This window comes from Streptomyces sp. BE303, assembly GCF_036290945.1.
Taxonomy (GTDB): domain Bacteria; phylum Actinomycetota; class Actinomycetes; order Streptomycetales; family Streptomycetaceae; genus Kitasatospora.
Genome location: NZ_JAQYWZ010000801.1, coordinates 1 through 56,529, shown reverse-complemented (window position 1 = coordinate 56,529; position 56,529 = coordinate 1). Strand labels below are relative to the sequence as shown.

General features: G+C 73.5%; 52 protein-coding genes and 1 pseudogene (1 of these 53 only partly in view). 29 read left to right on the top strand and 24 right to left on the bottom strand.

All coding sequences use genetic code 11. The features are described from left to right. Both PUR56_RS26305 and PUR56_RS26300 read right to left on the bottom strand, forming a co-directional pair. On the bottom strand, positions 1–659 hold the 5' portion of the coding sequence (locus PUR56_RS26305; RefSeq protein WP_329882734.1) for an ATP-binding protein. 589 nt of this gene lie to the left of the window's left edge; only the first 659 of its 1,248 coding nucleotides appear in the window; it begins with the start codon at positions 657–659; the stop codon falls past the left edge of the window. 70 nt (positions 660–729) lie between these two features. Next, positions 730–1,404 (bottom strand): response regulator transcription factor, encoded by a 675-nt coding sequence (locus PUR56_RS26300; RefSeq protein ID WP_030300686.1) that lies wholly within the window; start codon positions 1,402–1,404, stop codon positions 730–732. Positions 1,405–1,734: 330 nt separating this feature from the next. Between PUR56_RS26300 and PUR56_RS26295 the strand changes: the two genes are divergently transcribed. Both PUR56_RS26295 and PUR56_RS26290 read left to right on the top strand, forming a co-directional pair. Then, positions 1,735–3,243 carry a peptide MFS transporter gene (locus tag PUR56_RS26295; protein WP_329950724.1) on the top strand — a complete coding sequence of 503 codons (1,509 nt, stop codon included), beginning with the start codon at positions 1,735–1,737 and terminating at the stop codon, positions 3,241–3,243. Between the two features lie 133 nt (positions 3,244–3,376). Continuing rightward, the gene (locus PUR56_RS26290; RefSeq protein WP_329950723.1) at positions 3,377–5,485 is read left to right on the top strand and encodes a S9 family peptidase; all 2,109 of its coding nucleotides are present in this window, start codon (positions 3,377–3,379) and stop codon (positions 5,483–5,485) included. Between the two features lie 122 nt (positions 5,486–5,607). Here the strand turns inward: PUR56_RS26290 and hutI are convergent, their stop codons facing one another. From hutI to PUR56_RS26260, 6 genes are all read right to left on the bottom strand, one after another. After that, positions 5,608–6,777 (bottom strand): imidazolonepropionase, encoded by a 1,170-nt coding sequence (hutI, locus tag PUR56_RS26285; protein WP_329950731.1) that lies wholly within the window; start codon positions 6,775–6,777, stop codon positions 5,608–5,610. A 173-nt stretch (positions 6,778–6,950) separates the two neighbouring features. Then, positions 6,951–8,300 (bottom strand): formimidoylglutamate deiminase, encoded by a 1,350-nt coding sequence (locus PUR56_RS26280; protein WP_329950722.1) that lies wholly within the window; start codon positions 8,298–8,300, stop codon positions 6,951–6,953. Next, complete coding sequence (locus PUR56_RS26275; RefSeq protein ID WP_329950730.1) at positions 8,291–9,490, bottom strand: allantoate amidohydrolase; 1,200 nt, start codon at positions 9,488–9,490, stop codon at positions 8,291–8,293. The genes PUR56_RS26280 and PUR56_RS26275 overlap by 10 nt, the downstream gene beginning before the upstream one ends. 29 nt (positions 9,491–9,519) lie before the next feature. After that, entirely contained in the window at positions 9,520–11,187 is a 1,668-nt protein-coding gene (gene hutU / locus PUR56_RS26270; protein WP_329950729.1) for a urocanate hydratase, read from the bottom strand. A 435-nt stretch (positions 11,188–11,622) separates the two neighbouring features. After that, positions 11,623–11,943 (bottom strand): hypothetical protein, encoded by a 321-nt coding sequence (locus PUR56_RS26265; RefSeq protein ID WP_329950721.1) that lies wholly within the window; start codon positions 11,941–11,943, stop codon positions 11,623–11,625. Positions 11,944–11,985: 42 nt separating this feature from the next. Further along, on the bottom strand, positions 11,986–12,855 hold the full coding sequence (locus PUR56_RS26260; protein WP_329882728.1) for a MurR/RpiR family transcriptional regulator: 870 nt from the start codon (positions 12,853–12,855) through the stop codon (positions 11,986–11,988). A gap of 317 nt (positions 12,856–13,172) precedes the next feature. On the opposite strand from PUR56_RS26260, the gene PUR56_RS26255 reads away from it, so the two are divergent. Next, positions 13,173–13,616, top strand: coding sequence for a hypothetical protein (locus PUR56_RS26255; RefSeq protein WP_329882727.1), 444 nt, complete (start codon positions 13,173–13,175; stop codon positions 13,614–13,616). A gap of 141 nt (positions 13,617–13,757) precedes the next feature. Here PUR56_RS26255 and hutH read toward each other — a convergent pair whose 3' ends face one another. Then, positions 13,758–15,341 (bottom strand): histidine ammonia-lyase, encoded by a 1,584-nt coding sequence (hutH, locus tag PUR56_RS26250; protein ID WP_380358053.1) that lies wholly within the window; start codon positions 15,339–15,341, stop codon positions 13,758–13,760. A 246-nt stretch (positions 15,342–15,587) separates the two neighbouring features. Between hutH and fdhD the strand changes: the two genes are divergently transcribed. Next, positions 15,588–16,409: a formate dehydrogenase accessory sulfurtransferase FdhD gene (gene fdhD / locus PUR56_RS26245; protein WP_329950720.1), complete on the top strand. Its 822-nt coding sequence runs from the start codon at positions 15,588–15,590 to the stop codon at positions 16,407–16,409. A 53-nt stretch (positions 16,410–16,462) separates the two neighbouring features. Here fdhD and PUR56_RS26240 read toward each other — a convergent pair whose 3' ends face one another. Beyond that, the gene (locus PUR56_RS26240; protein WP_443034571.1) at positions 16,463–17,710 is read right to left on the bottom strand and encodes a macrolide family glycosyltransferase; all 1,248 of its coding nucleotides are present in this window, start codon (positions 17,708–17,710) and stop codon (positions 16,463–16,465) included. A 68-nt stretch (positions 17,711–17,778) separates the two neighbouring features. Between PUR56_RS26240 and PUR56_RS26235 the strand changes: the two genes are divergently transcribed. After that, positions 17,779–18,411 carry a TetR/AcrR family transcriptional regulator gene (locus PUR56_RS26235; RefSeq protein ID WP_329950718.1) on the top strand — a complete coding sequence of 211 codons (633 nt, stop codon included), beginning with the start codon at positions 17,779–17,781 and terminating at the stop codon, positions 18,409–18,411. Between the two features lie 2 nt (positions 18,412–18,413). Here the strand turns inward: PUR56_RS26235 and PUR56_RS26230 are convergent, their stop codons facing one another. The 4 genes and pseudogenes from PUR56_RS26230 to PUR56_RS26215 form a co-directional block, all read right to left on the bottom strand. Beyond that, the gene (locus PUR56_RS26230) at positions 18,414–18,773 is read right to left on the bottom strand and encodes a hypothetical protein (protein ID WP_329950717.1); all 360 of its coding nucleotides are present in this window, start codon (positions 18,771–18,773) and stop codon (positions 18,414–18,416) included. An 805-nt stretch (positions 18,774–19,578) separates the two neighbouring features. Next, positions 19,579–20,715, bottom strand: a pseudogene (locus PUR56_RS26225) (diguanylate cyclase domain-containing protein); the annotation flags it as partial. Positions 20,716–21,301: 586 nt separating this feature from the next. Further along, complete coding sequence (locus PUR56_RS26220) at positions 21,302–22,459, bottom strand: adenylate/guanylate cyclase domain-containing protein (RefSeq protein WP_380358065.1); 1,158 nt, start codon at positions 22,457–22,459, stop codon at positions 21,302–21,304. A gap of 201 nt (positions 22,460–22,660) precedes the next feature. Next, on the bottom strand, positions 22,661–23,551 hold the full coding sequence (locus tag PUR56_RS26215) for a biotin--[acetyl-CoA-carboxylase] ligase (RefSeq protein WP_329950715.1): 891 nt from the start codon (positions 23,549–23,551) through the stop codon (positions 22,661–22,663). A gap of 212 nt (positions 23,552–23,763) precedes the next feature. On the opposite strand from PUR56_RS26215, the gene PUR56_RS26210 reads away from it, so the two are divergent. From PUR56_RS26210 to PUR56_RS26185, 6 genes are all read left to right on the top strand, one after another. Further along, on the top strand, positions 23,764–25,344 hold the full coding sequence (locus tag PUR56_RS26210) for an acyl-CoA carboxylase subunit beta (protein ID WP_329950714.1): 1,581 nt from the start codon (positions 23,764–23,766) through the stop codon (positions 25,342–25,344). A gap of 35 nt (positions 25,345–25,379) precedes the next feature. Next, on the top strand, positions 25,380–25,601 hold the full coding sequence (locus PUR56_RS26205) for an acyl-CoA carboxylase subunit epsilon (protein ID WP_329882719.1): 222 nt from the start codon (positions 25,380–25,382) through the stop codon (positions 25,599–25,601). A 151-nt stretch (positions 25,602–25,752) separates the two neighbouring features. Beyond that, positions 25,753–25,878, top strand: coding sequence for a morphogenic membrane protein MmpB (gene mmpB, locus PUR56_RS26200; RefSeq protein ID WP_329882717.1), 126 nt, complete (start codon positions 25,753–25,755; stop codon positions 25,876–25,878). A 49-nt stretch (positions 25,879–25,927) separates the two neighbouring features. Beyond that, a complete protein-coding gene (locus PUR56_RS26195) occupies positions 25,928–26,527 on the top strand; it encodes a nucleoside triphosphate pyrophosphatase (protein WP_329950713.1) in 600 nt (199 codons plus the stop codon). Positions 26,528–26,951: 424 nt separating this feature from the next. Beyond that, the gene (locus tag PUR56_RS26190) at positions 26,952–27,785 is read left to right on the top strand and encodes a hypothetical protein (RefSeq protein ID WP_329950712.1); all 834 of its coding nucleotides are present in this window, start codon (positions 26,952–26,954) and stop codon (positions 27,783–27,785) included. 264 nt (positions 27,786–28,049) lie between these two features. Further along, positions 28,050–29,822 (top strand): acetyl/propionyl/methylcrotonyl-CoA carboxylase subunit alpha, encoded by a 1,773-nt coding sequence (locus tag PUR56_RS26185; RefSeq protein WP_329882714.1) that lies wholly within the window; start codon positions 28,050–28,052, stop codon positions 29,820–29,822. A gap of 71 nt (positions 29,823–29,893) precedes the next feature. On the opposite strand, the gene PUR56_RS26180 is transcribed toward PUR56_RS26185, so the two are convergent. Further along, the gene (locus tag PUR56_RS26180; RefSeq protein ID WP_329882789.1) at positions 29,894–30,859 is read right to left on the bottom strand and encodes a DeoR/GlpR family DNA-binding transcription regulator; all 966 of its coding nucleotides are present in this window, start codon (positions 30,857–30,859) and stop codon (positions 29,894–29,896) included. Between the two features lie 236 nt (positions 30,860–31,095). Continuing rightward, positions 31,096–32,550: an NAD(P)H-quinone dehydrogenase gene (locus PUR56_RS26175; protein WP_329882713.1), complete on the bottom strand. Its 1,455-nt coding sequence runs from the start codon at positions 32,548–32,550 to the stop codon at positions 31,096–31,098. A gap of 78 nt (positions 32,551–32,628) precedes the next feature. On the opposite strand from PUR56_RS26175, the gene PUR56_RS26170 reads away from it, so the two are divergent. The 3 genes from PUR56_RS26170 to PUR56_RS26160 all read left to right on the top strand — a co-directional run bounded on the left by PUR56_RS26170 (position 32,629) and on the right by PUR56_RS26160 (position 36,214). Next, positions 32,629–33,066 (top strand): gamma-glutamylcyclotransferase, encoded by a 438-nt coding sequence (locus PUR56_RS26170; RefSeq protein WP_329882712.1) that lies wholly within the window; start codon positions 32,629–32,631, stop codon positions 33,064–33,066. 350 nt (positions 33,067–33,416) lie between these two features. Beyond that, the gene (locus PUR56_RS26165) at positions 33,417–34,238 is read left to right on the top strand and encodes a purine-nucleoside phosphorylase (RefSeq protein ID WP_329882711.1); all 822 of its coding nucleotides are present in this window, start codon (positions 33,417–33,419) and stop codon (positions 34,236–34,238) included. A gap of 260 nt (positions 34,239–34,498) precedes the next feature. Next, positions 34,499–36,214, top strand: a complete 1,716-nt coding sequence (locus tag PUR56_RS26160) for a phospho-sugar mutase (protein WP_329950711.1) — start codon at positions 34,499–34,501, stop codon at positions 36,212–36,214. 146 nt (positions 36,215–36,360) lie between these two features. Here PUR56_RS26160 and PUR56_RS26155 read toward each other — a convergent pair whose 3' ends face one another. Beyond that, entirely contained in the window at positions 36,361–37,038 is a 678-nt protein-coding gene (locus tag PUR56_RS26155; protein ID WP_329882709.1) for a PH domain-containing protein, read from the bottom strand. A 202-nt stretch (positions 37,039–37,240) separates the two neighbouring features. Between PUR56_RS26155 and deoC the strand changes: the two genes are divergently transcribed. From deoC to PUR56_RS26130, 5 genes are all read left to right on the top strand, one after another. After that, positions 37,241–38,227 carry a deoxyribose-phosphate aldolase gene (deoC, locus tag PUR56_RS26150; protein WP_329950710.1) on the top strand — a complete coding sequence of 329 codons (987 nt, stop codon included), beginning with the start codon at positions 37,241–37,243 and terminating at the stop codon, positions 38,225–38,227. Positions 38,228–38,232: 5 nt separating this feature from the next. Next, entirely contained in the window at positions 38,233–39,771 is a 1,539-nt protein-coding gene (locus tag PUR56_RS26145) for an aldehyde dehydrogenase family protein (protein WP_329882707.1), read from the top strand. Next, positions 39,764–40,669 carry an aldehyde dehydrogenase family protein gene (locus PUR56_RS26140; protein ID WP_329882706.1) on the top strand — a complete coding sequence of 302 codons (906 nt, stop codon included), beginning with the start codon at positions 39,764–39,766 and terminating at the stop codon, positions 40,667–40,669. The genes PUR56_RS26145 and PUR56_RS26140 overlap by 8 nt, the downstream gene beginning before the upstream one ends. A 323-nt stretch (positions 40,670–40,992) precedes the next feature. Continuing rightward, complete coding sequence (locus PUR56_RS26135) at positions 40,993–41,403, top strand: hypothetical protein (protein WP_329950709.1); 411 nt, start codon at positions 40,993–40,995, stop codon at positions 41,401–41,403. Positions 41,404–41,473: 70 nt separating this feature from the next. Further along, positions 41,474–42,109 carry an ATP-binding protein gene (locus PUR56_RS26130; protein WP_329882704.1) on the top strand — a complete coding sequence of 212 codons (636 nt, stop codon included), beginning with the start codon at positions 41,474–41,476 and terminating at the stop codon, positions 42,107–42,109. Between the two features lie 357 nt (positions 42,110–42,466). Here PUR56_RS26130 and PUR56_RS26125 read toward each other — a convergent pair whose 3' ends face one another. After that, complete coding sequence (locus tag PUR56_RS26125; RefSeq protein WP_329950708.1) at positions 42,467–43,258, bottom strand: SigE family RNA polymerase sigma factor; 792 nt, start codon at positions 43,256–43,258, stop codon at positions 42,467–42,469. Between the two features lie 485 nt (positions 43,259–43,743). Between PUR56_RS26125 and PUR56_RS26120 the strand changes: the two genes are divergently transcribed. From PUR56_RS26120 to PUR56_RS26100, 5 genes are all read left to right on the top strand, one after another. After that, on the top strand, positions 43,744–44,421 hold the full coding sequence (locus PUR56_RS26120) for a response regulator transcription factor (RefSeq protein WP_327677620.1): 678 nt from the start codon (positions 43,744–43,746) through the stop codon (positions 44,419–44,421). After that, the gene (locus PUR56_RS26115; protein WP_329950707.1) at positions 44,418–44,576 is read left to right on the top strand and encodes a hypothetical protein; all 159 of its coding nucleotides are present in this window, start codon (positions 44,418–44,420) and stop codon (positions 44,574–44,576) included. Before PUR56_RS26120 ends, PUR56_RS26115 begins: the two co-directional genes overlap by 4 nt. Positions 44,577–44,598: 22 nt before the next feature. After that, on the top strand, positions 44,599–46,113 hold the full coding sequence (locus PUR56_RS26110) for a HAMP domain-containing sensor histidine kinase (RefSeq protein WP_329882702.1): 1,515 nt from the start codon (positions 44,599–44,601) through the stop codon (positions 46,111–46,113). Beyond that, entirely contained in the window at positions 46,110–46,475 is a 366-nt protein-coding gene (locus PUR56_RS26105) for a hypothetical protein (protein WP_329950706.1), read from the top strand. The genes PUR56_RS26110 and PUR56_RS26105 overlap by 4 nt, the downstream gene beginning before the upstream one ends. Before the next feature lie 256 nt (positions 46,476–46,731). After that, positions 46,732–47,361 carry a VanZ family protein gene (locus PUR56_RS26100; RefSeq protein WP_329950705.1) on the top strand — a complete coding sequence of 210 codons (630 nt, stop codon included), beginning with the start codon at positions 46,732–46,734 and terminating at the stop codon, positions 47,359–47,361. A 118-nt stretch (positions 47,362–47,479) separates the two neighbouring features. Here the strand turns inward: PUR56_RS26100 and PUR56_RS26095 are convergent, their stop codons facing one another. Next, a complete protein-coding gene (locus PUR56_RS26095) occupies positions 47,480–48,124 on the bottom strand; it encodes a PhzF family phenazine biosynthesis protein (RefSeq protein ID WP_329950704.1) in 645 nt (214 codons plus the stop codon). Positions 48,125–48,252: 128 nt separating this feature from the next. Between PUR56_RS26095 and PUR56_RS26090 the strand changes: the two genes are divergently transcribed. Continuing rightward, a complete protein-coding gene (locus PUR56_RS26090; protein ID WP_329950703.1) occupies positions 48,253–49,125 on the top strand; it encodes a class I SAM-dependent methyltransferase in 873 nt (290 codons plus the stop codon). An 86-nt stretch (positions 49,126–49,211) separates the two neighbouring features. Here the strand turns inward: PUR56_RS26090 and PUR56_RS26085 are convergent, their stop codons facing one another. Further along, a complete protein-coding gene (locus PUR56_RS26085) occupies positions 49,212–50,816 on the bottom strand; it encodes a hypothetical protein (RefSeq protein ID WP_329950702.1) in 1,605 nt (534 codons plus the stop codon). Positions 50,817–51,126: 310 nt separating this feature from the next. Here PUR56_RS26085 and PUR56_RS26080 point away from each other — a divergent pair, with 310 nt between their 5' ends. The 4 genes from PUR56_RS26080 to PUR56_RS26065 all read left to right on the top strand — a co-directional run bounded on the left by PUR56_RS26080 (position 51,127) and on the right by PUR56_RS26065 (position 53,612). Then, complete coding sequence (locus PUR56_RS26080; protein WP_329950701.1) at positions 51,127–51,624, top strand: hypothetical protein; 498 nt, start codon at positions 51,127–51,129, stop codon at positions 51,622–51,624. 103 nt (positions 51,625–51,727) lie between these two features. After that, positions 51,728–52,291, top strand: coding sequence for a GNAT family N-acetyltransferase (locus PUR56_RS26075; RefSeq protein WP_329950700.1), 564 nt, complete (start codon positions 51,728–51,730; stop codon positions 52,289–52,291). Between the two features lie 96 nt (positions 52,292–52,387). Then, a complete protein-coding gene (locus tag PUR56_RS26070; protein WP_329950699.1) occupies positions 52,388–52,663 on the top strand; it encodes a hypothetical protein in 276 nt (91 codons plus the stop codon). 64 nt (positions 52,664–52,727) lie between these two features. Then, positions 52,728–53,612 carry an FAD-dependent oxidoreductase gene (locus tag PUR56_RS26065; protein ID WP_329950698.1) on the top strand — a complete coding sequence of 295 codons (885 nt, stop codon included), beginning with the start codon at positions 52,728–52,730 and terminating at the stop codon, positions 53,610–53,612. A gap of 126 nt (positions 53,613–53,738) precedes the next feature. On the opposite strand, the gene PUR56_RS26060 is transcribed toward PUR56_RS26065, so the two are convergent. The 4 genes from PUR56_RS26060 to PUR56_RS26045 all read right to left on the bottom strand — a co-directional run bounded on the left by PUR56_RS26060 (position 53,739) and on the right by PUR56_RS26045 (position 56,383). Beyond that, complete coding sequence (locus tag PUR56_RS26060; protein WP_329950697.1) at positions 53,739–54,245, bottom strand: hypothetical protein; 507 nt, start codon at positions 54,243–54,245, stop codon at positions 53,739–53,741. Between the two features lie 4 nt (positions 54,246–54,249). Beyond that, positions 54,250–55,587 (bottom strand): AAA family ATPase, encoded by a 1,338-nt coding sequence (locus tag PUR56_RS26055; RefSeq protein WP_329950696.1) that lies wholly within the window; start codon positions 55,585–55,587, stop codon positions 54,250–54,252. Between the two features lie 63 nt (positions 55,588–55,650). Further along, positions 55,651–56,133 (bottom strand): hypothetical protein, encoded by a 483-nt coding sequence (locus PUR56_RS26050; protein WP_329950695.1) that lies wholly within the window; start codon positions 56,131–56,133, stop codon positions 55,651–55,653. A 34-nt stretch (positions 56,134–56,167) separates the two neighbouring features. Continuing rightward, entirely contained in the window at positions 56,168–56,383 is a 216-nt protein-coding gene (locus PUR56_RS26045; protein ID WP_329950694.1) for a DUF397 domain-containing protein, read from the bottom strand. Positions 56,384–56,529 lie beyond the last annotated feature (146 nt).

Genomic DNA, 56,529 nt, shown 5'->3' with positions numbered 1-56,529 from the left:
GTCAGCGGGGTGCGCAGCTGGTGGGAGGCGTCGGCGGCGAGGCGGCGTTCGGCGGTGAGCATCCGGGCGATCCGTTCGGCGCTGACGTCGAGGACCTCCGCGACCCGGTCGAGTTCGGGCACGCCGTAGCGGCGGTCGCGCGGGCGCGGGTCGCCGGAGCCGAGCCGTTCGGCGGTCTCGGCGAGGTCGGTGAGGGGGCGGGCGAGCCGTTTGGCCTGCCAGACGGCGAGGGCGACGGCGGCCTGGACGGCGAGCAGCGCGACCACGCCGAGCAGCAGCAGCATGTTGGCGATCTCGTGGTCGACGGCGGCCCGGGACTGCTCGACGGTGACGGTCTCGCCGCTGACGCCCCGCTCGACCGCCTTGAGCAGGTGGTTCCCGTCGGGCCGGTGTCCGCTGGAGACGGTCGACTGGCCGGGGATGTCCACCTCGACGTACTGGCCCTCGGAGACCTGGTTGGCGAACTTGTCGCCGGTGACCGGCTCGTTGGCCGCCAGCCGGTTCTCCACCAGGGAGAGCACCCGGACGGCGGCCGCGTCCACCCGGTCCTGGGCGGAGCTGACGATGGTGCGCTTCTCCACCAGGGCGAGCGGGACGCAGAACACCACGACCACCACGAGGACGACGCCGAGCAGCGAGTTGATCATCCGGCGTTTCACGCTGGCGCTCCCCGTGGTGGTGCGAAGTGGTGGTGCCTGCCCGGGTGCCGGGGCATCGCGCCCCCGGGCCCTAGTTCTTCTCGAAGCGGAAGCCGACGCCGCGCACGGTGGCGATGTAGCGGGGGTTCGCGGCGTCGTCGCCGAGCTTCTTGCGCAGCCAGGAGATGTGCATGTCGAGGGTCTTGGTGGAGGTCCACCAGGTGGTGTCCCAGACCTGGCGCATGATCTCCTCCCGGGTGACCACCCGGCCGGCGTCGCGCACCAGGACCCGCAGCAGCTCGAACTCCTTGGCGGAGAGGGTGAGCTCCTCCTCGCCGAGCCAGGCGCGGTGCGACTCGATGTCGATCTTGACCCCGTGCGCCCCGGTGGTCAGCTGGTCGACGTTGCCGCGCCGGAGCAGGGCGCGGACCCGCGCGAGCAGTTCGGCGAGGCGGAACGGCTTGGTGACGTAGTCGTCGGCGCCGGCGTCCAGGCCGACCACCGTGTCGACCTCGTCGGCGCGGGCGGTGAGCACCAGGACGGGGCAGCTGCGGCCGTCGGCGCGCAGCCGGCGGCAGACCTCCAGCCCGTCCATCTCGGGCAGGCCGAGGTCGAGGACGACGAGGTCGACCTCCTCGCCGAGTCCGGCGGCGAGCGCGGAGGGGCCGTCCTCCCGGACGAGCACCTCGTAGCCCTCGCGGCGCAGGGCCCGGGCGAGCGGTTCGGAGATCGCCGGGTCGTCCTCGGCGAGCAGCACACAGGTCATGTGGTGATGGTAGTCCGCCCGGGTACGGCCGTTGCGGCCGTGAGGTAGTTCACAGTGCGTGATCGTTATACGGAGTGCGATCAAGCCTCAACCGACACGCCCGGCCCGGTCGTTCGGCGAAGATTCTGCTCTTGGATCTTGCAACTGAAGGAATTAAGGCTGCTCTACCATGGATAGATCCAGCGAATCTGTCGCCGACTTTGCTATCGGCATACCTAATTGCCGTGTTTTGTCAGCTGATGACGCCAAATATCGCCACGTAGAGTGGTTCCGTCCACGTCCGCCGCCACCCCCCTTGGCGGACGCTGTCAGGCAAGGAACCCACTACACATGGCGTCTACGACCCTGGAGTCCGGCGTACAGCCGGCCTCTCCCAGCGGCAAGACCTTCCTCGGGCACCCCCGGGGCCTCGCCACGCTCTTCATGAGCGAGATGTGGGAGCGCTTCAGCTACTACGGCATGCGTGCCCTGCTGGTGCTCTACATGACCGCCTCCGTCACCGACGGCGGCCTCGGCATGAAGCTCGCCGTCGCGAGCGCCGTCTACAGCGTGTACACGGCCATGGTCTACCTGCTGGCTCTCCCGGGCGGCTGGATCGCCGACCGCTTCCTCGGCGCCCGGAAGACCGTCGCCCTCGGTGGCTCGATCATCATGATCGGCCACTTCATGCTGGCCCTTCCGGCGAGCGTGTCGTTCTTCGCCGGCCTCGCGTTCATCGCGGTCGGCTCCGGCCTGCTCAAGGCCAACATCTCGACGATGGTCGGCCACCTCTACGACGGTCCCAACGACCCGCGTCGTGACGGCGGCTTCACCATCTTCTACATGGGCATCAACCTCGGTGCCTTCGCCGCCCCGCTGATCATCGGCACCATCGGCCAGGAGGTCGACTGGCACCTCGGCTTCGCCCTCGCCGGCGTCGGCATGGCCCTGGGCCTCACCCAGTTCCTGCTCGGCACCCGCCACCTGAGCGCCAAGAGCGACGTGGTGACCTCGCCGATCCCGCCCGCCGAGAAGAGCGCCATCTTCAAGAAGGCCGGCCTCTGGCTGGCGGTGGCCGCCGTCTTCTACGCGGTCGTCGCGCTGACCGGCCACTTCACCATCAACTGGGCGATCTGGCCGCTGTCGATCGCGGGCATCGCGCTCCCGGTCTTCGTCTTCGCCAAGGTGAAGCGGGACAAGGACCTCGACGAGACCGAGCAGTCCCGGATGAGCGGCTACATCTGGTTCTTCGTCGCCGCCGCCGTCTTCTGGATGATCTACGACCAGTCCGGCTCGACGCTGAACATCTTCGCCCAGGACAACACCTCGTCGACCCTGTTCGGCTTCGACTTCCCGTCCAGCTGGTTCCAGTCGCTCAACCCGCTGTACATCATGGCGCTGGCCCCGGTCTTCGCCTGGCTCTGGGTCCTGCTGTCCCGCAGGGCCAAGAACCCCAGCACCACCATGAAGTTCGCCTTCGGCCTGCTCATGATCGGCGCCTCGTTCATGGTCATGATGCTGGCGATGGCCGCCGCCTCGGGCGGGGCCAAGGTCACCCCGCTCTGGCTGGCGATGGTCTACCTGATCCAGACCGTCGGCGAGCTCACCCTCTCCCCGGTGGGCCTCTCCGTCACCACCAAGCTGGCCCCGGCCAAGTACGCCAGCCAGATGATGGGCGTCTGGTTCCTCGCGGTCACCGCGGGCGACTGCGTCGCCGCCATCTTCCAGCTCGTCCTCGGCGACGGGGTGGTCGGATCCACCTGGTACTTCGCGGTCCAGGGCGGCATGGCGGTCATCGCCGGCGTGGCCCTCGCGATGTACCGCAGGAAGGTCGTCCGGCTGATGGGCGACGTCCACTGACGACGCCCGGCCGCACCGCCTGACCGTCTGCCTCCGGGGCCGGCGCGGAGTCCCGAGCTCCGTGCCGGCCCCGGTCGCCGTTCCCGACGGCCCCGGGTGACCGGACCGGCACCGGCGTGTCAGTGTGCCGACCATGACCCATGGCCCCGTACACGAACGCCCGCCGACCCTCCCCCGCCAGCTCGCGCGCACCCGGCGCTTCACGCTCGGCGCACCCGCCCGGCCGACGATCTCCGCCGACGGCCGGACCGTCCTCTTCCTGCGCAGCCGCTCCGGCGACGACCCGGTCTCCTGCCTCTGGACGCTCGACACCGGCAGCGGCGAGGAACACCTGCTCGCCGACCCCGCCGCGCTCGGCGTCGACGAGAGCGACCTGCCCGACGCCGAACGCGTCCGCCGCGAACGCGCCCGCGTCCTGACCGGCGGCATCACCGCGTACGCCACCGACACCGCCGGCCGGCTCGCCGCCTTCGCCCTCGGCGGCACCCTCTGGCTCGCCGACACCGGGACCCGCGGGGTCCGGCCCGTCCCCACCGGCGGAGGGGTGTACGACCCGCGCCCCGACCCCACCGGCCGCCGGATCGCCTACGTCCGCGCCGGCGCCCTGCGGGTCGTCGAGGCCGACGGCACCGGCGACCGCGCGCTCGCCGAACCCGAGCACCCCGAGGTCGGGTACGGCGTCGCCGAACACGTCGCCGCCGAGTCCATGCACCGCAGCCGGGCCCACTGGTGGTCCCCGGGCGGCACCCGACTGCTGGTCGCGCGGGTCGACGAGCGCCCGCTGCGCCGCCTGCACCTCGCCGACCCGTCCGACCCGGCGAGTCCCCCGCGCACGATCCGCTACCCGCTGGCCGGCACCGCCAACGCGGACGTCTCGCTCCTGCTGCTCGGCATCGACGGCTCCCGCACCGACGTCCCCCGGGACGGCGCCGCCTCCGAGTACCTGACCGCCGCGGGCTGGGACGGCCACGGCCCGTTCGCCGCCGTCCAGAGCCGCGACCAGCGGACGGTGCGCACCCTCGCGATCGACCCGGCCGACGGGTCCACCCGGGTCCTCGCCGAGCGGCACGACGAGCACTGGGTCGAACTCGTCCCCGGCCTGCCCGTGCGCACCGCCTCCGGCCGCCTGATCGACGCCGCCGACATCGGCGACACCCGGCACCTCACCGTGGACGGCCGGCCCGTCACCCCGCCCGGCCGGCAGTTGCACGCGGTCCTCGGCGTCGACGGCGACGAGGTGCTCCTCACCGCCTCCGAGGAGCCGGTGGAGTCCCACCTCTGGGTCTGGAGCCCCACCACGGGCGCCCTCCCGCTCAGCGACGAAGCCGGCGCGCACACCGGCGTACGGCGGGCCGGCACGCTGGTCCACACCGCGCGCACGCCCGGCACCCCTGGCCCGGTCACCACCGTCCGCCGGGACGGGCACCCCGCCCTCACGATCGCCTCCCACGCACAGACCCCGGTCCTCACCGCGCGGCCCGAACTGCTCCGGCTCGGCCCGCGCGAACTGCGCGCCGCGCTCTTCCTGCCCGCCGGCCACCGCCCCGCGGACGGGCCGCTGCCCGTCCTGCTCGATCCGTACGGCGGACCGGCCGGCACCAAGGTCTCGGCCGGCGGCGGGTGGCCCGACCTGGTCTCCCAGTGGTTCGCCGACCAGGGCTACGCCGTGCTGGTCGTCGACGGCCGCGGCACCCCCGGACGCGGCCCGCGCTGGGAGAAGAGCGTCTTCGCCGACGTCGCCACCCCCGCCCTCGACGACCAGGTCGAGGCGCTCCACGAGGCCGCCGGCGCCCGCCCCGGTCTGCTCGACCTCGACCGGGTCGGCATCCGCGGCTGGTCCTACGGCGGCTTCCTCGCCGCACTCGCCGTCCTGCGCCGCCCCGACGTCTTCCACGCCGCCGTCGCCGGGGCGGCCCCGACCGACCACCGGCTCTACGACACCCACTGGAAGGAACGATTCCTCGGCCACCCGGACGAGCACCCCGACCGGTACGACGCCTGCTCGCTCCTCCCCGACGCCCCCGGACTGCGCCGCCCCCTGCTGCTGATCCACGGCCTCGCCGACGACAACGTGCTCCCCGCCCACACCCTGCGCCTCTCCGCCGCGCTCCTGGCCGCCGGGCGCCCGCACGAAGTCCTCCCGCTCGGCGGCACGGCCCACTCGCCGAGCGACGAGACGGTGTCGGAGAACCTGCTCCACCACCAGTTGGACTTCCTGAAGAGGTCGTTGAAGCGGGCCTGAGCGGCAGGCCCGGGCAGCGGACCCGAACGGCGGCAGGCCCCGGACACGCCGGAGGGGCCGGCGCGTGAGCACCGGCCCCTCCCCCGCCCGGCCGCCCGTCGGGCAGGCTCTCGGGCGGCCCGTCAGACCTCCCGGACGCCCGCCCGCCAGACCGCCGCCGTCAGCGGCACGCCCGGACGGTACGCCAGGTGCACGGGAGAGGGTGCCTCCAGCAGCTGGAGGTCGGCCCGGGCCCCCACCCGCACCGTGCCCACGTCCGACCGCCGCAGCGCCCGCGCACCGCCCGCCGTCGCGGCCCAGACCGCCTCGTCCGGCGTCATGCCCATCTCCCGCACCGCCACCGCGATGCAGAAGGCCATCGAACTGGTGAAGCTGGAACCGGGGTTGCAGTCGGTGGAGAGCGCCACCACCGCCCCCGCGTCCAGCAGCCGGCGCGCGTCCGGGTAGACGGCCCGGGTGGAGAACTCGGCGCCCGGCAGCAGCGTGGCGACCGTCGCCGAGCCGGCCAGCGCGGCCACGTCCTCGTCGGTGAGGTGGGTGCAGTGGTCGGCGGAGGCCGCCCCCAGCTCGACGGCCAGCTGCACGCCCGGTCCGTAGGTGAGCTGGTTGGCGTGCACCCGGGGGGTGAGCCCCCGCTCGATGCCGGCGGTCAGGATCGCCCGGGCCTGGTCGCCGTCGAAGGCGCCCTTCTCGCAGAACACGTCCACCCAGCGGGCGTACGGCGCGCAGGCGTCCAGCATCGGCCCGGTGACCAGGTCGACGTACCCGGCCGGGTCCTCCGCGTACTCGGGGGCGACCACGTGCGCGCCCAGGTAGGTGGTCTCCGGCGTGTACGAGGAGGCGATCCGCAGCGCCCGGGCCTCGTCGGCGACGGTCAGCCCGTACCCGGACTTGCACTCGACCGTCGTGGTGCCCTGCCGCAGGGCCTCCCGCACCAGCCGGGCCAGGTTGGCGTCGAGTTCGGCGTCGGCGGCGGCCCGGGTGGCGGCGACCGTGGTGCGGATGCCACCGGCGGTGTAGGACTGGCCGGACATCCGGGCGTTGAACTCGGCGGTGCGGTCGCCGGCGAAGACCAGGTGGGCGTGCGAGTCGACGTAGCCGGGCAGCAGGGCGCGCCCCGCCGCGTCGAAGCGCTCGTCGGCGGCGGGCGCCTCTGCGGCCGGACCGACCCAGGCGACGGTCGCGCCGTCGATCACCACGGCCGCGTCGGTGAGCAGGCCGAGCGGCCCGGTCCCGTGCGCGGGGTCGTTGGTGACCAGGCTTCCGATGCCGGTGATCAGCGTGCTCGGGATGCTCGGGGTGCTCACGTCGTGCCTTTCGGGAACGGGGCCGGGGAGCGGGCCGAAGCGGCCCGCTCCACCGGCGTCGACAAGGAGGCGACGACCGGGAGAGGACTCCCGGTCGTCGGCTCGGCGGTCCAACGGCTCAGCGGCTCAGCGGCTCAGCGGCTCAGCAGTTCAGCGGCTCAGCAGTTCAGCGCGGTGATCGAGGTGTGCAGCGCACCCGGCACGTCCGGCACCAGCTGGTGCACGCCGTCCTTGACCACGTGCCGCCCGCCGACCACCACGTGCCGCACGTCGGCCGCCGAGGCGGCGAAGACGGCGATCTCGGCACCGAGCCGGAACGCCGGCCCCGCGGTCCGCGCCGAGTCCAACGCGATCACCGTGAAGTCGGCGAACGCACCGGCCTCGATCCGCCCGGCCTCCGGCCAGCCGAGCGAGGCGTGCCCGTCCTCCGTCCCCGCCCGCAGCAGCGAGTTCGCCGTCCAGTGGCCCCGGGTACGGGTCCGCAGCCGCTCGTTCAGCTCCAGCGCGCGGGCCTCCTCGAACGGGTCGATGACGGCGTGGCTGTCGCTGCCGAGGGTGACCGGGCAGCCGCCGGAGGCGAGGGTCCGGGCCGGGCCGATGCCGTCCGCGAGGTCCCGCTCGGTGGTGGGGCACATGCAGACGGTGGTGGAGGAGTCGGTGAGCAGCTTGACGTCCTCCTCGGTGAGGTGGGTGGCGTGCACGGCCGAGGTGCGCGGCCCGAGCGCGCCGTGGTCGGCGAGCAGCCGGGTCGGGGTGACACCGTGCGCGGCGAGGCAGGCGTCGTTCTCGGCGGTCTGCTCGGAGAGGTGGACGTGCAGCGGGGCCTCGCGCTCCGCCGCCCAGCGCGCGACGGTGCCGAGCTGCTCCGCGGGGACCGCCCGCACCGAGTGGATCGCGGCCCCGATCCGGGCGTGCTCGCGGGCCTTCAGCCCGTCGGCACGGGCGGCCCAGGCCCCGGCGTCGCCGTCACCGAACCGGAGCTGCGGCTTGGTCGGTTCGGCGCCGAAGCCGGACGACAGGTAGCAGGTGTCGAGCAGGGTGATCCGGATGCCGGCCCGGGCGGCGGCCTCGATGAGCGCCTCGCCCATCGCGTTGGGGTCGTCGTAGCGGGCGCCGCCGGGCGCGTGGTGGAGGTAGTGGAACTCACCGACGGCGGTGATCCCGGCGAGCGCCATCTCGGCGTAGACGGCGGTGGCGAGCGCCAGGTAGCTGTCCGGATCGAGCGCACCGGCGAACCGGTACATGGTGTCGCGCCAGGTCCAGAAGGTCCCGGAGCCGACCTGGACGTGGCCGCGCAGCGCCCGGTGGAAGGCGTGCGAGTGGGCGTTGGCCTGGCCGGGCAGCAGCAGACCGTCGAGCCGGACGGCGCCGGGCGGGCAGGGGCCGCTGTCCGGCTGCACCCGGGCGATCTTGCCACCGGCGCCGGTGCTGATCAGCACGTCCTGCTCGACCACCGGCCCGTTGGCGTGCGGCAGCCAGGCGTACCGCGCCCAGTAGGTCACTGACACGCCAGGTCCTCCAGTACGTCGGCGAGGGCGGCCACGCCGGCCAGGCAGTCGGCCGTCTCGGCGTGCTCGGCCGGGGAGTGGGAGATGCCGCTCGGGTTCCGCACGAACAGCATGGCGGTCGGGACGGCCGATGCCAGGATCCCGGCGTCGTGTCCCGCACCGGTGGGCAGCACCGGGACGGCGCCCGGTCCGCGCTTGCCGAGGACCTGCGCGAGGCGGTCGCGCAGCGGGCCGTCGAAGTCCACCACCGGGGTGTAGGACTCGCGGGTCAGCTCGACCCGGACGCCGTCGCGCTCGCCCCGCTCGTACGCCGCCCGTCCGATCTCCTCGACGAGCGCGGCCAGCGTGCCCTCGTCGGCGGCCCGGGAGTCCAGCCAGCCGCGGACCAGGGAGGCGATCGCGTTGGTGCCGTTGGGCTCGACGGCGACCTTGCCGAACGTGGCGAGCGCGTCGGCGAGCTTCGCCTTCTTCCGTGCGGCGAGCACGGTGTTGGCGTAGGTGAGCATCGGGTCGCGGCGGTCCTCGATCCGGGTGGTCCCGGCGTGGTTGGCCTCGCCGTGGAAGTCGAACCGCCAGCGGCCGTGCGGCCAGATCGCCGAGGCCACGCCGACCGGCCGGTCCTCGTCGAGGTAGCGGCCCTGCTCGACGTGGAGTTCGACGAAGGCGCCGATCCGGGCCAGCCGGTCGGAGTCCGCGCCGATCGCGGTCGGGTCGTAGCCGGCGCGCTCCATCGCGTCGGGCAGCCGGACGCCGTCCGCGTCGCGCAGCTCGTGGGCGGCCTCGCGGTCCAGCACCCCGGCGGTGAGCCGGGAGCCGATGCAGGCCACGCCGAACCGGGCGCCCTCCTCGTCGCCGAAGTTGACGATCGCCAGCGGCCGGGTGAACCCGGCGCCCCGCGAGCGCAGTTCGTCCAGCGCGGCGAAGGAGGAGACCACGCCGAGCGGGCCGTCGAAGGCGCCGCCGTCCGGGACGGAGTCCAGGTGCGAGCCGGTGACGACCGCGCCCTCCCCGGCCGGGTCGCCGAGCCAGGCCCACTGGTTGCCGTTGCGGTCCAGCTCGTAGGTCAGGCCGCGGCTGCGGGCCTGCTGCTCGAACCAGGCGCGGCACTCGGCGTCGGCGGAGTTCCAGGCGAACCGGCGGTAGCCGCCGGAGGAGGCGGAGCGGCCCACGGGGAGCAGCTCCGCCCACATCCGCTCGAAGCTGTCGGAGCCGGGCTCGGTCACAGCTCGCCCATCGGGATGCGGACACCGCGCTCGGCGGCGACCTCGTCGGCCCGGTCGTAGCCGGCGTCGACGTGCCGGATGACGCCCATGCCCGGGTCGTTGGTGAGCACCCGGCGGATCTTCTCCCCCGCCAGCGGGGTGCCGTCGGCCACGGTGACCTGGCCGGCGTGGATCGAGCGGCCGATGCCGACGCCGCCGCCGTGGTGGATGGAGACCCAGGACGCGCCGGAGGCGACGTTGACCATGGCGTTGAGGAGCGGCCAGTCGGCGATCGCGTCGGAGCCGTCCAGCATCGCCTCGGTCTCCCGGTACGGGGAGGCGACGGAGCCGCAGTCCAGGTGGTCGCGGCCGATCACGATCGGGGCGGACAGCTCACCGGAGGCGACCATGTCGTTGAACCGCTCGCCGGCCTTGTCGCGCTCGCCGTAGCCGAGCCAGCAGATCCGCGCGGGCAGGCCCTGGAAGTGCACCTTCTCCTGGGCCATCTTGATCCAGCGGTGCAGCGACTCGTTCTCGGGGAAGAGGTCGAGCACGGCCTTGTCGGTCTTGGCGATGTCCTGCGGGTCACCGGAGAGGGCCGCCCAGCGGAACGGGCCCTTGCCCTCGCAGAACAGCGGCCGGATGTACGCCGGGACGAAGCCGGGGAAGGCGAAGGCGCGGTCGTAGCCGGCCAGCTGGGCCTCGCCGCGGATCGAGTTGCCGTAGTCGAACACCTCGGCGCCGCGGTCCTGGAAGCCGACCATCGCCTCGACGTGCCTGGCCATCGACTCGCGCGAGCGCTGGGTGAACTCGGCGGGCTTCTCGGCCGCGTACGTCGCCATGTCGTCGAAGGCGACACCGAGCGGCAGGTAGCTCAGCGGGTCGTGGGCGCTGGTCTGGTCGGTCACGATGTCGATCGGCGCGTCCATCGCGAGCAGCTGCGGGAACAGCTCGGCGGCGTTGCCCAGCAGGCCGATGGAGAGCGGCTGCTTCCTGTCGCGGGCGGCGGTGGCCAGCTCCAGCGCGTGCGAGAGGTTCTTGGCCTCGACGTCCAGGTAGCGGTGCTCGATCCGGCGGGAGATCCGGGACGGGTCGCAGTCGATACAGATCGCCACGCCGCCGTTCATGGTGACGGCCAGCGGCTGGGCGCCGCCCATGCCGCCGAGGCCGGCGGTGAGGGTGATCGTCCCCGCCAGCGTGCCCTCGTAGCGCTTGTTGGCGACGGCGGCGAAGGTCTCGTAGGTGCCCTGGAGGATGCCCTGGGTGCCGATGTAGATCCACGAGCCGGCGGTCATCTGCCCGTACATGGTGAGCCCGAGGGACTCCAGCCGCCGGAACTCCTCCCAGTTGGCCCAGTCGCCGACCAGGTTGGAGTTGGCGATCAGCACGCGCGGCGCCCACTCGTGGGTCTGCATGACGCCGACCGGACGGCCGGACTGGACCAGCATGGTCTCGTCCTGCTTCAGCCCCTCCAGCGTCCGGACCATGGCGTCGAACGAGCGCCAGTCCCGCGCGGCCTTGCCGGTGCCGCCGTAGACGACCAGCTTCGACGGGTGCTCGGCCACCTCCGGGTCGAGGTTGTTCATCAGCATCCGCAGGGCGGCCTCCTGCTGCCACCCCTGCGTCGTCAGCGCGGTTCCCCGTGCCGCCCGCACCTCGCGCGGCCCGCTCGCCTGCTGCACCATGTCCAGCCTCCCTACGGATGAACTCATTCAGTCTCTACTCGGCTGAATATATCCAAACATTCAGCCTCCGGCCAGACCTGCGCACATCCGATCAACACCCGCGCGGCCGACCACCGAGCGCTACCCCGAACCCGGCGAACACCAGCCGCTCGGCCCAGCGACGGGGAGCGGAGGAGACGACGACGGCCGCCACCGGGCAGCCCGACGGACTCCGCGACACGGCGGAGGAGGTCGAGCGGAGCACCGGCCTTCGCGCCCGGACCGCCGGAGGCACCCCGGTGACGTCACCGCCTCCCCGCGGGAAGCACGCGGGAAGCACGCGGGGAACGTCGGACGGCTCTCCCGCCGCGCACCCGTGCCGCTCGCCCGGCCGCTCCCGGGCGAGCGAGCGGCACGGCCGGTCTCCCGGTCCGCGCCCCGTGTCGCCGGCCACCGTCAGGCGGCGGCGTCGCCGTCCCAGTCGATGCCGATCTCGGCGAGCCAGCGGCGGTCGTCGGCGTCCGGGTCGGCGGGGCGGGGCTGGCGGGGGATCTCCTGGACGGGGCCGAGACCGTAGCGTTCCGCGGTGGCGGCCGCGCGGGCGTCGGGCTCGATGACACCGACGTGCACGGCGGTGTCGTCGCCCGGATCGAGGACGGTCAGTTCGGGCTCGGGCAGACGGCGCAGGGTGACGCGGCGTCCGCAGGTCGGGCAGGACCACTCGTCGGCGCCCGAGGCGAGGCGCCCGACGAACTTCATCTCGTGGATCACGCGCATGGCGGCACCCCCTGTACAGAGGGATGCCCGGGTTTGTGACGACTACTCCAGAAAGAGCCCGCGTGCCGCGGCCGACTGCTCGATGGATTCCAAACGGGCCTCGGCGCCCGGGAGTTCGTCACACATGGTCTGCAACAGCACGCGCCCGAGCATCATCGGCGCGCAGGCGGTGTCGAAGACCAGGTTGGTCCCGACGGCGGCGGGGAGCATCAGGTCGGAGAGCTTGGCGACGGGGGCGAACGCGCTGTCCGCCACGGTGAGCACCGTCAGCCCGCAGTCCCGGGCGACCGTCAGAGCCTCCATGAGCTCGCGCGGGTAACGCGGCAGGGCGAAGCAGAGCAGTGCGGTGGCACCGGCGGCGGCGGCCTGTTCGAGGCGGTCGGCCAGCATGCTGCCGCCCTCGTCGAGGAGCCGGATGTCGGGGTGCACCTTGGCCGCGAAGTACGCGAAGCCGCGCGCCTGCGCCGAGGCGGCGCGCAGGCCGAGGACGGGCAGCGGGCGGGAGGCCGCGAGGAGCCGGGCGGCGCGGGCGATGGGTTCGGGGTCGGCGAGCAGGTCGGCGAGCAGGCGCAGGTGCTCGATCTCGGCGAGGACGGCCTGCTGGTGCTCGTTGCGGACGGCGTCGGCGGGGGTCTCGGGCGCGGCCGGTTCGCCGGCGCCGAGTTCGCGCAGCTGCTTGCGGAGCGCGGGGTAGCCGTCGTAGCCGAGGGCGACCGCGAAGCGGGTGACGGAGGGCTGGCTGACGCCGGCGAGCTCCGCGACCTCGACGCTGGAGAGGAACGGGGCCTCGGTGGCGTGCCGGACCAGGGAGTGCGCGATCCGGCGCTGGGTGGGGGTGAGCCGGTGTCCTTCGAAGAGCTGGAGCAGCCGGGCGGAGGGGCCGACCGTGCCGGTGTCCTCGGTGGCGGTCATTGCGGTACCTCCGGATGCGAGCTGTTCGGATGACTGTGCAGCAGCGGGCTGCCACTGGCAAAGACGTCTCGTACGCCGGAACACCGGGTGAGACCTCCGGCGGCCGGCCGGACGGCGGTCCGGCCACCGCCCCCGTGGTCGGTCCGACGGCCGATCCGACCGCCGCCCCCGTGACCGATCCGGCTGCCGCGCGGCGACCGGTCGGACCGGCGACCCGGTCGGCCTCCCGGGGGTGACCCTGATTTCCCCCCTAGTCCTCCCGGATTACGGTGCGAACCGATGGACCGACACGCCCTCGTGGGCGCACCCTGGTTGCCATGGACACTCGCCAGGACGACATGCGGCGCGATCTCGATGCCTCGCTGCAGGCCCGCAAGGAGCTCGGCAAGGAGTACGAGTCGGAACTCGTCGATTCCTTCCTCTCCCGGATCGACGCCCGCCTCGACGCCCGGGTGGAGCGCCGGGTCGCGGAGCGGCTCGGCCCCGCCGGTGGCTACGACCCGGCGGAGGGGCACCGGCCGCACGGTCCCGGACGCCGCCCGCACCGCCCGCACGGTTCGGGCGCCCGGGTGGTGCCGATCGTCTCGATGGCGCTGGGCATCCCGCTGTCCGGCATCGCCGGCGGCACCAGCGGGATCTGGGGACTGGTGGTCTGCTGGGCCGGCATCGTCGGCGTCAACGTGTCCGCCGCGCTGGCCGAGCGCCGGCTGGACCGGGCGGAGCGGCGCGCCGCGGAGAGCGTGCGGAGCGACTGGGACTGATCCTCCCCCGGGCCGACCACGCCGGGGGACCGGCCGCCTCGGGCGGCCGGTCCCGTCCGGCGCCGGGCCCGTCGCGGAGCCCGCCACAGGGCCCACGGCGGGGTCCGGAGCAGCGCCCCGTGCGCTCCGCACGACCGGTCGTCAGGCCAGCGGGCCGGTGACCCGCTCCACCGCGCGCACCAGGTCGCCGGAGGCGACCAGCGCCGCGGCGGCCTCCAGGTCCGGCGAGAGGAAGCGGTCGCGGCCGGCGCCGCCGACCCCCGCCTCGCGGGCGGCGGCCATCGCCGCGGCACTGGCGGGCGCCACCGTGCCGCTGGCGTCGGCCTGCCTGCGGATCTCCAGCGCCCTTGCGGCGGCAGTGAGTTCGACGGCGAGGATCCGGCCGAGGTTGTCGACGGACTGGCGCAGCTTGCGCGCGGCGGACCAGCCCATCGAGACGTGGTCCTCCTGCATGGCCGAGGAGGGGATCGAGTCGACCGAGGCGGGCACGGCGAGCCGCTTGTTCTCGCTGACCAGCGCCGCCTGGGTGTACTGGGCGATCATCAGGCCGGAGTCCACGCCCGGGTCGTCGGCGAGGAAGGCCGGCAGGCCGTGCGAGCGGGACTTGTCGAGGAGCCGGTCGGTGCGGCGCTCCGAGATCGAGCCGAGGTCGGCGGCGGCGATGGCGAGGAAGTCCAGCACGTACGCGACCGGGGCGCCGTGGAAGTTGCCGTTGGACTCCACCCGGCCGTCCGGCAGCACCACCGGGTTGTCGACGGAGGCGGCCAGCTCGCGGGAGGCGACGAGCGCGGCGTGGGCGAGGGTGTCACGGCCTGCGCCGGCGACCTGCGGGGCGCAGCGGATCGAGTAGGCGTCCTGGACGCGCGGGGCGTCGTCCTGGTGGTGGCCGGTGAGGCCGGAGTCCTTGAGCACGGCCAGCATGTTGGCGGCGGAGAGCGCCTGGCCGGGGTGCGGGCGGATCGGGGCGTGCAGCTCGGGGGCGAGCACCTTGTCGGTGCCGAGCAGCGCCTCCAGGGTCATCGCGGCGGTGATGTCGGCGGTGGTGAAGAGCCGCTGCAGGTCGGCGATGGCCATGACCAGCATGCCGAGCATGCCGTCGGTGCCGTTGATGAGGGCGAGGCCCTCCTTCTCCAGCAGCTCGACCGGTTCGATGCCGGCGGCGGCGAGCAGCTCGGCGGCCGGCTTCTCGACGCCGTCGGGGCCGGTCGCGACGCCTTCGCCCATCAGGACGAGCGCGCAGTGCGAGAGCGGCGCGAGGTCACCGGAACAGCCGAGCGAGCCGAACTCCCGGACCACGGGGGTGATGCCGGCGTTGAGGATCGCGGCCATGGTCTGGGCCACCAGGGGGCGGACCCCGGTGCGACCGCTGGCGAGCGTCTTCATCCGCAGGAACACCAGCGCGCGGACCACCTCGCGCTCGACCGCCGGGCCCATCCCGGCGGCGTGCGAGCGGACCAGCGAGCGCTGCAGCTGGGCCCGGAGTTCGGGGCTGATGTGCCGGACGGCGAGGGCACCGAAGCCGGTGGAAACGCCGTAGACGGGGCGGGGTTCGGCCGCCAGGGCGTCGATCCGGGCGCGCGCGACCGCCATCTCGGCGAGCGCGTCCGGGCCGATCTCGACCCGGGCGTTCCCCCGGGCGACGGCCAGCACGTCCTCGGCGCTGACGTCGGCCTTGCCGACCTGGACGAGCGGCGTGTGGGGGGCCGCAGCACTGTGCATATCCATATACACCATCTCATCAGGTGAATGAAGATATGACAACACCTGAGCCCTTCCGGGACTCCGGCGCCGGACCGGTCGGTCACCTGGATTTTCGGATACCGCAGCCGGTGCCGCACGCTGTGGGGGGTGACGGGCGCCCCACGGCGCACGCCACGACAACGGACCGGCCCCGGCCTGCACGGACGGCGCAGACCGCGCGGACGGCACGGACCGGCAGGCAGACCGACGGACACAGGAGGCGGCGACACGATGACGCGGGCGACGGCGCGGCGGCGGGTGGTCCGGCTGCGGGGGGACGGGCGGAGCACCCGGCCGGATGCGCTGGCGGCCGAGGAGCCGCTGGAGATCCGGCTCGGCGGCGAGCCGCTCACGGTCACCATGCGCACCCCGGGCCAGGACTTCGACCTGGTGGCGGGCTTCCTGGTCGGCGAGGGGCTGGTGCACGCCTCCGAGGACCTCGCGGCACTGCGCTACTGCGCCGGCACCGACGAGGCCGGCGCCAACACCTACAACGTGGTGGACGCGACGCTGCGCGGCGCCGGGGCGCTGCCGCTCTCCGCCCACCGCAACCTGCTCACCACCAGCGCCTGCGGCCTCTGCGGCCGGGACACCGTGGACGCCGTCCGCACCCACGTCCGCCACCCGGTCGCCGACGACCCGCTGACCGTCCCGCCCGCGCTGCTGTACGGGCTGCCGGACCGGCTGCGGGCCGCCCAGCGGACCTTCGACTCCACCGGCGGCCTGCACGCGGCCGGCCTGTTCGACGGCGTCAGCGGCGAACTGCTCTGCGCCCGCGAGGACGTCGGCCGGCACAACGCCGTCGACAAGGTGGTCGGCTGGGCGCTGCGCGCGGGACGGCTCCCGCTGACCGGGCACGTGCTCCTGGTCAGCGGCCGGGCCTCGTTCGAGCTGACCCAGAAGGCGGCGCTGGCCGGCGCCCCGCTGCTGGCCGCCGTGTCGGCGCCGTCCTCGCTGGCGGTGGACCTGGCGGAGGAGCTGGGCCTGACCCTGGTGGGCTTCCTGCGCGGCGAGGGCGCCAACGTGTACACCCGCCCGGACCGGATCGCCTGAGGCCCCGGGCCCGCCCGCGAGGGCGCGCCCGGGGCCCGGATCCCGCCCCCGCGTCAGCGCAGCTCGGCCTCGACCAGGTCGGCCGCGCGGGCGGTGCCGCCCTCGGCGCGCGCCTCGGCGCGGAGCACGTCCAGGCGCGCGGCCACCTCCGGGTCGCCGGTCAGTTCCAGCAGGGCGGCGCGCAGCGCCTCCCCGGTGGCCTGTTCCGTGTCGAGGCGGCGGGCGACGCCCAGCTCCACCAGCTTGTCCGCGTTGCCGAACTGGTCGACGGCCTGCGGCACCGCGATCATCGGCACCCCGTGGTAGAGGCCCTCGCTGCTGCCGCCCATGCCGGCGTGGGTGACGAAGGCGTCGGCCTTCGCGAGCACGTCGAACTGCGGCACCCACCGGTGCACCTCGACGTTGGCCGGCACCTCGCCCAGCTCGGCCAGGTCGGTGTGCTTGCCGATCTGGAGCACGACGTGCCAGCCGGGCAGGTCGCCGAAGGCGCGGACGCACTCCCGGTAGAAGGCCGGCTGGTGGGTGAAGGCGGAGCCGAGCGAGACCAGCACCACCTTCTCGGCGCCGTCCGGCCGCTGCCAGCCGCCCTGGTGCGAGCGGTCGCCGAAGCACTGGCCGACGAAGGTGTACCGCGCGGGGTCGACCCGGTCGGCGTTGGGCTGCAGGGCCCGCGGGATCAGGGCGAGCGCGCGGGCCGGGAGGGCCTTGAACTCCTCCGGGTCCCGGACGACGGTGCCGTTCTCGGCCAGCCAGTCGGCGAACCGCCGCATGTACGCGGGCCCGCCGGGGCCGCTGCGGATCGCCTCGAACACCTCGGCCATGTCCTGCTCGAAGCCCTGCCAGGCGACGTAGGTCGGGGAGAGCTGGAGGGCCGGGACGCCGTGCCCCTCGGCCACCGCCCGCCCGGTGAACCCGGCGATGTCGTACAGCACGAGGTCGGGCCGGTCCTCCTCGAAGAGCCGGCGGACCACCGGGGTCATGGCGACGGCGTCGTCGAGGAAGAGGTTCTGGATCGCCACCGGGTCCTGCAGCCACACCTGGGAGTCGTCGGTGAGGGGCAGCGCGGTCGGGTACGGCACGAGCGTCGCCCCGGTCGCCTCGACCGGCCCGGCGAACGAGGCGTCGTTGACGTAGCTGACCCGGTGGCCGCGGGCGACGAGCTCGGCGACGACGGCGAGGCTCGGGTTGACGTGCCCGTGGGCCGGGATGGAGACCATGGCGATGTGTGCGGAGCGGGTCATGGTGGTGCCCTTCGTCGAGATGGTGAGACGAGACGATCCGTCTCGTCGGAACGCCCTCATCATGACCTGACGACCCGCCACTCGTCAAGACGAGACGGTTCGTCTCGCTGTAGCGCTAGGATGGCCCCATGTCCCGACAGACCGCGCCCGACCCCAGCCGCCGCAGCCAGCAGAGCCGCGCCGCGATCCTCGCCGCCGCCGCCGACCTGGTCTCCGAGGTCGGCTTCGCCAAGCTCACCATCGAGAAGATCGCCGCCCGTGCCGGAGTCGGCAAGCAGACCATCTACCGCTGGTGGCCGTCGAAGGGCGCGGTCGTCTTCGACGCCTTCCTCGCCGTCAGCGAGGACGCCAGCGGCAGCCTCGCGCTGCCCGACACCGGCGATCTCGCCGCCGACCTGCGCGCCGTCCTGCGCCCGACCGCCGACGAGCTCACCGACCCCGCCTTCGACAACACCGGCCGGGGTCTGATCTCCGAGTACCTGGTCGACCCGGACCTGCTGCGCGAGTACCGCGAACGGCTGCTGGACCCCCTGCTGGAGGTCACCCGCGACCGCCTGCGCAGCGCCCGCACCGCCGGACAGCTCCCGGCCGACACCGACCTCGACCTCGCCGTCGACCTGCTCTACGGGCCGATGTACTACCGCTGGCTGCACGGTCTCGGGGCGGTCGACCACGCGTACGCGGACCGCCTGGTCGCCGCGGTCCTGCGCGCGCTCGGAGCGACGGACGGAGCGGCCGACGGAGCGCCGGACGGCGGCTGACCTCAGCGGCGGTTGCGGCGGCGGAGCACCAGCACGACCACGATGATCACGGCGATCACCGTCAGCACCAGCACGGCGCCGATCAGCAGGCCCATCATCCGGCCGAGGCCCTTCTTCTTCTTTTTCTTCTTCTTGGACTTGTCCTTCGACGACTCGGCCAGCCGCGACGCCCCGTGCCGCTCCGCCGACACGCCCGCCTGCCCGGCCGCCGCGGGCACCACGGGGGCGGGCGCCTGCCGGGCCGCAGGGGCTTCCGGGACCGCGGGGGCCGACCGCACCACCGGGGCCGCCGAGGCCGCCGGCGCGGCGGCGAGCGCGCCGCCGCCGAAGGCGAGCACCGCGGAGAGGACGAGGCCCGTCAACCGAGCGCGCATAGGAGTCAACCCCCGAGAATCCGATCCGGCGCGGCCCCGACGGCCCGCCGACCGCGGACACCATCCCACGCCCGCCCCACCGCGCCCAGTCCCGCAACGCCCTCGCCACCGGACCGCGACCGGCTCGGAACAGACCGGTCACCGAACCGCCACACCACGCCGACGGCCCGGCCCCGCCCGCCCTTCGCTCCCCCGCCTCCGGCCCTCAGCTCACCGGGGGCGAGGCCGGGCCGGCGAGGGCGACGGCGACCAGGGAGCGCAGCGCCGCGGCGACCTGGCCCAGCGGGAGGGTGGCGTCGTCCGCGAACAGCTCCAGCAGCCACCCGCCGGCCGCGTTCTGGCCGCCGGCCGCGACCATGCCGCGGTAGCCGGAGACCACCAGCATGGCCTCCTCCGCCGGGTCGTTGCCCGCCGCGCCGGCCCGCAGGGCGAAGGCCCCGCCGCGTACGGCCCGGCGGGTCATCGGGTAGTGGCGCAGGTCGAAAACGGCGTCCGGGGCCTCGATCTGGGCCCGCTGCGTCTCCGCCCGGGTGCTGCTCGGCCCGCTGGTCATCCGGTAGACGGCGTGCTGCGCGGTGCGCATCAGCTGCGAGCCGGGCGGCACGTACGAGATCCACCAACCGACCGCGTCCAGCAGCCGGGCCGAGATCTCTGCGACGACGGCCAGCTTGCCGATGGTGTCCGCAGGGTGCACGGAGCGGGTGTTGCCGTGCTGGTCGAGCGCGGCGAGCACCGCGGTGAGCAACTGCCCCGGGTCGGCACTGTGCGCGGCGCCGCGGAAGCGCCGCCGGTCGCCGGAGCCGGCCCGGCCGCCGGGTCGGCCGCGCCCGTCGGCACGGTGGTGCGGGTCCGCGGCGTCGGCGAGCAGCACCGTCGGGTCGGGCGAGAAGCCCGGGCCGTGGCTGCGTCCGGCGACCACCGGGTGGGCGGCGCGGGCGGCCTTGGCCCGGTACTGGGCGGCGTCGGCGAGCCGGAAGAGCCGGTCGGGGGTGGTGACCGGGCCGATCGAGTCACCGGTGGAGGCGACCCCGCAGGCGACGCCCTCGCCCTCGGCCAGGGCGAGCGCCCGGGCGCACAGCTCCTCGGCGACGGCGACCACCTCGTCCGCCTTCTGGCCCTCGGCGAGCAGGCAGAACTCGTCACCGCCGAGCCGGGCGGCGAGACTGCCGGGGAGCTTGGCGGCGGCCAGCGACAGCTGGTGGGCGAAGCGCTCCAGCAGCCGGTCGCCCACCTCGTGGCCGAGCTGGTCGTTGACCCGCTTCAGGCCGTTGACGTCGCAGACCACCAGCGAGACCACGGTGTTGTCCCGGTTGTGGGCCTCCAGCGCGCTCTCCAGCCGCGCGTCCACCGCACGCCGGTTGGCCAGACCGGTGAGCGGGTCGGAGAAGGCGAGCTTGCGCAGGTCGGCGAGGCGTTCGGTCTGGGCGAGGCCGGCCGAGATCTGGGCGGCGAGCAGGGTGGCGTAGTCGGCGTCCGCGTCGGTGAACCCGGCCGACCCGGTGGCCCGGGCGAGGTAGAGCTCGCCCCAGGCCTGCCCGTGCAGGACGATCGGCGCGACCACGCAGCAGGCCCGCCCGCGCCGGCGCAGCGCGGCGGCGCGTTCCTGGCAGTACGCGCCTGCGGTCGGGTGCGCGTGCCCGGGGTGCGGCTGGCTGTTGTCTGCGGTCTGGACCCAGGCGCGCGGCAGCCGGCCGGTGGTCCAGCGCTCCTCCAGGTAGGTGACGATCTCGGGGAAGTCGGCCACCGGGTAGGACTCGTCCTCGGGCAGCTCCTCCTCCCCCGGCGAGAGTTCCCCGTGGTTGACCAGGACCCGCAGCCGGCCGGACTCGCGGTCCCAGACCGAGACGGCGGCCATGGTGGCGCCGAGTGCCTCGGTGGCGCGTGCGGCGGCGGCCCGGACGGCCTCCAGCGGGGTGAGCGCCCCGGCCATGTCCTGGGCGAGTTCGACCACGGAGGTCAGCCGCGTGTCGGGGGCCCCGGGGGCCGGCGGCTGCTGCGTCCGGTCGCAGTCGCAGCCGCGGTCCGTCATGATCGCCTCACTGCTCACCGGCTCGCCTCGCTCCCTGTGCTCGGTCCTGCTCGGTCCCCTGCGGCGGGCCGCCGGGCCCGCGCCCCGGGGACCCCGCCCCCGGGAGCCGCACCCATTCGGCCGCTTGCACCAAGACTATGGCGGCTTCATTCGGTTATGCCCCGTTTGTCGAAGAGGATCCGCAGGGCAGTACGACTTTCAACCGTTCGGCTTGCGGCAAGACCGTGCCCGGCCCGGGCAGGTTCTACTCCGCCGGGCGGCGCCCCGCTCCGCCCGTACGGCGCTCGACGGCGTTCCGCGCCGCCCCCGCACCACCCGGCCACGCCCCACGGGCACCCACGACGGCCGTTCTCCCGAACCGTTCAGGCCGCTCCGAAAGCCTCCGCCCGCTCCGAAAGCGTCGGACAGCTCCGGCAGCTCCGGCAGCTCCGGCCACTGCGCATCGTCACGGCCGCGCCGAACCCGTTCCGGCCTGCCGAACCGGGCCCTACTCCGCCCGCAGCCGCCGGGAGAGCAGCCACGGCTCGACCAGCCCGAGCCCGCGCACCGGACGGCGCCACATCGGCTGGAGGTTGAACCGGTGCCCGGTGTCCGGGGCGCCCGCCGGCCGCGAACCGGCCGCCGCCGCGAGCGCCTCGGCCAGGCCGGGCCCGTCGACGTCGGCGGGCGCGACACTGCCGTTCTGCTCCAGCGCGACGGCGAACTCGCCGTCGATCAGCACCGCGTCCTTCGGGGCGATCGAGGTGAGCCGGCTGGCCAGGTTGACCGTGGTGCCGAAGACGTCGCCCATCCGCGAGGTGACCGTGCCGAACGCCATGCCCACCCGCAGCGCGGGAATGCTGTCGTCCTCGGCCAGCGCCTCGATCAGGCTGAGCGCGATCTCGGCTGCCGTCACCGGGTCCTCGGAGACGTAGAGGATCTCGTCGCCCAGCGTCTTGATCACCCGGCCGCCCTGGCCGGCGATCAGGTCGGAGCAGGTGTTCTCGAACGTCTCGACCAGCTCGCCGAGCTCCTCCTCCTCCAGCCGCCGGGAGAGCCGGGTGAAGCCGACCAGGTCGGCGAAGCCCACGGCGAGCCGGCCGCTGGTGATCTCGTTGTCCTCCGCGGCCTGCACCACGCGGCCGGTGACGGCGGCCAGCTGGCGGCGCCAGACGTACACCAGGAACTGCTCCAGCTCCGGAAGCAGCAGCTCGACCAGCGGGTACGCGACGTCGGCGCGGGTCAGACCGGGTTCGACGGACTGGGTGAGGTTCTCCAGGAAGGTGTCCATCTGCCAGCCGGCCAGCCGGGCCGTGGTCTGACCGGTGGAACGCGCCACCTGGATCGCCATCGCCTCGCTCAGCAGCCCCGACTCGACCAGCCCGGACAGCCGGCGCAGAGCGATCACGTCACCGTCGGTCAGCGCCCGGGACTGCCCGATGTCCGGGAAGCCCATCGCCCGCCAGAACCGGGTGGCCAGGTCCATCGGGACGTCGGCCGCCCGCGCGGCCTGGTACGGGGTGTAGCGTCGCGGCGCGTCCAGGATCAGGCGTTCCAGGTCGAGGGCGACCGTCTGGTCGTGGGGGCCCGTCTGGTCGTGGGAGCCCGCCGCGCCGCCGTTGCTGCCGTCCTCTGCCACCGGTCCGTCCCCGTGCGGTCGCCGCACTCGCCTCGTGTCCTGCCTGTCCGGGCGCGCCCGCCACCCCGGCGGGCAGTGGCGCGCCTCACACTGCTGCCAGGTGGAATATTCGCACGGAATCCCGCGATCCGGGGCATCCGCCCGGGTCAAGGGGTGGTGAAGACTCCCGTCGGCCCGGGCGGTTCCGCGCTCCGGCGCCGCTCCCCGGCGCCGGGCGTCCGGCCGCCGTCAGCGCGGCTCCGGCCGCACGTGGACGACGTCGCCCGCGCCGACCGGCCGCCGCGAACCGTCGGGCGTCCGGACCACCAGCCGGCCGTCCCCGTCGATCGCCACCGCCTCGCCGGCCAGTTCGCGGTCGCCGGGCAGCAGCACCCTGACCTCCCGGCCGAGCGTGGTGCACCGGTCCGCGTACGCGCTCAGCAGTCCGCTGGCGTGCGGGTCGCCGGCGGCGTCCGTCCACTCCCGGTACAGGCCGGCGAACTCGCGCAGCAGCGCACGCAGCAGCGTGGACCGGTCGGTGACGGCGGCACCGGCCAGGACCAGCGACGCGGCGGTGGGGACGGGCAGCTCGGACGCGCGCAGCGAGACGTTGACGCCCAGACCGGCGACCACCGCGCCGCCGCCGAGCTCGGTGAGGATGCCGCCCAGCTTGCGCTCCGCCCCGTCGATCCCGACCTGGAGGTCGTTGGGCCACTTCAGGCCGACCTCCACCTCGGCGACCCGGCTCAGCGTGCTCGCCGCCGCGACGCCGACCAGGATCGGCAGCCAGCCGTACCGCTCGACGGGTACCCCGTCCGGGCGAAGCAGGACGGAGAGGAAGAGCCCCGAACGGGCGGGCGCCGTCCACTGCCGTTCCAGCCGTCCGCGCCCGGTCCGCTGCGCCTCGGCGACCAGCACCGCGCCCTGCGGGGCGCCGTCCCGGGCCCGGGCGGCGAGGTCGGTGTTGGTGGAGCCGGTCTCGTCGACGACGTCCAGCCCGGTCCACAACCCGCCCGGGACCAGCAGGTCCCGGCGGAGCGCCTCGGCGTCCAGCGGCGGGCGGTCCAGGTCGGTCCACGGCGACGGCCCGGCATGGCCGAAGCCGCGCAGTCCACTGCGGCGGGGGGTGTCGGAGGTCATGCGGCACACCCTAGAGGCCCTAGGCCGCCCCATTGTCCCGCAGAACGGCGGCCGACCACACTGTGTCGCTGGCCATAACGGGAAACCGTCAGCGATGACTACGCTACCCAACGGTAGTTCGTAGCGCCGCCCTGCCCTCATCCGCGCGGATCCCCACCCGGCCCGCGCGACCCCGAAACAGGTCGCGGCCAAGGAGCAGGGAGAGCCACCGGATGACCGAGGCGCCGTACGACCCGCACACCACCGCCGGCAAGCTCGCCGACCTCCGGCGCAGGCTCGACGAGGCGGTGCACTCCGGTTCCGCCAAGGCGGTGGAGAAGCAGCACGCCAAGGGCAAGCTGACGGCCCGTGAGCGGGTCGCGGAACTGCTGGACGAGGGGTCCTTCGTCGAGTTCGACGAGTTCGCCCGGCACCGCTCGACCAACTTCGGCCAGGAGCGGACCCGCCCGTACGGCGACGGCGTGGTCACCGGGTACGGCACCGTCGACGGCCGCCAGGTCGCCGTCTTCGCGCAGGACTTCACCGTGTTCGGCGGCTCGCTGGGCGAGGTGTTCGGCGAGAAGATCGTCAAGGTCATGGACTTCGCGCTGAAGACCGGCTGCCCGGTGATCGGCATCAACGACTCCGGCGGCGCCCGGATCCAGGAGGGCGTGGTCTCGCTCGGCCTGTACGGCGAGATCTTCCGCCGCAACGTGCACGCCTCGGGCGTGATCCCGCAGATCTCGCTGATCATGGGCCCCTGCGCGGGCGGCGCGGTCTACTCCCCCGCGATCACCGACTTCGTGGTGATGGCCGACCGGACCTCGCACATGTTCATCACCGGCCCCGACGTGATCAAGACCGTCACCGGTGAGGACGTCGGCATGGAGGAGCTGGGCGGCGCGCACACCCACAACACCAAGTCCGGCAACGCGCACCACCTGGCCGCGGACGAGAAGGAGGCGGTCGAGTACGTCAAGAGCCTGCTCTCGTACCTGCCCTCCAACAACCTCTCCGACCCGCCGTCCTTCCCCGAGGAGGCGGACCTCGCGATCACCGACGAGGACCTCGAACTCGACACCCTGGTCCCGGACTCGGCGAACCAGCCGTACGACATGCACCGGGTGATCGAGCACATCCTCGACGACGGCGAGTTCCTGGAGACCCAGCCGCTGTACGCGGGCAACATCATCACCGGCTTCGGCCGGGTCGAGGGCCACGCGGTCGGCATCGTCGGGAACCAGCCGATGGACCTGGCCGGCTGCCTGGACATCGCCGCCAGCGAGAAGGCCGCCCGGTTCATCCGCACCTGCGACGCGTTCAACGTCCCGGTGCTGACCTTCGTCGACGTGCCCGGCTTCCTGCCCGGCACCGAGCAGGAGTGGGACGGCATCATCCGCCGCGGCGCCAAGCTGATCTACGCCTACGCCGAGGCCACCGTCCCGCTGATCACCGTGATCACCCGCAAGGCCTTCGGCGGCGCGTACGACGTCATGGGCTCCAAGCACCTGGGCGCCGACCTCAACCTGGCCTGGCCGACCGCGCAGATCGCGGTGATGGGCGCCCAGGGCGCGGTCAACATCCTGCACCGGCGCGAGCTGGCCGAGGCGGACGACATCGACACGAAGCGGGCCGAGCTGATCGCCTCCTACGAGGACACCCTGCTCAACCCGTACCTCGCGGCCGAGCGCGGCTACGTGGACGCCGTCATCGCGCCGAGCGAGACCCGCCGGCACATCGTCCGCGGCCTGCGCGCGCTGCGCGGCAAGCGCGAGACGCTGCCGCCGAAGAAGCACGGCAACATCCCGCTGTAGTCGCCCGCTCCGAGAGGATCGCGAGAGGATTGAGCATGGCCCCGATCCACGTGCTGCACGGGCAGCCGACCCCCGAGGAGCTGGCCACCGTCCTGGCGGTGGTCCAGGCCCGGGCCGCCGCCGCGCAGGCCGCCGCCGAGGCGACCCGCCGGGCCGGCGCCGGCCCGGACTCCCCCTGGAACGACCGCGCCCGCCGGCTCCGGACCGCCCCGCGCCCGGGCGCCAACGCCTGGCGCACCTCCGGCTGGGCCGGATAGCAGCACCGGGCGCGCCCCGGGCGGGGCGGCGGGTGCCGGCGAAGCACCTGCCGCCCCGCCCGGCGGCACGCCCGGCGGACGTCCGGATTGCCCCGAAACCTGAGTACGGATACTCAGGCGTCCCGGCAGCCCCGCGGAGCACCCTGGAGGAGTGCTCTGGTCAGATCCCCGCGACGAGCCGTCCCCGGAAGCCCAGCGAATGCAGCGCAGGCTGCACCGGGCCGGCCACGTGCTCGCCGCCCTCACCCTGCTGATCGCCGTGCTGCTGATGCTCTGAACGCGACGCTCCGCTCGGCCGACCGGACCGCCCCTCTACGCTGGTGGGCATGACCGACCGCCGCACCCTCGTGCTCGCCTCCGCCTCCCCCGCCCGCCTCGGGCTGCTGCGCCAGGCGGGCCTCGACCCGCGCGTGGTGGTCAGCGGCGTCGACGAGGACGCCCTCACCGCCGCCACCCCCGCCGAGCTGGCCCTCGTCCTCGCCGAGGCCAAGGCCAAGGCCGTCGCCGCCACGCTCACCGAGGGCGAACTGGTGATCGGCTGCGACTCGGTGCTGGAGCTGGACGGCCTGGCGCTCGGCAAGCCCGCCGACGCCACCGAGGCGCTGGCCCGCTGGCAGTCGATGCGCGGCCGCGCCGGCGTGCTGCGCACCGGCCACTGCGTCATCGACACCGTCACCGGGCGACAGGCCTCCGCCACGGCCTCCACCACCGTCCGCTTCGGCACCCCCGACGACGCCGAGGTCGCCGCCTACATCGCCACCGGCGAACCACTGCACGTGGCCGGCGCGTTCACCCTGGACGGCCGCTCGGCGCCGTTCGTCGAGGGCATCGACGGCGACCCGGGCAACGTCATCGGCCTCTCGCTGCCGCTGCTGCGCGGCCTGCTCGCCGAACTGGACGTCCGGATCACCGACCTCTGGGTCTGACGTCGGCCGCCGGCCGGGGCGTCGGCGCCAGAAGGCCCGGGAAACCCGGGACGTCCGGCGACGCGCCGGCCCCGAGCAGCTCGGCGCCGTACTTCGAGCCCGGGCAGGGCTTCGGCTGCCTGACCGGGGAGGTCGCGGCGGCGGGCGCCCGCCCGGTAGCCGCGCCGAAGCGGGCCGGGCCGCTGAGCGGGACCACGGCGGCGACCGGCGGCGGGCCCGCCGCTCCGCCCGTGCCCGAACTGCTGCACCCGGCCGTCGTCAGTGCGCCAAAGACGAGTGCTATTAACGCCAACTTCCCCGTTGCTTGCCTCATCTGATGCACGCTAGAAGTGCGCTCCGGCACCGTCGACGGTCCGGACCGGGGCCACCGGCCTGCCCACCGCTAGGCTGACCGGCACCGTTCGAACGGGGAGGTGATGGGCGGATGACCGACAGTCTGCTCAACGTGCTGCTGGGGCTGGTCGCCAGCGCGCTCAGCGCCACGATCGGGTGGCTCGGCCAGAGCCTGCGCCGAAGACGGCGGCTGGAACGGACCAGGGCCTTCCTCGGCCTGCCGGCCGGCGGCGAGTGCCTGATCGTGGTCAACCGCAGCATCGGCACCGGCGCACACCCCCGCACCGTCACCCGACGCGACGCCTACGCGCTGATGGAGCTGGCCGCCCTGGTGAAGGAGTGCGGCTCGCAGGCCGACCTGGTCGCGCACGACGCCGCGCCGCGCAGCCTCGGCGCCAAGACCGAGCTCTGCTTCGGCGGCCCCGTCTCCAACGACCGGATGGCCGCCCACCTCGCCTGGGGCCTGCCCGGGGTGACGATATCCAGCGGCCCCGAAGCGGCCGACAACGTGATCACCGTCGGCGGCCGCTCCTACACCGCCGACTGGGAAGCCGGGGTCCACGTCCTGCTGGCCCGGCTGGCCACTCCCGGGGGTGGCCGCCCGGTCTTCCTGATCTCCGGCCAGACCGGGGTCGCCAACCAGGCCGGAGTCCGCCACCTCGTGGCGCACCACCGCCGGCTGGCCCGCCGCCACGGCGCGGACGGCACGTTCGCCCTCCTCCTGCGGGTGGTCAACCCCCAGGCGTACGGACCGGACGTGGTCGAGCAGGTCGCCGACGTGACCGCCCAGGCCCTGGAGCGCGCGCCCACTCCGGCCGCGCCCGCCCCGGCCGCCGGCGCCCCCGCTTCCGCCGCCCCCGCTTCCACCGCCCCGGCCGCCGGTGCCCCCGCCTCCACCGCCCCCGCCCCGGCGCCGACTCCCTGAGGAACGCCCGGGCGCGGCTCGCGAACCGCCGGAGTGTGGCCAAGCCCACCGCCCCGCCACGGCCCCGCCGGGACACTGCGTCACCGTCCGCAAGCACCGGACGCCCTCCGACCCACCTGCCGTCACCTGCAGAGACTTCCGCCGGGCCGCCCACCACCCGTCCGGACGCATCACCCTCCGTGTGGGATAGTTCACAACCTGGGGCTACTCGCCGGTACTGCCCAGGAATCCATAAACTCAACGAGGTTCAAGAAGGGAGCCACAGTGCGCAAGGTGCTCATCGCCAACCGCGGGGAAATCGCCGTCCGCGTCGCCCGTGCCTGCTCGGACGCCGGTATCGCCAGCGTCGCCGTCTACGCCGAGCCGGACCGGGATGCGCTGCACGTCCGCGCGGCCGACGAGGCTTACGCGCTGGGCGGCGACACCCCCGGCACCAGCTACCTGGACATCGCGAAGGTCCTCCAGGCCGCCGCCGACTCGGGTGCGGACGCCGTCCACCCCGGCTACGGCTTCCTGTCGGAGAACGCCGACTTCGCCCAGGCCGTCCTCGACGCGGGCCTCACCTGGATCGGCCCGCCGCCGCAGGCCATCCGCGATCTCGGGGACAAGGTCACCGCCCGGCACGTGGCGCAGCGCGCCGGTGCCCCGCTGGTGGCCGGCACGCCCGACCCGGTCGCGGGTGCGGACGAGGTCGTCGAGTTCGCCCGGGAACACGGCCTGCCGGTCGCCATCAAGGCGGCCTTCGGCGGCGGCGGCCGCGGCCTCAAGGTCGCCCGCACCCTGGAGGAGATCCCGGAGCTGTTCGAGTCCGCGGTCCGCGAGGCGGTCGCCGCCTTCGGGCGCGGCGAGTGCTTCGTCGAGCGCTACCTGGACAACCCCCGGCACGTCGAGACCCAGTGCCTGGCGGACAAGCACGGCAACGTCGTGGTCGTCTCCACCCGTGACTGCTCGCTGCAGCGCCGGCACCAGAAGCTCGTCGAGGAGGCGCCCGCGCCGTTCCTGACCCCCGAGCAGAACGCCGAGCTGTACCGGTCCTCGAAGGCCATCCTCAAGGAGGCCGGCTACCAGGGCGCCGGCACCTGCGAGTTCCTGGTCGCGCTGGACGGCACGATCTCCTTCCTGGAGGTCAACACCCGTCTGCAGGTCGAGCACCCGGTGACCGAGGAGGTCACCGGCATCGACCTGGTCCGGGAGATGTTCCGGATCGCCGACGGCGAGGAGCTCGGCTACGACGACCCGGAGGTCCGCGGTCACTCCTTCGAGTTCCGGATCAACGGCGAGGACCCGGGCCGCAACTTCCTCCCGGCGCCGGGCACCGTGACGCTGTTCGCCCCGCCGTCCGGCCCGGGCGTCCGGCTGGACTCGGGTGTCGAGACCGGTTCGGTCATCGGCCCGGCCTGGGACTCCCTGCTGGCCAAGCTGGTCGTCTCCGGCCGCGACCGCAAGCAGGCGCTGGAGCGGGCGCGGCGCGCGCTGGCGGAGTTCAAGGTCGAGGGCATGGCCACCGCCATCCCGTTCCACCAGGCTGTGGTCACCGACCCCGCGTTCGCCCCCGAGGTGCACGGCGGCGAGGGCCCGTTCCAGGTCTTCACCCGGTGGATCGAGACCGAGTTCGACAACACCATCCCCGCGTTCGCCGGTGCCGCCGGTGACGGCGAGGAGGCCGAGGGCCGGGAGACCGTGGTCGTCGAGGTCGGCGGCAAGCGGATCGAGGTCTCGCTGCCGTCCTCGCTGGGCGTCTCCACCGCCCCGGCGGCCGGTGCGGGGGCCGCGAAGGCCAAGCGCCGGGTGGGTGCCAAGAAGGCCGGCTCGGCCGTCAGCGGTGACACGCTGGCCTCTCCGATGCAGGGCACCATCGTCAAGGTCGCCGTCGAGGAGGGCCAGGTCGTCGCGGAGGGCGAGCTGATCGTCGTCCTGGAGGCGATGAAGATGGAGCAGCCGCTGAACGCCCACAAGGCGGGCACCGTCGTCGGCCTCAAGGCCGAGGTGGGTGCCAGCGTCTCCAGCGGCGCCGCGCTCTGCGAGATCAAGGACTGACGTCCACCCGTTGCGTCACCGGTCCGTACGCCCCCCAGGGTGTGCGGACCGGTGCCGTTTCCGGCGGCGGGTCACCGCCCGCGCGGCAGGCCCAGCTCGGCGAGTCTGGCCGGCAGCGGGCCGCCCGGACCGCCCGGTCCCCCGGGGCCGTGGGTGCCCGGGCGGCGCTGGCCGGGCAGCGGGGCGCCGCCCGGGGGCGGGGCCGCCCGGCGGGCCATCGGGCCCGGCTGGGTCTGGTGGACGGGACCGCTGCCGGTGCCGTGCACCGGGGCGTCACCGGTCGGCGGGGTGCCGAGCGGCGCGAGGTCGATCTGCACCCCGCAGTCGGCCAGCGCGTCCAGCTCCCGCGCGGTGGCGTCGTCGGCGGTCGCCTGCTCGTCGGTGACCAGCCGGGTGATGGTCTCGGTCGGGACGGTCTGGAACATGGTGTCCGCGCCGAGCTTGGTGTGGTCGGCGAGGACGATCACCTCGGCGGCCGACTGCACCAACGCCCGGTCCACGCTCGCGGAGAGCATGTTCGTGGTCGAAAGGCCTCGCTCGGCGGTCAGCCCGCTGCCCGAGATGAACGCCTTGGACACCCGCAACCCGTGCAGCGACTGTTCGGCGCCGCTGCCGACCAGGGCGTAGTTGGAGCCGCGCAGCGTACCGCCGGTCATCACCACCTCCACCCGGTTGGCGTGCGCCAGCGCCTGGGCGACCAGCAGCGAGTTGGTGACCACCGTCAGCCCGGGCACCCGGGCCAGCCGGCGGGCCAGCTCCTGGGTGGTGGTACCGGCGCCGACGACAACGGCGTCACCTTCCTCCACCAGGCCCGCTGCGAGATCGGCGATGGCGCTCTTCTCTGCGGCGGAGAGGTGGGTCTTCTGCGGGTAACCGGGTTCGCGGCTGAAGCCGCCGGGGAGCACCGCGCCGCCGTGCCGGCGGTCGAGGAGCCCTTCTGCCTCCAGTGCCCGTACGTCGCGGCGCACGGTCACTTCGGAGGTCTGGACGACGCGGGCCAGTTCCCGGAGCGAGACCGCTCCGTTGGCGCGCACCATTTCGAGGATCAACTGGCGACGTTCTGCTGCAAACACAGAACCGACGGTAACGTGCGTGACCGTCTGCTTTCAGGCGTTTGCTGCTAGTAGCGGGAATTGCTCACGCAAGAGCGGCGCGTGACCGTACAATACGCGCCGTCAGCAACCCGGAACTGCGCCCGCCGTCCGGGTGACGCCCCGGCCTGCGCGAAGGGCGGCCGCCGAACGGCGACCGCCCTCAACTGGGCCCCGGATGCTCAGGATTCGCCCGCGTCCCGCTTGCGGATGTGGAGCTGGCGGGCGGCCTCGGCGGTGGAGCCGGAGACCGACGGGTAGACGGTGAAGGCGCTGGCCACCTGTTCGACGGTCAGATTGGCGTCCACCGCGAGCGAGATCGGGTGGATCAGCTCGCTCGCCCGCGGGGCGACGACCACACCGCCGACCACGATCCCGGTGCCCGGGCGGCAGAACAGCTTCACGAAGCCGTCCCGGATGCCCTGCATCTTGGCCCGCGGGTTGCCGCGCAGCGGCAGCTTGACCTCGACCGCGTCCATCTTGCCGCACTCCACGTCGGCGGCGGTGTAGCCGACGGTGGCGATCTCCGGGTCGGTGAAGACGTTGGAGGCCACGGTCTTCAGGTTGAGCGGCTGCACCGCGTCGCCGAGCGCGTGGTACATCGCGATCCGGCCCTGCATGGCCGCCACCGAGGCGAGCATGAAGACGCCGGTGCAGTCCCCGGCCGCGTACACGCCCGGGGCGGAGGTGCGGGACACCCGGTCGACCTGGATCTGGCCCCAGTCGTTGAGCTTGACCCCGGCCTCCTCCAGGCCCATCTCCGCCGTGTTGGGGATCGAGCCGACGGCCATCAGGCAGTGCGTGCCCTCGATCACCGTGCCGTCGGAGAGGGTCACCTCCACCTTGTCGCCGATCCGCTTGGCGCTCTCGGCCCGCGAGCGGCTCATCACGTTCATGCCGCGACGGCGGAAGACCTCCTCCAGCACCTCGGCGGCGTCCGGGTCCTCGCCCGGCAGCACCCGGTCGCGCGAGGAGACCAGGGTGACGTTGGAACCGATCGCCTGGTACGCACCGGCGAACTCGGCGCCGGTGACGCCGGAACCGACCACGATCAGCTCGCGCGGCAGCTCCTCCAGGTCGTACACCTGGGTCCAGGTCAGGATCCGCTCGCCGTCCGGCTGGGCGTCCGGCAGCTCGCGCGGGTGCGCGCCGGTGGCGATCAGCACCGCGTCGGCGCGCAGCGACTGGACGCTGCCGTCGGGCGCGTCCACCAGCACCTCGCGGGAGCCGTCCACGGCCTGGCCCCCGGTACCGAGCCGGCCGCGGCCGCGCAGCACGGAGACGCCGGCCCGCGTGACGGACTGGGTGATGTCGTGGGACTGCGCGATCGCCAGGCGTTTCACCCGGCGGTTGACCTTGCCCAGGTCCACGCCGACCACCCGGGCCGGGCTGTCGATGTGCGGAGTGTCGTCCGCGACGATGATGCCGAGTTCCTCGTACGAGCTGTCGAAGGTGGTCATCACCTCCGCGGTCGCGATCAACGTCTTCGACGGCACGCAGTCCGTGAGCACCGCCGATCCGCCCAGGCCGTCGCGGTCGACGACGGTCACCTCCGCGCCGAGCTGGGCCGCCACCAGGGCCGCCTCGTATCCGCCGGGTCCGCCACCGATGATCACGATCCGAGTCACGTCCACCATTGTCCCGCACGCCGGGAGCGCTGCCACGCCGGGGTCGGGGCTTCTGCCCGATCGCCCGAGGAACGTAGTCTTCCCCCCATGCCCCTTTACGCCGCGTATGCCACCAACCTCGATGCCCGGCAGATGACCCGCCGCGCCCCGCACTCACCGCTGCGCACCACGGGGTGGCTGTCCGGCTGGCGGCTCACCTTCGGCGGCGAGCAGCTCGGCTGGGAAGGTTCGCTGGCCACGGTGGTGGAGGACGAGAAGGACCAGGTCTTCGTCTCGCTCTACGACGTCGCGCCGATGGACGAGGAGGGGCTCGACCGCTGGGAGGGCGTCCAGCTCGGCATCTACCGCAAGATCAAGCTGCGCGCGCAGACCCTGGACGGCGACGTGCCGGTCTGGACGTACGTGCTCAACGACTACGAGGGCGGCCTGCCCGCCGCCCGGTACCTGGGGCTGATCGCGGACGCGGCGGAGAGCGCCGGCGCCCCCGACGACTACGTCCTGGACCTGCGCCGCCGCCCCTGCTGACCGCTTCCGGGGGCGCGGCCCGGGCACCCGCCCGCCGGCCGCCTCCCCCCGCCCCCCCGGGGTGGCGGTCCCCCGCCGCCCGCACTACTCCTCCGGACCGCCCCCCGACCCCTTCGCGGGGCCCGCCCCACCGGCCCGCCGATCGGGCCCGCGGCCCGCTCCGCCCCGCGGCCCGCCCGCCCGTGACGCCCGCCGGGCCCGCGGCTCGCCACCGGGTTTGTGCCTTGCTCCGGGTCGCACCCCCCGCCAGGCGTCCCGGAGCTGTACGTTCACGCCATCCGGGTAACGATCCGGCACGTCGTACCAGGATTTTCTACGCGCGTAGCCGTTTCCCGTCTATCCTCGGTCGTGTGAACGCATCTCCTCAGTCGGTCGTCTCCGCCGACCCCTACGCCGCCGCTCAGGCCGCCGCCGAGCGCCTCCGCGAGCTGACCGGTGCCGAGCGCCACGACGTCGCCCTGGTGATGGGCTCCGGCTGGGTGCCGGCCGCCGAAGCCCTCGGCGAGACGGTCGCGGAGTTCCCGGTCACCGACCTGCCGGGCTTCCCCGCCCCCGCCGTGGCCGGCCACGCCGGCACGATCCGTTCGGTGAAGATCGGCGAGAAGCGCGCGCTGATCTTCCTCGGCCGCAACCACTACTACGAGGGCCACGGCGTCGCGACCGTCGTCCACGGCGTGCGCACCGCCGCCGCGGCCGGCTGCGGGATCATCGTGCTGACCAACGGCTGCGGCGGCCTGCGGCACGGCTGGGTCCCCGGCCAGCCGGTCCTGATCAGCGACCACATCAACCTGACCGCGGACTCCCCGATCGTCGGCGCCAACTTCGTCGACCTCACCGACCTCTACGCCAAGCGGCTGCGCGACCTGTGCCGCGAGGTCGACCCGACGCTCGACGAGGCCGTCTACGTCCAGTTCCGCGGCCCGCACTACGAGACCCCGGCCGAGGTGAACATGGCCCGGGTGATCGGCGGCGAGCTGGTCGGCATGTCGACCACCCTGGAGGCCATCGCCGCCCGCGAGGCCGGCGCCGAGGTGCTCGGCATCTCCCTGGTCACCAACCTGGCGGCCGGCATGACCGGCGAGCCGCTCAACCACGCCGAGGTGCTGGAGGCCGGCAAGGCCTCCGCCGAGCGGATGGGCGCGCTGCTGGCGAAGGTCCTCGACCGGATCTGAGCCGCTCCGGCCCGTACCGGACGCCCGCCCCACACCGGGCGTCCGGCGTACGCCGCCCGGGCGACGGGGTCCGCGAGCGACCGTGATCCGTTGATCGACCGATCCGCTGATCACGTCCGCCCGCGGGCCCCGTCCGCATGCGCCCCTCCCCCCGCACGTCCGGCAGAACCCCAGGCACGTCACGCGGAGCCCTCCGGCCACCCGGCCTCGCTCGCCCCTCCGGCCGTACCACCGACGCACTTCCCGATGGAGCTGCAGCCATGACGCAGGCAACCACCACCGACCTCCTCGCCCGGGCCCGGACCTGGCTGGCCGAGGACCCGGACCCGCAGACCCGCGAGGAGCTGTCCGCGCTGCTCGCCGACGCCGAGGACCCGGAGGCCGAGTCCCGGGCGAAGCTCGCCTGGTCCGATCTCGCCGACCGCTTCGCCGGCCGCCTCCAGTTCGGCACCGCCGGGCTGCGCGGCGAACTCGGCGCCGGCCCGATGCGGATGAACCGCGCCGTGGTCATCCGGGCCGCCGCCGGCCTGGTCGCCTACGTCAAGCAGCAGGGCCTCGGCGACCTCGTCGTCATCGGCTACGACGCCCGTCACAAGTCGTACGACTTCGCCCGCGACACCGCCGCCGTGGTGGTCGGAGCCGGCCTTCGCGCCGCGCTCTTCCCGCGCCCGCTGCCCACCCCGGTGCTCGCCTACGCCGTCCGCCACCTCGGCGCCGCCGCCGGCGTGACCGTCACCGCCAGCCACAACCCGCCGCAGGACAACGGCTACAAGGTCTACCTCGGCGACGGCTCGCAGATCGTCCCGCCCGCCGACGCCGGCATCGCCGCCGAGATCGACGCCATCGGCTCGCTCACCGACGTCCCGCTCGCCGGGAGCGGCTGGGAGACCGTCGACGAGTCCGTCGTCGAGGCCTACCTCGACCGGGCCGCCTCCATCGTCGACCCGCACGGCGCGCGGGACCTCGACGTCGTCTACACCCCGATGCACGGTGTCGGCCGCGACACCTTCGTCGCCGCCCTGCGCCGGGCCGGCTTCCCCGCGCCCACCGTGGTCGCCGAGCAGGCCGAGCCCGACCCCGACTTCCCGACCGTCGCGTTCCCCAACCCGGAGGAGCCGGGGGCGATGGACCTCGCCTTCCGCACCGCCTCCTCGGTCGGCCCCGACCTCGTCATCGCCAACGACCCGGACGCCGACCGCTGCGCGGTGGCCGTCCCGGCCAACGGCGGCGCCGGCAGCGGCACCAACGGCTGGCGGATGCTCCGCGGCGACGAGGTCGGCGCGCTGCTCGGTGCCGCACTGGTCGCCAAGCAGGCCGCCGGCACCTTCGCCACCACCATCGTCTCCTCCTCGCTGCTCGGCCGGATCGCCGAGGCCGCCGGGCTCGGTTACGCCGAGACCCTCACCGGCTTCAAGTGGATCTCCCGTGCCGAGGGCCTGCGCTACGGCTACGAGGAGGCGCTCGGCTACTGCGTCGACCCCGAGGGCGTCCGCGACAAGGACGGCATCACCGCCGCCCTGCTGGTCGCCGAACTGGCCGCCACCCTCAAGCGGTCCGGCCGCACCCTCACCGACCTGCTGGACGACCTGGCGCTGGAGCACGGCCTGCACGCCACCGACCAGCTCTCCGTCCGGGTCCAGGACCTCGCGCTGATCGCCGACGCCATGCGCCGCCTGCGCGAGCAGCCGCCCGCCGAGCTGGCCGGGCTGACCGTCACCCGCGCCGACGACCTCACCGAGGGCTCCGCCGACCTGCCGGCCACCGACGGCCTGCGCTACTACCTGGCCGGGGACGCCGTCCGCTCCGCCCGCATCGTGGTCCGGCCCTCCGGCACCGAACCCAAGCTCAAGTGCTACCTGGAGGTCGTCCTCCCGGTCGCCACCGCCGCGGACCTCGCCCCAGCCCGGGAGCGGGCCGCCGCCCTCCTCGCCGCCGTCAAGCGCGACCTGGCCGCCGCCGCCGGCATCGACGCCTGACCGACCGCACGCACGACCGAGCGCCTCCCGGCCCGTGCCGGGAGGCGATCGTCGTCCACACGCCGCGCCGGGCCGGGACGGCGCCGTCCCGGCGGTACGACGAAGGGCCCGCCGGATCGGCGGGCCCTCTCGGTCGGGGGGCGCGGTCAGACCGCGATGATGGTGATCAGGGCCACCAGCCCGGCCAGGGTCGGGGCGATGATCCACCAGCACCAGCGGACCTGCACCGGGCCGGCCGCGTCCGGACGGGAGGCGTTGCGCTCGGCCGTCTCCTGGAGGACGCCGACCACCTGGTCGGACCAGGCCCGGTTCGGGTCCGTCGAGCCCTGCACCGCCGCCCCGGACGACGCCTGGCCGAAGACCATCCCGAGCCGGGACGCGTGCTGCCGCCCGCCGTGCTCGCGCGCCCGGGCGGCCCGCTTGCGCTGCCGCAGCGACACCGGCACCGCCCACACCTGGAACTTCCGGCCGTCGGCGAGCAGCTCCACCGAGTACCCGGCCCGCAGCGCGTCCACGGCGGCCCACGGCGCGATGATCGTGCGCAGCGGGTTGCGCACCACCAGCCGCCGCTCGTTGGCCAGCACCGCCGGCCGCAGGGTGTACGCGATCACCGGGAGCACGAACACCGGCACGGCGGCCAGGGACACCCACGGCGTCTTGCCGCTCCCGTTGATCGCCGCGTCCCCGATGAGCCACGCCGCCACGGCCAACAACAGCACCCCGGAGATCACGCCGGGAACGGAGCGGTACACGCGGTCGGCGTACACGGGCTCCCCATCGGAGCCGGCCGAGCCCTGGTGGGGCTTGCCGTCGGATTCGGTCATGCCGACGATTCTGCCCCATGCCCCCCGCCGCCCACAGGGTCCGCGATCACGGTTCGGCCCCGGTCACTCCTCCCGGCGTCGGGTGGCCCCGCCGCAATCCGCCCCCGCGTCGGGCCGGGTGGGCGGTCAGATCTCGGTCCGGCATCGATAGGTCTCCGGTCTAGCGGTTGGCTACGCGCGTAGATATGCTGGTGTGGTGACTATGTCCACTCTTGCAGCCAATGCCCCCGGCGTTGCGGGCAGCGGTCTCCAGGACGTCGCGACGTCCGAGGCCTCGCTCCGTCGCTTCCTGCACGGCCTGCCCGGTGTCGACCAGGTCGGCCTGGAGGCGCGTGCCGCCACTCTCGGTACCCGCTCGATCAAGACCACGGCGAAGGCGTACGCCATCGACCTGGCCATGTCGATGATCGACCTGACCACGCTGGAGGGCGCGGACACGGTCGGCAAGGTGCGCGCGCTGTGCACCAAGGGCAGGAACCCCGACCCCACCGACCCGACCGCTCCCCGTGTCGCCGCCATCTGTGTCTATCCGGACATGGTCGCCACCGCGAAGGCCGCGCTGCAGGGCACCGACATCCAGGTCGCCTCCGTCGCGACCGCCTTCCCCGCCGGACGCGCCGCGCTCCCGGTCAAGCTCGCCGACACCGCCGACGCGGTGGCGGCCGGCGCCGACGAGATCGACATGGTGATCGACCGGGGCGCCTTCCTCTCCGGCCGGTACCTGGACGTCTTCAACGAGATCGTCGCCGTCAAGCAGGCGTGCGGGCGCGCCGACGGCAGCTCCGCCCACCTCAAGGTCATCTTCGAGACCGGCGAGCTGCAGACGTACGACAACGTGCGCCGCGTCTCGTGGCTGGCGATGCTGGCCGGTGCCGACTTCATCAAGACTTCGACCGGCAAGGTCGCCGTCAACGCGACCCCGCCGGTCACCCTGCTGATGCTGGAGGCGGTCCGCGACTTCCGCGCGCAGACCGGCGTCCAGGTCGGCGTGAAGCCCGCCGGCGGGATCAAGACCACCAAGGACGCGATGAAGTACCTGGTGATGGTCAACGAGACCCTCGGCGACGACTGGCTGACCCCGCACTGGTTCCGCTTCGGCGCCTCCAGCCTGCTCAACGACCTGCTGATGCAGCGGCAGAAGCTGACCACCGGACGGTACTCCGGTCCCGACTACGTGACGGTGGACTGAGAATCATGGCCAAGAACACCAAGAAGACCGCGGGGCCCGCGACCGGGCAGGCCGGACAGGCGGCGCAGGCCGCACCGGCCGGACAGGCGGCGCAGGCCGTCAAGCCGGCCGGCCTGTTCGGCTACGCCCCCGCCCCCGAGTCGCCCGCCGCGGCCGGCGACATCGCCACCTCGTACGGCCACTTCATCGGCGGCGAGTTCGTCGACTCCTCCGGCAGCGAGGCCCTGAAGACGGTCAACCCGGCCACCGAGCAGGTGCTCGCCGAGTTCGCGCGGGGCACCGCGGAGGACGTGGACCGCGCGGTCGCCGCCGCCCGCAGGGCCTTCACCGACTGGTCGGCGCTGCCGGGCAGCGAGCGCGCGAAGTACCTGTTCCGGATCGCCCGGATCATCCAGGAGCGCGGCCGCGAGCTGGCGGTGCTGGAGTCGATCGACAACGGCAAGCCGATCCGCGAGACCCGCGACTTCGACATCCCGACCGTCGCCGCCTGGTTCTTCTACTACGCGGGCTGGGCGGACAAGCTGGACTACGCCGGTTACGGCGCGAACCCGAAGCCGCTGGGCGTGGCCGGCCAGGTCATCCCGTGGAACTTCCCGCTGATGATGCTGGCGTGGAAGATCGCCCCGGCGCTGGCCACCGGCAACACGGTCGTCCTCAAGCCGGCCGAGACCACCCCGCTGACCGCGCTGCGCTTCGCCGAGATCTGCCGCCAGGCCGGTCTGCCGAAGGGCGTCGTCAACATCGTCACGGGTGACGGCACCACCGGCGCCGCGCTCACCGCGCACCCGGACGTCAACAAGGTCGCCTTCACCGGCTCCACCCCGGTCGGCCGGGCGATCGCCAAGCAGCTGGCCGGCAGCCGCAAGAAGCTGTCGCTGGAGCTGGGCGGCAAGGCCGCCAACATCGTCTTCGACGACGCGCCGATCGACCAGGCGGTCGAGGGCATCGTCAACGGCATCTTCTTCAACCAGGGGCACGTCTGCTGCGCGGGCTCGCGCCTGCTGGTCCAGGAGTCGATCCAGGACGAGCTGCTGGACGCGCTGAAGCGCCGGATGTCCACCCTGCGGGTCGGCGACCCGCTGGACAAGAACACCGACATCGGTGCCATCAACTCGGCCGCCCAGCTGGCGCGGATCACCGAGCTGACGGACGCCGGCGAGGCCGAGGGCGCGGACCGCTGGTCGCCGGAGTGCGAGCTGCCGGGCACCGGCTTCTGGTTCAAGCCGACCATCTTCACCGGCGTCAGCCAGGCCCACCGGATCGCCCAGGAGGAGATCTTCGGCCCGGTGCTGTCCGTGCTGACCTTCCGCACCCCCGCCGAGGCGGTCGAGAAGGCCAACAACACGCCGTTCGGCCTCTCCGCCGGCATCTGGACGGAGAAGGGCTCGCGGATCCTCTGGACCGCCGACCGGCTGAAGGCCGGCGTGGTCTGGGCCAACACCTTCAACAAGTTCGACCCGACCTCGCCGTTCGGCGGTTACAAGGAGTCGGGCTACGGCCGCGAGGGTGGCCGGCACGGTCTGGAGGCCTACCTCGATGTCTGAGACCACCATCGCGCGTCTTGACGTCCTCAAGACCTACAAGCTGTACGTCGGCGGGAAGTTCCCGCGCTCCGAGAGCGGGCGGGTGTACGAGGTGACCGACTCCAAGGGCGAGTGGCTCGCCAACGCCCCTCTCGGCACCCGCAAGGACGCCCGCGACGCCGTCCTGGCCGCCCGTGCGGCGGTCAAGGGCTGGGCCGGCACCACCGCGTACAACCGCGGCCAGGTGCTCTACCGGGTCGCCGAGATGCTGCAGGGCCGGCGCGAGCAGTTCGCGGCCGAGGTGGCGCTCTCCGAGGGCATCGGCCCGAAGAAGGCCGCCGCCCTGGTGGACGCGGCGATCGACCGGTGGGTCTGGTACGCGGGCTGGACCGACAAGGTCGCCCAGATCGCGGGCAGCGCCAACCCGGTCGCCGGGCCGTACTTCAACCTCTCCACCCCGGAGCCGACCGGCGTGGTCGGGATCGTCGCCCCGCAGGCCGGCTACGGGCACTCGCTGCTCGGCCTGGTCTCGGTGGTCGCCCCCGCCATCGCCACCGGCAACACCGTGGTGGTGGCGGTCGCGGCCGACGCCCCGCTGCCGGCCCTGTCGCTGGGCGAGGTGCTGGCCACCTCGGACGTGCCCGGCGGCGTGGTCAACCTGATCTCCGGCAGGACCTCGGACATCGCCCCGACCCTGGCCTCCCACCAGGACGTCAACGCGGTGGACCTCACCGGCGCGATCGCCGACGACGGTCCCGGCGCGGCGGCCTCGCTGGAGGCACTTGCCGCGGATACCCTGAAGAGGGTGATCCGCCCGGAGCTGGACCCGTTCGCCCAGGACTGGACCAATGCGCCCGGTACGGACCGGCTACTCTCGTTCCTGGAGACCAAGACGGTCTGGCACCCGATGGGGATCTGACCTCCCGGTCGGCCCCACGGTTACGTTGAGTAGCCACGAGTAACAACTCCACAGACTGGCCGTCCCCAGTGCCCTCACCCCCCCAGGGCCCGGACGGTCACAGGACGGACCCGCGCCTCTCCCCCCCTGGCGCGGGTCCGTCGGTTTTCCGGGCCGGGCGCGGCCCTTCCCGGCCCTCGCCCTCCCGGCTCGCCCCCCTTCCCGGCCCACCCCTCCGTCCGCGCGACTTTCGTCGCGGGACGTCGAGCCGTTCGGTGGTCCCCGCCCGGTCGCACCCCGGGCCACAATCGCCCGTACCGGAAACGATCAAGGGGGACGCTGCCGTGGGTGAATTCGTGGCGGAGATGATGGCGCTGTTCGCGGACGGGTTCCTCCGCAAGCTGTTCGTGGCCCGTGCCCGCCGCCGCCTCGCCGCCGGCCGCACCGCGAAGGTCCCCTGCTCGGCCCGCTCCGAACGTCCCGGCTGGCAGCCCGTCTACGTCAACGGCAAGCTCCGCATCACCCCCGGGGCCGCCGTCGTGACCTTCGGCCCGTCCGAGGGCGGTCGCACCGAACTGGCCGCCGGGGGCACCTTCCACGACCCCGAGCCCGGCACCTGGCACGACCAGGACTGGGCCGCCACCGCCTACCGCCCGCCCGGCGACGGCCACCCCGTCTACCTCCAGGTCGACAGCCGCTACCTGCCGCTGGTGCACGCCGCACTCACCGCGCCGGAGGTCCTCAAGACCGTCTGACCCGACGGATGCGGACAGTTCGGTCCGACCGGTTTCGGCATCCGGCCCGGATGCGTCAGACTGGTGTCCCGTGAGTGACTCCCCGCTGAACCCTGTGCCGATAGCCCGCGCCCGGGTGGTCCTGCTCTCCGGGCCCTCCGGTTCGGGGAAGTCCTCGCTCGCCGAGCGCAGCGCCCTGCCGGTGCTCCAGCTCGACGACTTCTACAAGGACGGCGACGACCCCACCCTCCCGCTGCTGCCCGACGGCGCGGTCGACTGGGACTCCCCGCTCTCCTGGCACCGCGAGCAGGCCGTCGCGGCCATCCGCGACCTGTACGGGACCGGCCGGGCCGAGGTGCCGGTGTACTCGATCCCGGACAACGGACGGATCGCCACCCGGGTACTGGACCTCGACGGGGCCGGTGCGTTCGTCGCCGAGGGCATCTTCGCCGCCGAGATCGTCGGCGAATGCGCCGCCGAGGGCCTGCTGGGTGACGCCCTCTGCCTGCGCAACGGTCCGCTCACCACCGCCTGGCGGCGGCTGCGCCGGGACGTGCGCGAGGGCCGGAAGTCGCTTCCGGTGCTGGTGCGGCGCGGCTGGCGGCTGATGCGCGCCGAGCGCACCATCATCGGCCGGCAGGTCGCGCTGGGCGCGCACCCCTGCGCCGGGCCGGAGGCCGAGCGCCGGATCCGCGTGGCGGCCTCCCAGGAGCTCTCCGCCGTCTGACGTCCGGACAGGGGCCGGGCCGGACCCGCTGCGGCCGCCCACGGCGGCCCGGAGCCCCGGACGGCCGGCTTCACGACTTCGCGGCCCGCCCGGCTCCACGTCACGGCCGGCCACCGCGCGGTCTGCCTCACGGCGCAGCCCGAGAACGGGAAGACGGAAACGGCGGGCCCGGTGCGTCTCCCCCGCACCGGGCCCGCCGCCTTCCCCGGACGGTCCCGGCCTCCCCCGGCGGCGCCGCTCCCCCGAGCCGGCGCCTCCGTGCCGTGTCCGTCCTGCTACCCGTCCCCCGACGGGAGTCATTCCCGGGGCCGCCCTCGGCGGCCCCTGCGACCGCCCTGGAGCGGCCCCCTGCGGCCCTTACGCGACCAGCTCGCCGAAGGCCCGGCCGGTGTCGCCCGAGGTGTTCAGCTGCTCGTCGTCGCGCAGCCGGCGCAGCGCGCGCCAGATGCTGCTCTTGACCGTGCCGACGCTGATGCCGAGCACGTCGGCGATCTCCGGGTCGGTCTTGCCCTCGTAGTAGCGGAGCACCAGCATGGTCCGCTGGTTCTCCGGCAGCTTGGCCAGCGCCTGCCAGAGCACGGCACGCAGCTCGGTGCCGCCCATCGCGTCGGTGTCGCCGACCGTCTCCGGCAGCTCCTCGGTCGGGTACTCGCTGACCTTGCGGCGCCGCCAGGCGGAGATGTGCAGGTTGGTCATGGTGCGGCGGAGGTAGCCCCCGACCGCCGCCTTGTCGGTGATCCGGCCCCAGGCCCGGTAGGTGCTGAAGAGCGCGCTCTGCAGCAGGTCCTCGGCCTCGTAGCGGTCACCTGTGAGGTGGTACGCGGTGGCGTACAGAGAGGCGCGACGCTCGCGCACGTACGCGGTGAACTCCGTGATGTGGTCCTCCGCGACGGCCGGGCGCTCCTCCCGCGCGCCGCCCTGTGCCACTTCGGTGGTGCGCGCCGCCGCGGGGTTCAGCCGCAGCAGCGTCGCACCGGCGGCCTCGCGGCCGGCCGACTCCCCCGAGTCGGCCTTCCGCAGGCCGGTCCCCCCGATGCCCCGGTTCCCCCCCGGGGCGTCCGTGCCCTCGACGCGGACGGGGAGGATCCCCCGCAGCGTGAGGGTGTTGCCGGAGTCGGCCGCGTTCCCCCGACGGCCGATCCCGTACATCTCCCCCGTCCTGCCGCCGCCGCTCACCCGGCGTGCGGCAGTACTTCCACCGGTGCTGTGTGCGCACCCCCGTACGATCACGGCACCGGAGGTCTCGTCGGTCCTGACCTCGAACCGGGTCCTGTGGGTGTTCGCTGACGAACGCGCGGTGCCGACAGCCGGGTTGGTCCGGGTCTGAAGCATGGCGTTCATCGTGCGCCCCCTTGTTCGGTACGAGCGGTTCCGTTGCCGCCTTCCAGCCGGCCAGTTGGCCCGCTGTCCTGCGGCGACATCGAAAATCTTGCCCGCCGGTTGTGATGACGCTGTCCGTCGACTGTCACAGGGCTGTCACAGGGCCGGGCCTTTTGTCGTGCTCGGCCTCCCGCCGTTGACGGACGCCGGTGGCTCGGGTTCCGGTTCCCGGTCGGGCGGTGGGGGACGGGGGCGGGTGACGGCAGGGGCGAGTGGGGGGTGATTCGCCGCTCCGGGTGAGCCAGAATGAGCCCGTGCCTTTCCTCCTTCTGATCGAGGACGACGACGCCATCCGGACCGGCCTCGAACTCGCCCTCACCCGCCAGGGCCACCGCGTGGCCACCGCCGCGTCCGGCGAGGACGGTCTGAGGCTCTTCAAGGAGCAGCGGCCGGACCTCATCGTGCTGGACGTGATGCTGCCCGGAATCGACGGCTTCGAGGTCTGCCGCCGGATCCGCCGGACCGACCAGCTGCCGATCATCCTGCTCACCGCCCGTTCCGACGACATCGATGTGGTGGTCGGCCTGGAATCGGGCGCGGACGACTACGTGGTCAAGCCGGTGCAGCCACGGGTGCTGGACGCCCGGATCCGGGCCGTGCTCCGGCGCGGCGAGCGGGAGAGCTCGGACTCCTCCGTCTACGGCACGGTGGTGATCGACCGGGCGGCGATGACGGTCACCAAGGACGGCGCGGACCTCCAGCTCACCCCGACCGAGCTGCGGCTGCTGCTGGAGCTCAGCCGGCGACCCGGGCAGGCGCTCTCCCGGCAGCAGTTGCTGCGTCTCGTCTGGGAGCACGACTACCTGGGCGACTCCCGGCTGGTGGACGCCTGCGTCCAGCGGCTGCGGGCCAAGGTGGAGGACGTGCCCTCGGCGCCGACGCTGATCCGCACGGTGCGCGGGGTCGGCTACCGGCTGGACCCACCGGCGTGACCGCCACCCCGACCAGCGCACCGATCGCCACTCCGACCGCCACTCCGACCGCCGCCCCCATCGGCGCCACCGCAGGTGCCTTCACCGGCACCCGCCCCGCCGGGCACTCCACCGGACACCCCACCGGCCCGGCGATATCCCGACCCCCGCACTGAACTTCCGCAACGACAGGCTCCCGTGACTGACCATCAGACGACGACCCGGCGGTTCTCCTCGGGCCCGTGGCGACGGCTGCGCTCCCTTCGGGTGCGGCTGATCGCGGTGTTCGCCGCGGTCGCCCTGCTCACCGCCGTCTCGGCCTCCGGCATCGCGTACTGGCTGAACCGGGACGCGGTGCTCAAGCGCGCCCAGGACACCGCGCTCAACGACTTCCGGGTCTCCCTCAGCCGCAACGTCTCGAACCTGCCGCTGAAGGCGACCTGTCACGACCTGATCGACCTCGCCGGCTACGTCGCCAGCTCCGGACTCACCTACGACGTGGTCGTCGTCGACCCCGCCCTGCCGGACTGCATCGCCTCCTCCGATCCGGCGCGGTACTCGCTCGCCAACGTCCCGACCCCGTTGCAGACCGCCGTCGCCAAGCCGCGCGAGATCACCGAGTCCAACCCGTACACGTACCACCTCTACTGGCAGCGGCAGAACCTCGACGGCCGGCCGTTCGTGATCGGCGGGACCAAGGTGGTGTCGACCGGTCCGACGGCGTACATGTTCAAGTCGCTGGAGAACGAGCGGGCCGACCTCAACACCCTCGGCTGGTCGCTGGCGATCGCCACCCTGCTGGCGCTGATCGGCTCGGCGCTGCTCGCGCAGGCCGCGTCGGCGACGGTGCTGCGGCCGGTCAAGCGGCTCGGCGACGCGGCCCGGCGGCTCGGCGAGGGCCACCTCGACACCCGCCTGGAGGTCGAGGGTTCGGACGAGCTCGCGGATCTGGCGCGCACGTTCAACCGGACGGCCGAGTCGCTGCACGAGCAGGTCGAGGAGCTGAGCGCGCGCGAGGCGCAGAGCCGGCGGTTCGTCGCCGACATGTCGCACGAACTGCGCACCCCGCTGACCGCGATGACCGCCGTGACGGACATCCTGGAGGACGAGGCGGAGTCGCTCGACCCGATGATCGAGCCGGCCGTCCGGCTGGTGGTCAGCGAGACCCGGCGGCTGTCCGACCTGGTGGAGAACCTGATGGAGGTGACCCGCTTCGACGCCGGCACGGCCAAGCTGGTCGCCGACGAGGTGGACATCGCCGACCTGATCATGTCCTGCATCGACGGCCGGGCCTGGTACGACGCGGTCGAGCTGGACGCCCCGCGCGGGGTCCGGGCCGTGGTCGACCCGCGCCGGCTGGACGTGGTGTTCGCCAACCTGATCGGCAACGCGCTCAAGCACGGCGGCTCGCCGGTGCGGGTGCGGGTGCGGGAGACCCCGGACTCGGTGGTCGTCGAGGTGTCCGACAGCGGCCCCGGCATCCCCGAGGACGTGCTGCCGCACGTGTTCGACCGGTTCTACAAGGCCGACAAGGGGCGGGCGCGGTCGGAGGGCAGCGGTCTCGGCCTCTCCATCGCGATGGCCAACGCGCAGATCCACGGGGGGACGATCACGGCCGCCAACGGGGAGGTGGGTGCGGTGTTCACGCTGACGCTGCCGGTGTCGCCGCCACCCCCGCCGCCGGCCGACGCCCCCGAGGAGAGTGCCCCGTGAGACGTCCCTTCGACCGGCGGTCCTTCGGTGCCGCCGCCCTGCTGGGCCTGGCCGTACTGGCGGCGGGCTGCGGCATCCGCCCCACCGCCGTCCCGGTGGACGCGGGGGCACCGGCCAGCCGGACCGCCTGCCCCACGGTCGCGCAGATACCCACGGCGCCCGGCACGCCGTCGTCCGCCGCCGTCCCCCCTGCGGCGGTGACGCCGACGCGGTCCCCCGAGCCGGGGAAGGTGTCGGCCCCGGCGCGCGCGGGGGTGGCCTCGCCGTCGCCGGTGGTGGTGACGCCGTCCACACCCCCGGCCGACAACGCGTTCAGCGCGGTGCCGTCGACCTCGCCGTCGACCGCGGCACCCTGCCGCTGAGGGGCGCCCGGCGGGCCTGCGGGTCCACCGGGCATCCCCTCGGCCGCCCCCACCCCTTCCCGCGCGCCCCTTGCCGCCTCTCGCGCCCCGGAGCGGCTCCGGGTTCGCTCCGGCGCGCGGCTCCGGCGCGCCGTCCCGGACCTGCTCCGGCGTGCAGCACAAAGTTCGCACCGGCCGTGGAACCGTCGCGCCGTCGGCCCACGTCCTTCCTCCCGTGCAGCGAGATGGCACCAGGACACGCGCAGAGCGTGCCGGCGTGCGGACCGAGACCGGGCGGCCGACAGCCGCCCACACCGGGCGTGCGACGGCCGTCCACCACCCACTCCGGGTGGTGGGCCTCCTCGGCCTCACCCTCCATCTGGTCCTGGTCGGCTGGCTGGTGCTGCGCCCGCTGCCGGTGGCCTGGGTGTACGACGCCAACCTGACGCCGCTGGCCTCCCTGCACTCCTCCAGCCTGGGACAGGTCCTCGGCGAACTGCTCCTGCCCGCCCCGCTCGGCCTCCTGCTGCCGCTCGCCGGAGGTCGTCTCCGGGCGCCCTGGCTGCTGTCCTTCCTCCGCACCACCGGCGCCTCGGCCCTGCTGGCCACCGCCCTGGAGTTCCTCTCCTCCTGGGCCCCGGGCCACGTCCTCAACGTGGACCACATCCTGCTCGCGGTCGTCGGCGTCGGCATCACCCACCTCGCCCTGGTCCCCGCCGGACGCTCCCTCCTCCTCCGCCGCGCGACGGCCCCCCGGGCCACGGCACCGAGGTCCACGGCGTCACGGGCCACGGCGTCACGGCCCACGGTGTCCGCCCGGGTTCAGGCCCCGGCAGCCGCACCCACCGCCGCGCCCACCTCTGCGCCCGCCGTCTACGCGGAGCCCGTCGCGGGCCGCGGTCACTGAAGCCCGACGCCGCCCGCCGGGCACCCCGCGAACTGCGTCTCCTCCGACAAGACACCCTCCTCGGCAGTCGGTCCGACCCCGGTCCGCCCCACCCCGGTCCGCCCCGGTCCGCCCGAGCTCAGTCCGCCCTGCGGACCCGGCCGCCGACCTCGATCAGGCCGCCGTCGCGGATCCCGGTGACGATCTGCGAACCGCACCCCTGGGTGATCGTCAGATCACGGCCCAGCTCGGCGGTGAGGAGGAGGGCGGCGGCGCCGGTGGCCTCGTCCTCGTCGATGCCGTCGTCCCGGCCGGGGAAGGCGCGGGCGCGGACGGTACCGGCCGCCTCGTCCACCCAGGCCCAGGCGTAGATCCACTCACCCGGCGGCGGCACCGCCAACCCGTCCACCTCGGCCGGTGAGCCGTGGCGCCGGAGCGTGCGCGGCGGCGCCCAGGCGGCGGGCGCCGCGATCCGGGTGAACGCGCCGTCGTGCCGGACGTCGACCGCGCCGGCCCGGGTGACCAGCCGGTCCACGCCGAGCAGCCAGGCGGCGCCGACGCACGGGTGCCCGGCGAAGGGCAGGCGGAGGGTGGGCGTGTAGATGTCGACGGCGCCGCGCTCCGGGTCGTCGACGAACACCGTCTCGCTGAAGCCGAGCTCGCGGGCGAACGCCTGCCGGTCGGCCTCGGCGGGAAGGGCCGCCCCGTCGCGGACGACGCCGAGCAGGTTGCCGTACCCGCCGTCCGGTCCGCAGAACACGTGCAGCACTTCGTGGTCGGTCATCTGCTCACCCTCGTCCGATCGGACCCCGCTCCGGAGCCGAATTCGTTATCGAAATACCGCCTGAATTACCTTCCGAAATATTTAATTTTGTGATATACTGTCAAAATCTATCGGTAATGTCCGCTTTCATGGTGAACAACGGACAACCGAGCCGGACGGCTCTCATGGCGGCTGCGGCACGCGCGGCGCATCTCCTCGTCGACGACGCCCCCGCAATCCTCTCCGACACCGTGGCCCACACGTTTCTCGCTGAGCACGCCGACGAACTCCTCGGCTATCACCGGTCCTACGGCAGCCACCCCGTCCTGGCCGGCGCACGGACCACGGCCGTCACCCGCAGCCGCTACACCGAGGACCGGCTCGCCGGGCTCGTCGCCCTCGGGATCGACCAGTACGTGATCCTCGGCGCCGGGCTCGACTCCTTCGCCTACCGGTCCGAACTCGCAGGCCGGGTCGGGGTGTTCGAGGTCGACCGCCCTGCGGCCCAGGAGTGGAAGCGGGAGCTGCTGCTCGCGACGGGGACGCCGGTGCCGCCCTCCACCGTCCTCGTCCCGGTGGACTTCGAGCAGATGTCCGCCCGGTCACTGACCGACGGGCTCGTCCGGTCCGGCTTCGACCTCGACCGGCCCGCACTGGTCGGCTGGCTCGGGGTCACGATGTACCTCACCCGGGAGGCGATCGGCCGGACCCTGGACGCCGTCGGCGGCTTCGCCCCCGGCACCGAACTCGTGGTGGAACACCTCCTGCCGCCCGAACAGCGCGACGAGACGGGTGCGGCGTACGCGGAGGCGGTGATGGCCGCGACCGCCGAGCAGGGCGAGCCCTGGCGGACCTTCCTCGGCGTCGAGCAGATGGACCGCCTGTTGTGCGCGCACGGGCTCCGCCCGGTCGAGTACGTCCGGCAGCACGAGACGGTCGGCCCGGCGGAGTGGGAACGCACCGACGCGCTCCGCCCCTTCGAGCTGTCCGTACTCGCCCGCGCGACCGTCCCCGCCCGGTAGGCCCCGGCAGGTCCCGCGTAGGTCCCGCTAGGTCCCGGCAGTGCTCGAAGCGGGCGCGCCGGACGTACCGGACGCGCCCGCCGTGCTCAGCCCCCCGTCGGCCCGCCGGGGCCGGGCCTGCCGACCGGACCGGCCGGGCCGGGCGGACCCGCCGGACCGGCCGCCGGGCCCGCCGCCGGGCGGGACGGCCTGGCCGCCGGGCGGAGCTGCTGGCGGCGGTGGGCCACGAGCAGCGTGCCGATGCCCATCGCTATCGCGGTGCCCCCGGTGATCGCCATCGGTGCGTTGAAGGAGTCGCCGCCCGTCGTCGCCAGGTCGGCGGGCGGCAGCGGGGCCGCCGCCACGGTCACGGTGACGGCCGGGGCCGGTGCGGCGGGCGCGGTCGGCGTGGCGTCGGCCGCCTGCACGACCGGCGCGCTGGTCGACGGCGCCGGAGACGTGACCGCCGCGAGGCCGACCGCGGGCGCGGTGGCGGCGGGCGGGCCCGCCGGGGCGACGGACGGCGCGGTCGGCTCGGCGACCGGGGCGGTGCCCACCGTGCTGGGCGCCGCCTGCGGGGCCTGCGGCGTGGACGGCGCGGCGCCGGCCACCGTGATGTCGACCGCCGAGCTGGTGGCCGTCGCCCCGGACCCGTTCCCGCCGCCCTGGGGGAGGCTGAGACCGGTGAACACCAGCGACAGCACGCCGGCCGGCACGTCCTGCGCGAACGCCAGCCGGACGTTGACCGTCCGGGACTCGCCGTCGCGCAGCCGGACGAGGCCGCTGTCCTTGTCCCCGGTGCGCAGGGTGAGCGTGAGCCGCCCCGCCGCGGACGAGCCCTGGTCGACCGCCGGGAGCCACTCGCCCTCGGCCGTCTGGAACTCCAGCCGGGTCCCCTCGGCGGTGGGCAGGGCCCGCCCCCGGAAGGTCAGCTCGGGCAGGAAGGCGATCTCCTTGCCGCTGCGGTTGGTGAGCGACAGGCGGAACGGCTTCGCCTCGCCGCCCGCGGTGAAGGAGACCGGCACCGCGTCCAGGGCGAGGAACGGCACACCGGGCGCGGGGGCGGGCGTGGGGGTCGCGCTGCCGCCCGCCGCCGTGGTGACGAACTCGGAGAACGGGCTGCTCGCGCTGGAGATCCGGTTCTCCGGCGGCAGCGTCGGGTCCGAGACGACGGCGTTCAGCGCGGCGGTCGCCCGACCGGCGGGAGCGTCGGCGGTGACGGCGAGACGCAGCCGGTACGTCGCCGAGCCCCCGGCGGGCAGGCTCAGCCGGGAGTTGAAGGCGTCGAGCGTCCAGGTCGCCCCGACGGCGGCCCCCGGGTTGGGCGTGGCGGGCTTCCACTGCGCTCCGCCGGGCGGCTGGAACTCCAGCCGGAGCTGGGTCTCGCGGATCCCCGAGTCGCCGTTCGCGACGGTGAACCCGGTGGTGACGTCGACGGCGTGGTCGGCGGAGTTGCGGAGCGTGGCGGTGAACTCCGCCGCGAGCCCGCCCGCGGTGAAGCCGCGGGGGAAGCCGTCGAGGGTGACCGTGACGGGGCTGCGCTGTTCCTGGACGCCGGGGCCCGGGACGCCCTGTCCCTGGGCGCTGCGGACCGTGTCGGCCTTGGCGGGGCGCGGAAGTGCGGAAGCGGCGGGCGCGGCGGCGAGGGCGGCACCCGAGACCAGGGTCGCCGCGGCGGCCAGGGCGAGGGATCTGCGGTGCTGAGTACGCAAGGGGACCTCATGGGAGGAAGGCGGGCGAACCCGACGGAACCCGGCAGCAGGCGGTTCGCCGAGGTGGGAGGCCGCACCGGGACTCTCACCCGGGTCGCTGCTTCGCCCCCCAACCACCAGCGACGGCCGCATCATATCCGAACGCACTGACGCTTCCTGAGCGGTTTTCAAGGGGTGAACGGCGGGTTCGCCGGGTGGATTCGGCGATGACACCGTGGCGAAATCGTGAGGACGACTGTCGGTGGACTCCAGTACTGTGCGCACTCGTCCCCATCAGCCGCTCTTCCTCACTCACCCACAGGAACCTCCCTTGAATTTCGACTTCGACGCCGAGCCCCTCTTCTCCTGGTACGTCGTGCTGCTGGCCGTCAGCGGCATCGCCATGGTGGTCCTCGGCGCCATCAACCTCGGCGGGGTGAAGCTCGGCTGGCGCATCCTCAACATCGTCGCCGGCATAGCCTTCGTCGGGTACGCGTACTACCTCGGGTTCGTCTTCGAGGGCGGCGAGTACCGGATCTTCTTCCAGGCCTTCATCCTGCCGGTGGTGCTGATCGCCAATTCGGTGAAGGCGCTGGCCGAGCGCTCCAACGCGACCGCCCCGCAGCCGGTGCCGGTGCCGAACGCCCCGCAGTACAACCCGACCGCGCGTCAGCACCAGGCCGCTCCGTACCCGCCGGCCGCTCCGTACCAGCAGCCCCACCAGCAGGCCGCCCCGCAGCACCAGGCCCAGCCGTACCAGCCCGCCGCCCCCTACCAGCAGGCCGCCCCGTACCAGCCGGCCCAGCCGCAGGGCCCGCAGCAGGGCTGACCCACCCGGCCCACCGCCGTCCGCCGGGCCGCGCCGTTCGGCGCCCGGCGGGCGGCGCGGCATTCCGGTGGTCGCCCCGCCCGCCCCGCCCTACCATCCGCCCATGACCAGCACCCGCGCGCCCGAGGCCACCACCCCCGCCATCACCCTCGTCCCGCTCGACGTGGACGACGCCGAGTTGCTGTACTCCTGGCGCTCCGACCCCGTGGCGGCGCACGAACTCGGCCACTGGCCGCGCCCCTTGTCGGCCGTCCGCGAACGGATCGAGCAGGACATCGAGGACTCCGACCACGACGGCTTCCTCGTCGTGCTCCCGGACGGCACCCCGGTCGGCTCCGCCGTCCTGGCCGACCAGGACATGGTGGACGGCCTGGCCTGCGTCCGCTTCCTCGTCGCTCCCGAGCAACGGGGCCACGGTTACGGTGCCGCCGCCCTCGACGCCCTGGTCGACCTCGCCTTCGGCGAACTCCCGCTGCACCGCCTCGAAGCGATTCCCCACACCACCAACGCCCCGGGGCTCGCGACCCTCGCCCGCGCCGGCTTCGTCCAGGAGGGCGTCCGCCGCTCCGCCTGCTTCCACCGGGGGCGGCGCCACGACATCGCCATGCTCGCCCTCCTCCGCCCGGACTGGGAGGACCGGGACCGGCCCCGGTCCTGGGAGCGCTGAACTTCCCCCGCAACGGCCGGAAGCCCCCGCGACAAACGCCCCGGCACACGATGCAATGGCACCCGGGACACAGCCGTGCCGGGGAGGGCGCATCGGATGTCGGGCGAGAACCAGCGGACCAACCGCACGCTGCCGGGATTCGAGAGGTGGATGCTCGTCACCGTCCTCGCCTCCTTCCTGCTGTTCGTCGGACTCCACCTGAGGGGAACGGTGGAGCCGCTCACCGACTGGCGCTCCCTCGCGGCCGGGGCCCTGTTCCTGGCCATCGGCACCACGATGTCGTACGCCTCGGACCGGAAGGTCGGCATCGCCGTGGTCATCGGAATCGTCAACGGGTACGCGGCAGCGGGCATCGTCCATCAGTTCCTGTAAGGGTGGGAGCGCGACGGTCGGTGACGGCGGAGGAGTTGGTCGGACAGTGCTGACAGGAGCGCCGGTGACGCCGGAGGCGGTGACGCACGACCTGGTGATCGTCGGTGGTGGCCCGGCGGGCTGCGCGGCGGCGGTGATGGCGGCGAGCGTGGGGCTGCGGTCGGTGCTGATCGAGCGGCACGAGCCGGCGCACTCGCTCCGCCGGGTGCCGGCGGTGGAGAACGTCCTCGGCTTCGCGACCGGCGGGGCGTTCGCGGACGCCGTCGCGGCGGACGTTCGGCGGGTGCACGAGCTGTGCGAGGTCCGCACGGGCTACGCGGCGGAGGAGTTGCAGGCGGACGACGGCGGGGTCACCGTGCGCCTGGCCTCGGGCACTTCGGTCCGCGCGCGGTACGCGGTGGTCGCGACCGGCGTCCGGGCGGCGCTCCCGGAGGAGGCGGAGTGGATCACCTCCGACGCCGGCCCGATCCCTCCGGTGTGGGAGGCGGACGCCGTCTCCCTCTCCGGTCGCCCCGCCCTCGTCCTCGGTGCCGACCGCCCCCTCGGCACGCTGCTGCGCGCCCACCCGGACGTCCCGCTCCGCCTGGTGGTGCCGCACCCGCCGGCGGACGCCTACAAGGCCGACGAGGTGCGCGGGGAGGGCCGGGTGACCCTGCGGGAGGTCGCTTCGCTCGACCTCCGCCGGACGGTCGACGGCCGTTTCACGGCAGACGAGTTGGGCGCCTTCGACGCCGACGCGGTCTTCGTGAACCTCGGCTGCCGCCCGGCCGCCGTGCCCGGAGCGTTGGTACGGGGCGAGGACGGCTACTGCCCGCCCGAACGGCAGCACCCCCGCGTCCTCACCGCCGGGGACCTCCGGTCAGCGCGGGGCCAGCGCATCATGACCGCCACCGGCTCGGGTGCGGAGTCCGCCCTGAACGTCTACTACGCGCTGAGGCTCAGCAGTTGAGCTGAGGACCAGCACCCCGCAACGTCCGAGTCCGCCGGTCGGCGGACATCGGCGGCGGCGGTGGCTGCGCAGGAAGTCGGATCGGCCGACTTCCTGCGCAGAGAGCGAGGACCGTGACGTTCGACCTCAGGCGAGTTCGGCCCACGTGCCCATCGTGGCTTCCAGCGTCCAGATACGGACGTCGGCCTGCACCCGGGATGCGTACAGGTCCCGCTCGGCGACGATGCTCAGATCGCCGGTGCCGAGCTGTTGACGAACCGCATGATCCGCCAGATCCATGCCGGTGGTCCCGCCCCCGCATAGCAGGCTGAGAAAGGCGCCGTCCCAGGTCCGCTCGTGCAGCTTCCAAGGGGCCTCGCCGGACGCTGTCTTGCGCAGCATGCTCATGAAACTGGTGGCGCAGGCGCGACGGGCCGTCCCGTCCTTGATCTGGAAGACGTGGTTACCGGTCTCGATCACCGTCGCGGTCGGCAGGACGAAGCGCACCCTGGCCTTCAGCCGGACATTCATCTGCGCCAGGATCTCGGCGCGATGGCCGTTCATGTGAGGCACGTCGAGGATCTCGACAAGGATCGAGGTGTCGAGGAAGTCGACGACAGGCAGTTGGAGCCCTGACCTGCGCTGGTTGCTCACGGGCTCACAGGCTCCTCAGGAAGTCCTCGACGCTGGTCATGCCGTCCCGGGGACGGATCGCTTCCGGCAGTCGGCCCTTGGTGATTGCATCGCCCAGGTCTCCGGCCGCCAACAGATCGACATAGCCCGGCAGATCCGTGAGGCGAGTCAGAATACTCTCCCCGGACTCCTGGTCACGGCTGCACACGACCACACCTGAGTGATCCTGCGCGGCAAGGGAATTGAGGAGTGCCGGGCTGTGGGTGGTGAAGAGAACATCGGCGCTTCGCCGCACCGATTCCTCCTTCATCAGCCGTAGTACGCGCGCGGCCTGCGTGGGGTAGAGGCCGTTCTCGATCTCCTCGATCACCAGATGCCGCTGGGCCTGCGCAGGCTCCTCGCCATCGCAGGAGACGGGAGCGCTGAGCAGCGCGGTGCCGAACGCCAGGAACCGCAGCATGCCGTCACTGAGGAGTCGCGCCGGAACATCGTGCTCCTCGCCGTGATAGCCGGACTCGCGCAGCACCAGTTGGACATCGCCGATCCGTGTGTCGACGCTGCTGATGCCCATCACCGGGTACTCGGGCATACCCGCCACGAGTTCCGTGAGCCGTCCGAAGGCTTGGAGATCGGTCTCGGCCAGGTTCTCCACCACTGCGCTGAGGTTGTTGGCACTTCGTCTGAGCTCAGTGTCACGCCTGTTGACGTACTGCCGCATGAGGTGTGGAACCGGATCCAGTAGGAACACTTCCCGCAGGACGGAAAGAACGTCCTGCGCAGCGCGGTGTACCAGCTTGGTCGCTTCCGTCGTCGCAGGCAGCCTCACCGGGACCTGACTCGTCAGCAAGCGGTCGGCGGCGAAGGGGATCCCCGGATCAGCACCTCGCAGTCCGTTGAAGTAGCGGACTTTCAGGTCGCTGCGGCGCGGGTCCGGAGGGCTACTGGCCAGCAGCGAACGGCCGGCGGCGAGTCGGCGGCTGCCGTAGCGCACTCCCTCCACAGCCGTCAGCTGCTCGCTCAGGATCCGCACCTCGGGGTGCACAGCGATCTCCACATCGAGATCGAAGACCGCCTCACCGGATCGCACGCGGCAACCGAGCGCGAAGCTCTCCGCCCCGAGCGGCGCGCACCCCTCGGCGCCACCGCGGATCGGTTCCTCACCGCCGCTCCGTGGCCCGTCCAGGGCGTCATGCACCGGCTCGCCCAGAGCAAGACGGGACAGCACCACCAGCCCGTCCAGCGCGTTGGACTTCCCGCTGCCGTTGCGGCCGATCAGTACCGTGAGGTCGCGGAGGGGCAGGCACTGGCCGGTGAAGCTCTTGAAGGAGGTCAGGCGTACCTCCTCCAGACGGGGAGTCTCCACCGGGCACCTCTCTCTCGCTCGCTCCGACCTGGAACTGTCGTCACCCCAGCTAAGCAGTAGCGATTACAGGCCGTCCAACGGTGAGCGGTGGCGCCACGGGAACAGTCGCTCGTACGCACCACCACGACGAAAGCGCTGTTCACTGCCGCGTGCACCGGGGCGGAGGGTGCGGACGGCGAAGTGGAAGGCGGTGGCCGCGAGGACGGTGGAGAGGACGAAGAGGGAGGCGACGCCGACGCGGAAGAGGACGTGCGGCACGTCGAGGACGTGGGAGAGGACGAGGTAGCCGGCGGTCCCGGTGAGGACGGCGCCGAGGGCGGGGGCGGAGAAGTGGTGGAAGGCGAGGCGCTTGGGGAGGGCGGAGAGGAGGGAGCCGGTCGGTATGGAGATGAAGGTGCCGACGAGGAGGCCGACCATGGCGCCGAGGGGTACGGAGGTGGAGCGGAAGGCGATGAGGGCGACGAGGGCGCCCCAGAGGGTCCCGCCGATGACGCCGACCTGGGTGGTGCGGACGATGAGTCGGATACGCCAGGTGTCGGCGTTCATCAGTGAGATCCTCCGGGGCGGGGAGAAGCGCGGTTCAGATGAGGTGGTCGAACTCGCCGGCCTTGGCCGCGAGGAGGAAGGCGCGGAGCCTCACCACGTCGGTAGCGATGACGGCATCCGAGTCATCTGATTCGCGGAGGTGGCGGACGTCTCCGCTGCCGTAGGCAAGCTCGACGCACGTGCTTCCGCCATCAGCATCGCTGAAGCTGGATTTCTGCCAATCGATCCGGTTCACATACACCCCCGACATTGGTGTCAGCTTGTGATTTATCCGGTGCGGCGGGGTTTGGTGCCGACCTTGTGATGAGCCGGTCGGCGGTAGGGCTCGCCGGTGGCCAGGAGCAGGCCCACGTCGTAGCGGTTCGCGGGGCGGCGGTTCTTGGAGCCGGGCGGGCG

Coding starts and splice junctions, on each gene's coding strand:
- PUR56_RS26300 (WP_030300686.1), bottom strand. CDS start 1,404: ATGACCTGTGTGCTGCTCGCCGAGGACGACCCGGCGATCTCCGAACCG.
- PUR56_RS26295 (WP_329950724.1), top strand. CDS start 1,735: ATGGCGTCTACGACCCTGGAGTCCGGCGTACAGCCGGCCTCTCCCAGC.
- PUR56_RS26290 (WP_329950723.1), top strand. CDS start 3,377: ATGACCCATGGCCCCGTACACGAACGCCCGCCGACCCTCCCCCGCCAG.
- PUR56_RS26275 (WP_329950730.1), bottom strand. CDS start 9,490: ATGTGGGCGGAGCTGCTCCCCGTGGGCCGCTCCGCCTCCTCCGGCGGC.
- hutU (WP_329950729.1), bottom strand. CDS start 11,187: ATGGTGCAGCAGGCGAGCGGGCCGCGCGAGGTGCGGGCGGCACGGGGA.
- PUR56_RS26265 (WP_329950721.1), bottom strand. CDS start 11,943: ATGCGCGTGATCCACGAGATGAAGTTCGTCGGGCGCCTCGCCTCGGGC.
- PUR56_RS26260 (WP_329882728.1), bottom strand. CDS start 12,855: ATGACCGCCACCGAGGACACCGGCACGGTCGGCCCCTCCGCCCGGCTG.
- PUR56_RS26255 (WP_329882727.1), top strand. CDS start 13,173: ATGGACACTCGCCAGGACGACATGCGGCGCGATCTCGATGCCTCGCTG.
- hutH (WP_380358053.1), bottom strand. CDS start 15,341: ATGGATATGCACAGTGCTGCGGCCCCCCACACGCCGCTCGTCCAGGTC.
- fdhD (WP_329950720.1), top strand. CDS start 15,588: ATGACGCGGGCGACGGCGCGGCGGCGGGTGGTCCGGCTGCGGGGGGAC.
- PUR56_RS26240 (WP_443034571.1), bottom strand. CDS start 17,710: ATGAGGGCGTTCCGACGAGACGGATCGTCTCGTCTCACCATCTCGACG.
- PUR56_RS26235 (WP_329950718.1), top strand. CDS start 17,779: ATGTCCCGACAGACCGCGCCCGACCCCAGCCGCCGCAGCCAGCAGAGC.
- PUR56_RS26215 (WP_329950715.1), bottom strand. CDS start 23,551: ATGACCTCCGACACCCCCCGCCGCAGTGGACTGCGCGGCTTCGGCCAT.
- PUR56_RS26210 (WP_329950714.1), top strand. CDS start 23,764: ATGACCGAGGCGCCGTACGACCCGCACACCACCGCCGGCAAGCTCGCC.
- PUR56_RS26205 (WP_329882719.1), top strand. CDS start 25,380: ATGGCCCCGATCCACGTGCTGCACGGGCAGCCGACCCCCGAGGAGCTG.
- PUR56_RS26195 (WP_329950713.1), top strand. CDS start 25,928: ATGACCGACCGCCGCACCCTCGTGCTCGCCTCCGCCTCCCCCGCCCGC.
- PUR56_RS26190 (WP_329950712.1), top strand. CDS start 26,952: ATGACCGACAGTCTGCTCAACGTGCTGCTGGGGCTGGTCGCCAGCGCG.
- PUR56_RS26180 (WP_329882789.1), bottom strand. CDS start 30,859: ATGGTGCGCGCCAACGGAGCGGTCTCGCTCCGGGAACTGGCCCGCGTC.
- PUR56_RS26175 (WP_329882713.1), bottom strand. CDS start 32,550: ATGGTGGACGTGACTCGGATCGTGATCATCGGTGGCGGACCCGGCGGA.
- PUR56_RS26170 (WP_329882712.1), top strand. CDS start 32,629: ATGCCCCTTTACGCCGCGTATGCCACCAACCTCGATGCCCGGCAGATG.
- PUR56_RS26160 (WP_329950711.1), top strand. CDS start 34,499: ATGACGCAGGCAACCACCACCGACCTCCTCGCCCGGGCCCGGACCTGG.
- PUR56_RS26155 (WP_329882709.1), bottom strand. CDS start 37,038: ATGACCGAATCCGACGGCAAGCCCCACCAGGGCTCGGCCGGCTCCGAT.
- deoC (WP_329950710.1), top strand. CDS start 37,241: ATGTCCACTCTTGCAGCCAATGCCCCCGGCGTTGCGGGCAGCGGTCTC.
- PUR56_RS26145 (WP_329882707.1), top strand. CDS start 38,233: ATGGCCAAGAACACCAAGAAGACCGCGGGGCCCGCGACCGGGCAGGCC.
- PUR56_RS26140 (WP_329882706.1), top strand. CDS start 39,764: ATGTCTGAGACCACCATCGCGCGTCTTGACGTCCTCAAGACCTACAAG.
- PUR56_RS26125 (WP_329950708.1), bottom strand. CDS start 43,258: ATGTACGGGATCGGCCGTCGGGGGAACGCGGCCGACTCCGGCAACACC.
- PUR56_RS26095 (WP_329950704.1), bottom strand. CDS start 48,124: ATGACCGACCACGAAGTGCTGCACGTGTTCTGCGGACCGGACGGCGGG.
- PUR56_RS26090 (WP_329950703.1), top strand. CDS start 48,253: ATGGTGAACAACGGACAACCGAGCCGGACGGCTCTCATGGCGGCTGCG.
- PUR56_RS26075 (WP_329950700.1), top strand. CDS start 51,728: ATGACCAGCACCCGCGCGCCCGAGGCCACCACCCCCGCCATCACCCTC.
- PUR56_RS26070 (WP_329950699.1), top strand. CDS start 52,388: ATGTCGGGCGAGAACCAGCGGACCAACCGCACGCTGCCGGGATTCGAG.
- PUR56_RS26050 (WP_329950695.1), bottom strand. CDS start 56,133: ATGAACGCCGACACCTGGCGTATCCGACTCATCGTCCGCACCACCCAG.
- PUR56_RS26045 (WP_329950694.1), bottom strand. CDS start 56,383: ATGTCGGGGGTGTATGTGAACCGGATCGATTGGCAGAAATCCAGCTTC.